This is a genomic window from Photorhabdus stackebrandtii, from assembly GCF_011189495.1.
GTDB classification, from domain to species: Bacteria; Pseudomonadota; Gammaproteobacteria; order Enterobacterales; family Enterobacteriaceae; genus Photorhabdus; species Photorhabdus khanii.
This window is the reverse complement of the sequence record NZ_PUJV01000028.1, coordinates 1-45,521: the sequence shown is the minus strand read 5'-3', so window position 1 is coordinate 45,521 and position 45,521 is coordinate 1. Positions and strand designations below refer to the sequence as shown.

Genomic DNA, 45,521 nt, shown 5'->3' with positions numbered 1-45,521 from the left:
TGGCAGCGGGTTTACCCGAACAACGGGCGTGGAGTTCGGCATGTAACCAGCGTGGAGCATGGTGGAATGCAGGTTCGAGCCACATGAACCAAGCGATAAAAGTGTCGCTACTCAGGAAAGCAGGCTTACTATCACTATTGGAACAACATCGGCAGTTCCAGCGTTAACATGAACCGCCGTATACGGAACCGTACGTACGGTGGTGTGAGAGGACGACGGGAGTGATCCCGTCTCCTACTCGATCGCGGTCGGGCAGCTGCGGCATTGAGCCACAGCTGCCCGACGACAGCCCTGCTTGCAGCCGGCATTTGCCTGCGCTGTTCTCACTGGCCCGCAAGCTGGCCGATAAAGCTGCCAGATAAATCTGGCTTCTTTCTGGTGTCTATCCTGATTTCTTGTTTCTGCACTGGATGTACTGCGCCGTGACAGACTTTGGCAGGGCCTGCCCACAAAACAAGGTAGGCTTCGCCGCCATCTTCATACGTTCGCGCGTGTTCCCTTTGGTCTCCCGCTTGCGCTGCGTCTTCGCTGGCGCCCTTGTTTCGTGAGCTGATTGACCCTGCCGGTCTGTTGTCACAGCGCCAAACATCCCACGCTAGGCAAATCCTGAAAGGGATACACCAGAAAGAAACTAGAAGGAGAAACAGAATGATGCATATGTACCGTGGTTTTCGTCAGGCCAATATGATCCGAAAAGAACGCCCATTGACTAATGATGAGCTTATGTCCGTTGTTCCAAGCATTTTTTCTGAAGAAAAACATGAGTCACGTAGTGAACGTTATACCTATATTCCTACGATCATTTTGCTCGATAAACTTCGTAGCGAAGGCTTTCAGCCTTTCTTTGCTTGCCAGACAAAAGTGAAGGACGAAGATCGCCGAGGTCATACCCGCCATATGCTGCGCCTGCGTCGTGATAGCTTCCGCGATACTGACGAAGTACCGGAAATTATTTTGCTCAATTCTCATGACGGTTCGTCAAGCTATCAGATGATTCCCGGTATGTTCCGATTTGTCTGTCATAACGGTCTTGTCTGTGGCGAGACGTTTGGTGACATTCGTGTTCCTCATAAAGGCGATGTTGTTGGTCAGGTGATCGAAGGGGCTTATGAGGTTCTCGGCTTTTTTGACAAGGTGATCGAATCGCGTGATGAGATGAAATCCATCACATTGGATGAAGACGAACAGCGCATTTATGCAAAACATGCACTTGGCTATAAATACGATGCATATGTGCCGGTGACACCTGAACAGGTGTTATTACCTAATCGACGTCAGGATGACAGAAATGATTTGTGGACGACTTATCAGCGTGTTCAGGAAAACTTGATCAAAGGCGGACTGATTGGAAGAACGGCGAAGGGACAGCGGACCCGGACACATGCAGTTAATGGTATTACTGGTGACGTAAAGTTAAATAATGCGCTTTGGTCATTGGCTGAAGAAATGAAAGCACTTAAAAAGTGATGTCGTCATAGGGGGAACCATGAGTAAGAATATTGAATTTAAAAAATGTCTTGTTTGTTCGACAGGGCACATGACATCAGCTGATAACAGCTTACTTGAAAAACTGATAATCGATGAAAACTATTGGCTCTACTCATTCGAATATGGCTGGATTTTTAATTTGTTAGGAATTCGTAACAATATGAAGCATATAAAGAATCTTGGATTATCAAATGAACTGTATCGATTTGTCTTTAATATGTATCTGATTCATCACTGTGATTTGCTAATGTTTGACAGAGATGCTGATAGCATTGATGGTTATACCGTTTTTGATTGGTGAGTATTATTCATCCTGATCGTGCATAGAGCACGATCAGGATTAGTTTACATTAAAATTCTGTTTGCTGTCTGTTAGTCCTGATATCTCTTATCTGGCTTCTAAAGTGTTTTATCTTGTGTAGAAGTACGGCGGGTGACTTTCTTCTTATTGCCTTTTTGTGAACTCATAACGTCCTTTATTGCTCGCTCACTGACATTTATCTGACAGGTTTCAAGTGCAGATTTAATATCTTTAGCTGAGTATCCTTTTTTGGTTGCTAGCTTAAGTATCTGCGTTTTTAGGTTTTCAAGAACATCTTTCCCAGTCAGTCTTGTCTCAGTCAAGTCTGGCAACGCTTCGAGTTGATTTTTTGCCATCTCAATCTGTTCTTTTGTGTAGAAAGTGTTTGTCGCCATGTGAGAATTTCCTTGAAATAATTATGATTAGTTTGATGTCAATATTATATCTCAAATAGAAAATTTATTGCTATATAGATCTTAATTTCATGGTGTAATGACAAATCATATTATACAAGGCATAATAGACAAAAATTGCCTTAAAAGAAAGGGACCAGATGTGTTTTGTAGCACCGCCTGCACGCAGTCGGCTATACAAAACTCTGGGTCAGGGCTAAGCCCCGACACCCCGCGAGACTGCTATTGATGAAACCAAAGGGAAAACACACACCATGAGTAAAAGCGAAAGTCGGAACAGAACAGCCCTGCTTCCCAGTATTCGTTGTTTCCCAGAAGAGAAAGAGGCTGTTAGGAAAAAGGCCGAAGCAGCAGGGCTAAGTATCGGTGCTTTTATGTTGCGTAGTGCTCTCGGTCGTAGGATAGATGCAAGGTGTGATACTGAGTTAATTATGGAGCTTCGTTGTTTGGGGGAGCTTCAAAAACATTTGTTTAAAGGGGGGGGCGGGGTACAAGGTAAAGAGTATTCTGAGGTTTTAGTTGCTATTCAGAAGGCCATTTTGAAAGTTGGTTTGGAGTGAGTTTTTAACATGATTATTCGTATCCCGGAAAAGAGACGTGATGGTAAAAGTAATTTTCTTCAGCTTATTGCCTATGCCGTTATCCGTGATGAAGATAAACCTGATACACCAATTGAACCAGAGCATCCAGGCTGGCGTCGTCCTCGTTCTAAGGATGCGATCTTTAACCATTTAGTTAATTACATTAGCCGAAATGGTGAATCAGATATTCAACAAATCATGCATACAGATCTGAATGGATATACCCAGATCTTGTTTGATGGTGTAATGTGTGAAACGAACTGTTTTAGCATTGCTACTGCGTCAGTAGAAATGAATGTTGTTGCGTTACAAAACACACGTTGTAAGGATCCTGTTTTTCATTATTTTCTGTCATGGCCAACAGAAGACAACCCATCCACAGCGCAAATTTTCGAAAGCGTTCGTTACAGTTTAGGGGAGCTTGGGATGGCTGAACACCAGTATGTCGCAGCCATTCATACAGATACCAACAATATTCATTGCCATATTGCGGTGAACCGTATTCATCCTGTGACGTATAAAACAGCAGATGATTCGTTTACTAAAATCCGTTTACAACATACAGCCAGAGAGCTGGAACTTAAGTATAACTGGACGCATACGAACGGATTCTTTGTTGTTAATGAGAATAAAGAAATTGTACGTGCAAAACGTGATAATCAGCCCGTGCCTTCTGGAGCAAAAGCGCTTGAGTATTATGCGGATGTTGAGAGTCTTCATACTTATGCGACTGCTGAGTGTGGCTTCAAGATTGATGAAGCAATGTCAGATCCTAATATGTCTTGGGGTGATGTTCATCGTATATTAGTTAAATCTGGATTGGAGTTGAGACAAAAAGGGAAAGGTCTGGCAGTATACTCCATTGATAACCCCGAATTGCCTCCAGTTAAAGCAAGTAGTGTACATCCTGATTTGACATTGAGTTGTCTTGAAAATGATCTTGGTCAATTTCAACCTCTGAATGAAGTGGGAATTTATACTAAAGATGATAACCATGTTGTGAAAGATGCTATTGTGCATAAGTTCCGTTATGAACCTACTCTGCATGCTCGCGATATTGATGCTCGTTTGGAAAGAAGACTGGTAAGAGCTGCAGCAAGAGAGGATTTGAAAGCCCGTTATAGGGCTTATAAATCAGAGTGGGTTAGACCAAAAATGGATAGAGATGCGATTCGCTTACGCTATCAAAACGTATCTAAACGTTTTGCTTGGCGGAAAGCCCGGACTCGTATTGCTATCTCTGATCCGCTATTGCGTAAGCTGACATATCACATCATCGAAGTTGAGAGGATGAAAGCTATGGCCGCGTTGAGAATTGATCTTCGTAATGAACGGATAGAGTTTAAAGCTGATCCTGCGAATCGTAGATTGTCTTATCAGGAGTGGGTGTCGCAGCAAGCGTTGAAACAAGATCAAGCTGCGATTGCTCAATTGCGTGGTTGGGCACATCGAATGAAAAGAGATATCAGGACTGGTAAGATTTCACACAATGCCGTTATTTGTGCTGTGGCTGATGATACACCGGCATTTAAACTTGAAGGCTATTCAACGACAGTGACTAAAGATGGAACTATACAATATTCCCGTGATGGTGTCGTTCAATTGCAGGATAAAGGTAGCTGTATTGAAATAGGTGATAACAATGCTAATGGAGGAGAACATATTGCCGGAGGGATGGCATTGGCTGAGAATAAAAGTGGTGAGTATCTGGTATTCTCTGGTGACACTACCTTTGTTAGACAGGCTTGTGATATGGTTGAGTGGTTCAATGAAGGTGGCGATAAACCATTACCGCTGACTGATCCGCAGCAACGGATTATGGCAGGATATGATCCTGACCATCAGTCACAATCTGCGGGCCTCCAACAGCAGAAACCTGAGGAAATTATATTGATGGACCCAGAGAAAGTTAAACTGAACTCAAATTATCGACCAAAGTAACAATAATAAATTGTAAGGAAGCCGACTCTAAGGTCGGCTTTTTACTAGTCAATTCATTTGCATTTTTCTTCGTTTCTCAAACTCAGGCTGGTAACACAGCCAAGCATGATGATCGTTACCATAGAGCGTGCTAAATAAGTCCATTAATCGACTAAATAAAGCGTCGTGCTCAGCTAAATTGAATGATTCTGATGGTGAAATTGAGTGGAGCAAGGTTCTACTTTCCTCAAGGATGCAGTCTACTTTTTCTTTGCTCAATAGCTGATCGGATGATTGAGCCATAATTGTCGTACCGCCGTTTTTAACATCGGCTGCTATCGTGTTAAGCATTAACGTGCATAATTTGACTAATTCAACATAACCCCGTCGATAGTTTTGGTTACTGTCACTCATACCTACGAGTCCTTAATAATTTGGGTCTGGGAGTTGGTTTTTTTGTAGTGTGCTACTATATTTCTAATTTCTTGCTGATAGATGAAACTATTTGTGGTTTTACTACTAAGGCATTTTTCAGCATTTCGTTTATCTGCACTGGATGTAAGTTGAAGCTATCCCGTTTGCAGGGTGTGACCATCTCCAGAATTGTTTTATAGTGTATTATAGCGTAACTGTTATTGAGTCGAACTGACACATTAACGTAGCAATCAGACATTTTCTCCAGTATTTGCCAGTGCTTGAGCTATTTTTTTAGATACACGAATAGGTTTTGGGGGCGTTGGTATGGTTTGCCATTTCTGTTTGTTCTGGTGTAAGGCTTCTCTTGCTGCTTCAAACAGTAATATTCCGCGTTGGAGCGGTGTATAACTGATATCAGAGCGGTTATCTAGATCAAAAGCCACAGCGGCAACACGTTTAAGTACAGGATCCATAATGCCCATCATTGCAGTAGTGGAAGAAGGCATACTCAAAAGTTGCAGAATCTCGTCAATTTCTTGTGTTGATGGCGGGAGTTTGCGCAGCAGATTTGGGGTCTGGGCAAAAAGCTCTGCTTCTGTAGGGGATTGTACATCAATGAATCGATTGATACGCATCGGCAAAGTAGACGTCATTTTTTCATCATCGGGTATGTAAATTGCGTTACTTGGTATCAGAGCACTCTTAAATGAAATCATTCCTTCACCAGGATTTAAATCTTTTAAGTCAGAAAGGTCCAGACGGTCTTTTTCTCGAATATGGTTGCTGTTTGCGTCTTTATAATTTGGCATGAAGATACCGGGAGATTGTTCTATTGTACCAAGTTCGGAGTAATACGCTTTGCCGCCCGTTATCTTAGCTAACTCAAAAGTATCTTTTTCATCCTGTAGCGCCATAAACCACTTAGTGAGAAGGTTGGCATTGACTGTCATGTATTCGCCTTTATGTTCAGCGATGAATCGCTGAACATCTTGGGCTGATACTATCAACATATAGCCGAGGCTACGCATTTGGCTCGCTAAGTTATCCATACCAGGGCCAAAGTAGGCCCCTAATTCGTCCATGGTTATTGGGTATGGGAACTTGCCAGCATATTTTTTGACAACTAGTATATCATTAATCATACCCTCAAGTTCGCAACCTAGATCTCTGGCCATGGTCATGCGAATAGCAGAAATATATAATTTACCTATGTTTGCTGCTTCACCTTTTGAGAGTTCTAACGCAGGTATCATTGTTGTTAATATACGGTCATTATGTAGTATGTCTTCAATATCGACATCACCGGCATCGCGAGAAAACACATGACCATAAATATCATTAAACATAGTCAGCATACGGTTGAATTGCTGGATCAGGTAACCGTGCTGATCAAAGACACCTTGTTCCCATTCTGACGGGCGACTAATGAGTTCGATACGGAATCCTGCTAGCGTATTGAAGTAACTTTCCAGTGGGCTATAGGCTTCTTTGTGCCAGTTAGCTTTTTTCGCTTCCTGATAGAGTTTAGCTAGTTTTACTAAAGGCAAGTATTCCTGTATTACCGCTTGAGAGATTCTGCGATGTTCTCGCTTACATTTATAGTAAACAGCATAAACAACAGCGGCCAGCATAGATTTAGCTTTGTCTTGCCAGCCTGCGTCGCCACTTCCTGCGGTAGGTAGCAGAGACTCCATCAATTGGATAATGAAAGTGGCATTTGCTGTACCAAACAGATTGATCGTGTTTGATTGTGGGCGTGTTTTATCATTTTTCAAAAGGGCTTCGAACTTATCGGTACCGCCAGTCATGAAGTTCAATACATAATAGTCATCCTCTCGCCCGAAACGACGAGCAAGCGACCACATGGCGAATGCTAATGTGTTCTGGGCTTTACCATCAGAGTAACAAATTCCCCGACCCCAACAGATTGCATTCAAAAAGATGGATAACAACGCTTCTGTTTTTCCCGAACCTGTAGTAGCCAAAAGTAACATATGTCGTAATGAGTCATCTAATGTTAACCACAACTCTCGAGCTAGAGATTTACCTCGTGCATATCCTAAACACATAATGCCAGCTGCAGGCATGTACTTACGTGTGCGTACCACATAACGGAATAGCCCTCCAACACCATTGCGCAATTTAGGTATTTCACGCTCTGTGGTTAAATCTATGCTTCCAATGTCTTTGGGCATACGTAATGGCATACGAAATGGTTGGTCACTAAATAAAACTATCAGAAGTAGTAGTCCTGGGATGCTGAGTAATAAACTAACGGGATACAGCCAGCCAAAAATAAAACCGGCAATCATCAATATCTGTACTCCCAATGGAGATAGAAGAGCGTCATTTATAAATATAAATGTATAGCCGATTGGCCGGTGAACCCGGCGTGAATCGACCTCAACAGGCTTGGTCATCGGAAACTCTCTGATTGTTATTGGATTGGTGAGTTGAGAAATGCTGAAAGTGCATCATCACTTTTCAGTGATTCAAGTGGGATATAACGGCCATCATCAGACAAAAGTGACGGAGTACCTAGAAGGTTATAAAAATTAAAGGCGGCATCGTTCTTCGCTAGCGCTTGCTTTCCTATGTCACAGGAAACTAAGGATGCCTGTTGGTTATTTGGAACCATACCAACATCAGCCTGATATAGTTGTTTCCAAAAGGGTTTGCGTTCTTGAAATGGAGTACACAGGACTGGCGTCACCAGGTTTGCTGTTTGCTGGTCTCCTATTATTGTTACAGGGAAAATCTCTACGTTGTAATTGCGAGACAATTCTTCCAAAGCTGGTTCTATGATTTTGCAATTTGGACACATTGGATCAGAAAAAACATACAATGTTCTGGCATGACCGGAGGATAATGGAATGGTGTATCTTCCGCTTTGAGCTGCTGCGCGTAAGCGTTGCGCGGTGTATTGATAGTCTTCTGCCTTTTTCGTTGGTTTGGGCTGTTCTATCGGGACGTTAGTCATAGCTGAAGAAACAGGGACAATAGTGCCAGGATGTGGAAGGGAGGAAAGCCTGTTTGGTGGATTGATAGGGTGATGTTTCTCTGTTGTATTAAGTGATGGTTGGATGTTTTGAGCTAAGTTACTACCTTCGGTTATTCCCATTCGCCAGGCTGAGGTAGCGATTAAAATAATCGCTGCAACTAAGATACTATAACCAGCCACTTTTTTTCTGTTTTTGAGCTTTTCTTTACTACGGATTATTTCCCTATTTATTGTACTAACAATCATTCTTGCTTCATCATTATTTTGTGCTGCATAAATCATTGCTGAATGCTGATCTGTGCTGTCATGGTAAACACTTCTATCATTGATATAAAAGCGGTAATTTTTGCCTAGTTCCATGACGATTACAGGTGTATTTTTGTATGGCTGATCAGAGATGACAGATAGAGTTTTACCCTGCAGTGATGCAGAATATGAATGAGACATAATGCTGTTCCTGTTATTAAGGGCGTTTAGCTCTCGGACGAGAAAAAGTTCGTTGTTTAGGAGCTTGATATTTTGTTTGTTGGCTATCGGACTGTACTGGATTGAATGATGTATCAGTTGCTGCCGGTTCGTGTGATTGAAGTATGATGATTTCACTATTATCATCATTTTCATCTCCTAGTTCTATTGCGTCTGTGTTGTCCTGTAGTTTGCGTTCGTCTAATACTAATCCAATACTTCTAAGGTCTTTTTCAAGTCCAATGATAGCTATATCCATCCAATTTTCTGGGCGGGGAATATTTACCTGTAATCTCAGAGAGATATCTGAAATTAGGCGCTCCCATTTAGCAGCTGCGATAACTCCAGCCCCTTCGACAAAGACTTTAGGGCGACCGGAGGAAGTCAATGTATACCATAGGATCCTATCAAGACCTTTAAGCCAGCGAAAACGGGCACCAGGTAAACGTAAATCTTGGTCATGAAGTGCGAATAGTGCTGTACGGGTAGTACTGTAATGGCGCAGCCAACGCTTAGCTTCGGGGTGTTGTGCAACTCGATTAAAGGAGCTATTAGCCAGACTCAGTACTGGATAACCCTTCTTTCCGTTATCACGCCGGCTTTTGATTAGGCAAGAGCGGTTAAGGTCGTCCAGCAACTTTTCGGCAGATTTACGATCATTTAAAAAGACTTGCAGGCCGAATACTGCAAATAAGGCTCGTTCATAAGCATTGAAGGAGGAAAACTCAGTTAAAGGAGTCCCTAATTGTTTCATAAATACTTCGCGGGTCTTGTCTCGATTCAGTCGTTCCCCAATTATAAGTTGGTGTTGTAATGCGAATTCATCTGGAGTCTGAGCACTTCGGTGCTCCGGTGGGTCACAATTAAGCAGTTGTGTTTTCTTATCACCGTAGCAAAGAACTGGAATAATCGCTGGTGAAAATTTGGACATAATATGTGGTAGGGAATAAGCATCAATGTTCCTACGAGTGAGGTTACTTGGATGATTGCGAATTGAAAACAAACTTCCACTGACGATGATGCTCAAAGGAAGCATCAGAATATCGGCTGTTTTATTCATTATATCAATGAACTCACTCCAGCTAAGGTCATTAACTCGATTTGCCGCCCAAGCTAACAAGTGAAGTCGCTCTGCGACATAGTTATGTACTCTGGGGAAATCACAAAGCGCCCAGAGTTGATAAAGGAGCCAACAGCATCCAAACATGATAGAGGGCTGATATATCCAAATCAGAAAACATAATAGGAAAAATACTAATAGAAACATAGAGCCACGTTCTTGGCCTTGTTGTGGCGGCTGTGTTGTTCTTGAATACATTAGTTGCTCCAGACAAAATAAAACAGCCCGCAGACAAGTCTGCAGGCTCTATGAGACGGTTGGATTACACCAGAAATAGGTTTATCAGAGGACAAAAAAAGAACGCCGTTAAGGCGATCTTTTTGAAGGCTATACTCTATACAGTAAAATTAACAGGGTTGAGTTTTTTTCTGTACAAGTTCATTGAAAGAACTATTTATTTTTATCTTTGGACTGAATGATGGTGCTAATAAAACATCCAATTTTCGACAGAATAGTTTTATTTTTGCGTTGCTATTAATGTTAAAATATGGGCGACTAATGTTATTAAAATTTAGTGTTAGATTACATCCTTGAATATCATAACCAGCCCAATCATAAAACTCGTATCCTGTTAATATTGGTTTGTCTTTGTCATAGAGTGATATGGTTAGAATTCTTCCATTTTCCTTATCAATGCCGAAGTATTTTCCATTGGCTAAATCAAAATACTCTAACTCGTTGCAGGGCGAGAAATCTTTATTGATCAGAGTTACTTTTAGCTTTTTTAATTGTGATTCTGTTCTTGAAAAGATAAAAAAGTTAGACAAGAAAAATGCAGCTATTACCATTACAGCAATGTAAGGTATGGGGCTAAAAAATTCCAGTGAGTATAAATAATTTCCAATAACTACTATACAGATTGGAACAATTATTAGTTGTAAGATAAATACCACAGGAACGTATGACTTCCTTATGTTATTTATGAATGTCATGGCATGTCTCCTATATCCTGGATGATATTATTTATTTAATACCATCCCCATGTGGCGCTTTATTATCATTTGTATATTTTACACCCGGGCTGCGTTCTAGTCCACTACCAAAACCGGCAAAAATACTTTTTGTAGATTCTACTATTCCACCAAGAATACCAGCTGCTTCCCGGCCACCCAGCCATGAAATGATATAATCAGGCATAGTCACTTGTAATCCAAAAACTCTACTTACAGTAGTCGTACATATTCTTGCGTAGACCATTAATATACCGACCAACGAAACCAACCCAGTTATAGAGTTTGCTTGTACATTAGCAATTGTAGCGCCGAACATAATATTTAATAATGTTCCAAGCGCAACGGTTACTATACTGGCAAAAACAAATCCAAATACCATTAACATAGGGCGAATCATAACGTCGATGAGAAATATATAGCCATATGATGAACGATGTCCTCCTTCATTCTCAGTACCGATATGTGTAGCAGCCCATAATGAACCGCCTGTTGCTCCTACAAATACACTAACGATCCAATTAGCTGCCGCCGCGATCCAATATATGAAAGGTATGAATGGTAGATAAATGGACAAGCTGAACCCGATACCAAACAATAATACACACATAAATTGAACTAATGGGGTTATGGAGTTCACCATTGCAGGCGCTGCTTGTACTAAACCTAGTGATGCAATATTTAACAGGAAGTTATTTCCAACGGTTTCACTTGCGATTTTGGCTGCTGCAAATATTGTATAAACACTTTCAGTGTAAATAAGGACATAATCACCTATATTTTTCATTTTCAATAAAGGATTGATCTGACCATTTTGATTGAATTCTCCATTGCCAATATTTTGTACTATATGATTTGATAACCTTTGTCCTGGTGAATTAAAAATTCCAACAAATACGGCTGCTGGATCTGAGGCATCTGTTGCTTGTTGTATGTTCTTGGGACTCTGAATGCCTAATGGTGGTGTGTAGGATGAATTCTGTAACTGTGCTTGATAAGCGGTCATGATACTTTTATATGTGTCGCCAGCACCTAAGTCTCCTAAACCAGATATGCCAGTAATGATTGGTTTCAGTTGCACTGCCTCATTAACTTTATTATTTGCGGTAGCAAATGTTTGATACCACGATCCTAGAGCCAGCCAACCATTCTTTTTTAGCTGAGAAGATAAAACAGAAGCTAGCTCATTTGATTGCCCTTGAGATTTCAATGCTTGGTTAATGCGATCTTCATATGCCTGTGCTGCTTTTTGTATGCTCGTCTCTGCATCTGGTAATGTGCCGCTACCATTCATTTTTTTGTTGAGCAAAGCTGTCACAAATTCGGAAGCTGCTTGAGATAAGTTATTTTGCATTTCATTCATTGCACTGCGTTGAGCATCAATTATTCGAACAGTATCAACGGAGGCTGGAAACAGCCAATTTGCTGTTTTATCTTTTATAGATTCAGGCAATCGGGCAGAACCACATAGAGCGCTACCGTTTCCAATCTCGAAGCCATCAATGGCACTTTTTATGCTCATAAGGGGCGTCCCCCCTTGCCCATATTGCCGATACATGGTGTTTAGTTCGTTGTTCATGCCATACATACACAAATTCATTTCATAGATAGCACGGGCCGAACTTAAAGTTTGTGATGTGGTCGGTTGCACAACTAATGAATACCCATCTTCAAGTAAATCAACTATGCGATCTGTTACTAGATTTGCGCTACCAATGCCCATCACTGAGGCTGCCCATAGAAAAAGTAGCTGTGCGATTGACCATCCCGAGATAGTTGGAACTAAACTTAAGAAACCAGCGGCAGTGGTTACTGGACCTACCAAAGAGGTTCCATTGTTGAAGATTTTGCCTTGTTGTCCTGCTTTAGTTAAGTGCTTTAACGTGACAGCTAGGAACCATACAACGGCAATGGTCAACACTATCCCATTAAAAACAAAGAACAACTCTCCAATCATACTGGAGTCAGTTGAGAATGGATTTATTACAACGTCACCAAATATCATTACTAAAATTTGGCGAGAAAGATCACTGGAACGCTTAGCAGCCTGTTCGATAGTGTCAAAACTGATCGATGAATCAGCCCAGGCGTTGAGAGTAAACAGGCAAAGACATACGCTGGCCATTAATTTTAGAATGGTATTCATAGAAGTCTCGTATAAGGTGCTGATGCTCGCTGATTAGCTGATGTTAGTAGGGTAATAGGGGGACTGAATGTGCAATTGAGTTGTTCGGAGTTATATAATGTCTAATTAAGCGCTTACTATTTGAGGCTTAGTGTTGTTTTAAGCCACGAGTTTTCAGATAAAAAGTCCGAAAATCCCCCGCGTTCTATTGGGGATGCTCGGTGATGACATAGTTGCCATAATCGCCAACTACATATTAATGCTTGAACAAACGGTAATGCGGCTAGAGAGAGTAAAGCCAGAATTAATACGAGTGTTTTAATCAACAATAACGGAGTATATATTCCACTTAATAGCACAACCAAAATGATGCTGATGACTAATAGTGACGGAATAGCAGCTAAAGCCAAGCATAACTTCTTACGGCGTAGGAAACGTCGTTTTAATGTTTCAATTGTCATACCACTGGCTGTTACTGCTTCATAAAAACTAAGTATTGGTTGCTGGAGTTTCCTCTCAAGCTGAGAGGAAGGGAATAGATGTTTTGCTCGTTTGATATTATTAAGGAAAGATGGACCTATTTTTGTCGCGGTGTAACGTATCTCAGATAAGGGTAAGAATATGTTAGAAACGTAATAAATACCTTTTACAGTGCGTTGGTACCAAGTAATAGATTTTTTTTCAGCCTTATTAGTCATGTCGTGCTGCTCCAGCGTTTACTTCTTGCATTTTTACCTGTAATTGAGGGCGGTAGGATTCGGTTGCATTGAGCGAAAGTAGCTGCCCTTGAAGAATGTTGTTTTTTTGTAATTGCTGCTTTATGCCCAGTAACAACCAATTCTGAAGGGATTGGGTTCGGATAGACTCACGTATTAAGTTATCGCCTTCCATACTCTGCAGATCTGTTTGATAATTTGTGTTAGCATAGCGTCTACCCACTTCAAATTGCTCAAACTCCCTTTCAGACATTATGCCGGCACGCTTAGCTTCATCTGATGCTGTACGATTGAAATATTCAGCTGCAGAAGAAGCCGTAAGCGTTTCTCTGAGTACGTCGCGTGTTGCTTCATTGGGTTGGCTTGCCGATAACATAGCCAACATAGGTTCGCGAGCTGCTGAATTGACAGCTTCGTATTGTGTCATTAATCCTACATATTGTTGACCTGAGGTTGTTTTGACTTCACCTTTACTTAATTGTTTGCCGGCTGATGTTGCGGAGCTATTTAATATGTATGCCATGGCTGCATCGGTCTGTTTTTGATCAAAAGTAAGATCAGGAGACTTCCCATCTTTACCAGCACCATCTAGTAATGACGTTAAGCGTTTGTCACCGCCAGGCAACTCAGAAATGCTTTTACATAGAGGCGTTCCGCCGTAGGCAGCAAAGTCTACAGCGTCACAATAATCAGCATGAATAGCTGCTACACGAAATTGTGCTTGTCCTCGTGCAGGAATGGGTGTGGTCACACCCTGGCGAATTTTGTTGTTACTAATTCCGTTACCACTGGCTAACGAGCTTTGTCGTGTTCGGGTTCCGTTCTGTATTTGTGATGCCATTCCTGAACCGGATTCAGTGCAAATACTATCAGGAACGGTATAAGTACGGCGCGCCTGCTCTAGTCTGTCTGTTTGGTGAGCAAAAATATCTTGATCGCGCTGCGCTTGCGCAGATTGCTCAATCTGTGTAGCAATTTTGCTACCATTTTGGTTAATGGCCGCACCCACCTGATGCTGAGTAGTGGCAATCTCACCTAAACTGGTATTCATTGTTCCAAGTAATGGAGAAACTTGTGTTTGGATCGGAATACTTTTAAGAACTTCAACAGGATATCCCAAGGATTGATTGGGTAATGCGATGTAAAGTATCAAACCAGAGAGTAGGGATACCTGGGGGGTAATAGGAGGATTGAATTTCATTATATCTCCGGGATAAATAAGGGTGTTTTAGCCTGAGGGTGTTAAATTGAGTTACTTTGAATATATCCAGCCTTAGATAGCAATTCGTTAGCTAATATCCTGATAGCGCCATTTTCATCATCGTGATTGGCTTTTTTCTTTAACATATCAATATGTTTCTCCGCTGAACCACTAGGAAAAGTTGTGGCAAGCAGTTCACGGGCTAATTTTCCGTCTAGCGCCTCATATAGAATGTTGCGGAGAGCGCGATTTTTGGGGGTAGAGTTGAGAGCCCATAAAAGACGTGGCCCAACTGTATTTTTCAAAAGTTGAGCAACATTACCGTTTGTGGTTTGAAAAACAGCCAGAAACGTCGTACCACTGCCATCTGGTGCAGGACCACGCGTCGTATTGAGTAATTTATTAAGTGTTGCGCGTGGGACGTGGAAAACTTCTTCCAATACTTTGAAATCGCTAGGGCGTACACGCATGAGGTATAGAGAGTTAGCTGATTCCAAAAGCTGCTGAGGATAATCATCCAGATACTGAGATGCGAAAACAGTGCGAACACCAAACTTGCGTTTCTCGCGATCTTCGGTCTGCAGAGCGGCCCACAGTGTTTCTATTCCTTTGATGTTGTGTAGCTCATCCATAAATATGAGCTTACTTTCCTGATCCAGTTGTTCGATGCGCTTTCTGTGTAGAGAAACATAACGGGAATCCAGATTGGCATATAATTCGTTTTGATATTGAGGAAGGTAAAAATCGTTTGCACCGGCTAGGTGGCGTGCAAATTGATACATAATGCCGGTGCGGATTTTTCCTTCTGGGGAGTCATCACCAGAGACGTTGTTAACATCAACAACACGAATTCGTGTGTTAGGGCTGACAGTAAATCGGGTGCGTCCAGAAATCAGTGGGTAATCAGACAGCGCTTGTGTGAGACAACGTGAAATGTAATGCAACATAGATTCATCAGAGCCAGGGCGATTAACTTGTGCAAAGGTTGTCCGCATTTGTTCTGTGTTGAGCGCTCCCTGTAGATCATTGAGTTCTGGTACTGCTTGAGCTTGTGCAAGTGAGGCTTCATACACATAACCTTTATCAAACAGCATATCCCGAATTTCATACCATGTAGCCAATTCCCACCATTGTGCATCATGTTCAGAGAGGCAGCCACTTTCTTTTACTGCCTTATCCACTTCTGGGATCAGCGAAGGACCATAGCGTAATGGTTCAGTATCGCTATTTTTTTTGTAGGCGATATCTATGGCCATAGATATGATTTGCCGGCAAGCAGCAGCATCGGGAGGCATGTTAATTTGTGGATCGATACATAAACTGGTCAGTATTTTCAGCAGGTATTCACGTTCTGTGCTGATTGGGTATTTCAGACCTAGAGAGATATCGAATGGATTACGACAATGCTCTGCATCATTACGTAAAATGATGCTAATAACTTTATCTAATTGACCTGGTGGTAAACTATCTCTCATTAGGTCATAGAATCCCTGAGCAGTGAAACCTTTATCAACCATAGCCATAAATGGAATTTCTGTACTGCCTGCGGATACTCCGTCTACATGCATTCTGTTGGCTAGTAGTGATTTACCAGAGCCTGGGGCACCGGCTAATAATTCAGTGTGTTTTTCTTGGATTCCACTGGCTAATTGCACTGGATAAGGTTTGCCATCAATAGTTTGGAATATTACATTACCTTCGTTACCCCAGGGACTTGCTGGTCGTTGTAACGGCATCAGTTTTAGACCTTCGGATAAAGGTGGAAACATAAGTGTAGGTGCGCTGAAACTGGATGCTAATGGCAGTGTATTAATCCATGCTCTAATCGGATCCCCAAATGTTCGTGTGACACTAGTGACCCCCCATGATTGAACCGACTTCTGTAATAAGGTCAGATTACGTTGCATTCTGCTTTTATCTTCATCCCATGTACTAGCCGTAATACTCATTATGCAAACGGGATCCTGTTTGTCTTGTGCAAGCAACCACGATATTGACTGATAAATATCACGTAAGGAAGGGACAAATGCGACAAAACTTAACAGGTTATTCTTGCTACGCAGAATTTCTCCTCCCCCGGGCATGAGGTCTAAACGTATACGCCATGGGATTTGACGGGGGACTTTCTTAAATAGTTGGCTGAACGGTTCCGGGCGTTGAGGGGCTAATGTCATCGCTAGTTGCCCATGATATAACCCATCTACCTCAATAATGTTTCCTAAGGATTTCACCTCAGTGTCACAATATTGGAAATTGAGGTGGGGAGCAAGGCAAGCACTAATATCTTCACCACGCATTTTTCCATGAGGGATAACGCGATCTCCTGGAAGTAACGGTTGCCAAGTTTTGTCTGTACTAACGCGTTCAATTTCATCACGGATTACGTAGCCCGCCTCATGTGCGTCCAGCAGACGTACCATAACACCTTCATTACCGTCAGCAAGATCAGTCACCAGTTTGTCAATAAAAGCATCGTGTCTTAGTTTCAATCCTTCGAATTCAGCATAAACAGGGTTTTGTCCATAGCGGGCTTCTGGAAGATCTTTAAATTGCTTATTTTGACGTTGGATTTCTTCTTTTTTCTCCGCGTTTGGGAGGGTAGCAATCGCAGTGTATACCGTTAACCATACACGTTCCCGTGCGAGATAAGGTGTCATTTTAGCAATCTGCTCATCTACAAGGTCGTCCAATGCAAGTCCTAGTTTTTGAAACGATTGACGCTGTGGAGCAACTAATCGACAAATTTCTTCTTTACCACGCGTAGGATCTCGTTCGAATACGATACTTAATTTATGTCCCATGGACTTGAAGTCACCTGTCAAGCTGTCACGCAGTTTCAAAACAAAACGTAATAAACTATCAGGGGCTGGTGCTTCCATTGATGTTTTTAGTTCTGTTTCACTGAATTCACGAAATGCACCTAATACCTCAAAGCAGGAAGCATAATCGTTATTTTCGGTGACGTGGATATAGGGTGCATTTAATGATGGATGGCGAATTTTATCGTCTGGGGTTAATCCAATAACAGTTCGTAGATCGCAGTACTGAGAAAAATCTCTCCCTAATGTATAGCGAGAAAAGTAGGCAAAGGCTTCTTCGATTTTATCGACAATCATATTTAGTTCCGAGAGAAATAATCATGGTATAGGTGTTTCCACCAAGTAGTACCCGCTTCAAGCCCGGTTGTAGCGAGTTTGCCTTTAAATTGGCCGGGGTGTAGCACAAGTGCTAGATGACGCCAACGCTCCAATAATGTAGGTCGGTGCTCATCAGCTATGTGTTTGATGGTTTCTCCAAACGCTTGAGGGTGAGATGTTCCCCAGACTTGTTGAACGGGTTTTTCATAAGATGTCAGCCAGTCGAGCAGCGCCTTAGCATCTTTTTGGTAGGATTCATCATCTGAATCTAATGCTTGAGCAATGGCACGTTGTAAATGGTTAACATCTTCTGGGTTTAATGTAGGGAGGTATACGATAGCTCCCGCCTCAGCAGTGATGGTGTCCAATTGTTGCCATGCTTGGCAGAGAGGATCTGTGACACCAAGGTTATCGGGCTGTGTGTTTAGAGGATTATTATCACGAAATATGGCGCTATTTTGTGGTGACTCATAACCACAAAACTCGCAGCAAAGCCCGCCTTGTCGAGCCGTATTATTTAATTTTTTCTGTTGGTTGGCTGATATTGTGTGTCCCGCTATACGTCGGGAAATGGAGAAAATCAACATGGAAACTTCCAATAATAAAGTAGGATATGTGGCCGACCTGGATAGATCGGCCATCAACGTTAACCAACTGAGACTGGGTTGAGGCCCATCTGTTTCTGGCTACGGTTAGCAATCTGCTCAATGGCAATAAGGCCAGCACCAACTACGAAAAGAATAATGATGTGTGTTGCTTTAATTTGCGGGTTATTCTTTTTGGCGGACATACCGACAATACCTACGACAATGAAGCCCATACCAAGGACTAGACATGCTTTCACAATCGGTTCTTTTAATGAATAAACACCATTTAAGATATTATTGACCATGCCAGCAATATCATCGTCGGCTTTTGCGACAGGTGATAATAACAGTCCTATAAATCCAGCAATAGCACTGAGAGAATATCGACGAGCTGTTTCGGCCATTAGAATAGCCTTCACAGAAACAAACAATGGAAAGTTTTTCATAGATTTCAGAACGTTCATTATTACCTCTTTATTTACCAATGAATTTTGATTGTATTTTGAATGGCATTAATCAGCTGTGGATTACTGGCGAGCATCGCGCCGATAACTAGACGTTTAATGCCACTAGATATGTCGTTCCCGGCACTAAGACCGGTATGTCCGTCTTTCTGTGAGCGACGAAGGCGAAGCAGTCCCTGATAGGCATAAATAGTGCCTACCCATTGGAGTAATGTGAGGATTGCATTGATAGCTACTGCAGCTGGGCCATATTTTCCTTCTGAGACATAAGCGATAGCTCCGAATGTGACATCACCTAGTGCCATCTGGTTAGAGGTAGCACTCATTACGTTATGCAGTGCTATAAGGCAGCCACATAATAAAATGACACCAACTATTTTCCCAGGGCTATCTTGTAATTGGCCGCGTTTAGCCCGGCTGGCAATATTGCTAAAGTGCCCTATGAGAATAGTTAGCCCAACGATAGCGCCGAGGGCTAGAATCAATTGGATACCGACTTGGCTTAAGTTGTTGATTGCATTTGCAATCATTTGAACCAAATCCATAAATCTCCTTAGCGGATGATACCTGCTGTGGTTACCACCTCACGTTTATGTGTATCTATGATTTGAATGGTGGCGTTGCCGATGCGGTCGCCCTGACGTAATGCCCAAGTGCTTCCTTTATAGTTCACCCATGCAAGTCCCGGATAAAGGCTGGCTATAGAGGCTCCTTGGAAATTGGATTTTCTACTGCTGGCTTGGGGAATTTGCTTGGTAGTTGGTTTTGCCATTGTTGGGGTTACTGAGGACAAAGACGCCGATTGATGTTGCTGCAGGGCAGCAAACTGCTGTTCAAGTGTGCGTAATCGTTGATCAAGTGCCTTGATTCCTTCTCGATTATTTTCACTATAGGTACGTAGGTTATTGATATCTCCTGTAATTGCTTCATTTTCTCCGTTAGTTAGGATATTTTCCGATATAGCTGTGGTTGAGGTTTCCTGTGCTACAGGTGCTTGTGATACTGAGTGAGATGGCAATGTTTCAGCAAAGGAAGAAATAGGTTGTTCTGCCACAGGCTCTTGAGAGGCAAATTGTGGTGTACTGCTTGTTTGTTGTGGAGTATCACGAACAAAAATAAATACTACAAGACCTAGAAACATTGTTACCATCATTCCCAACTGCATAACAGTTACTTTTATCCCCATTGGTAAAGTGATGAGCTTAGGTCCATTAATTTTTTGAGGAGTAGAAGGGATACCAACATCTGTGTCTTCCGGTAGTGGTTTTGTCGGAGGGGTGTCTAAATCGAAGCGAGAGCTCATTAATGTTCTCCTGAAGTTAGGCGAGGTTCAGTGAGTACGGTGGCATTTTTATTAACCCGATCACTCTCATACACGCCTTTCATAAATTGGATTGCGACTACTTGTTTTCTGTGGACTTTCACTTGTTTTACTGGGAGTTTGGCTGCATCACTAGCTATGACTTGACCTGCTTGTTCTCCAATCCCGCCGATAACAGTTCCGACAACAGCCGAGCCGTCAACTTTGCCTGTGCCACCGGTGATTGTTCCACTTGACGTGGATAAGATTTGTGTATTTTGGTCTTTGTATAGCTGACCGACCCCGCCAATGCCACTGGCCATCGCAGGTAAAATGATGCGACTGAAATAACGATTATTGACTTCACTTGCGATTGATGATTGTAGTGTATCGTCCTGTAACGCATACGCATCCACTTGGTATTCAACATCGTTTACGGTCATACGGGTGAAGTGAATCACAACCCCATTTCCAGCTAATTGCACTCCTCGTGCGGTGAACATTGCGCCAGTTAAAAATCCTGTGGGTATATGAGCCGAAACAATAGAGTTCAGATTGTCTGAATCAATCGCTGTATCAATAACACCAGGTCTACGAGTGTTTGGAGGTACGATGATCTTATCCTGTGAGATACTTCCAGCCATTGCTGTTCTAACCGGTGTCACCTGTTCGTTACTAGGTAAACCGCTTGTCCAAGTGCTAAATGTGTTGACTTGGCCGGTACCGTTTTGAGCTCCTTCTTCTTGACCAAATGTACTAGCCAATTGCATCCCTCCAGGTTTCCAACGCTCATTAAGAACCTTTAAGTAACCTTTAAGAGCGGTTTTTTGATCCTCAGAAATTCCGTTAGGAGCTGGTGCCGAGTTCTGCGGAGCTTCAACAGGAAGGGTATTGAGCTCTACATGTTGAGGGGCAATAGAAGGCGTTTCGTATTTAACATTACTCATTTTCAATGACGCAACAAAGCTAGTTCCATTAATGTCTGCTGTCTGAGAACCTAATTTGTTGGCTTGACTTTGTAGTTGTTGATACTGCTTGGTTTCAGTACTTCTAACTAGGGCGTTGTTAGCCACTTTGTTTAGGTTGATGTTCGAAGGAGTAGGTGCGGGTTTGTTAAGATACCCCCATAAAAGGAATGCTCCTCCGAATATGATCACTCCCCCGGATAAAATCAGTAATCCAGATTTCTTACCATCACTGGCAACATCTTTTTCAATGGCCATGTTGTTACTCCAGATTGATGTTCAGAGTTGCATTACGTCCTTGAACTGAGAATACGGCTTCTGGCGTGATAGGTAGTTTCCAAATACGAGTACCATCTGCAGAGGAGGAGGTAGCGACAAAAGAATCCCTAATAATATGACGGGAGCGAATATAAAGGTCATCTCCCATTTGCCAAACGCTGGTCATCGGCACATCACCGTTAGTTTTCAGTCGCTTAGCTTCTTTGGGAGGAACACCATCTAAGAATGCCTGTAACAATGGATCTTCAAGGCTAATTTTTTCCCGGGCGACCGGAAGTGATTTAGCAGCAGGACCTCTTAAAGGGATTCGTAAATCAAGCCGGCTATCTGTGATCTGTGCTTTGTTTGTGTTGTCGGCTTCTCCACTGGAGAGTGAAATTACGATAGGAACTGGAAGCCCTTGTAGGTATACACTGACACTGGCTGTGTCGTAAGCGCGTTTAGCTTGAACTGACATGACAGGGCTATTCGGAATGTATTTAACCTCGAACCCTGCTTCATTTCCGTTAATCGGAGGTGCTCCGATATTCCATGGTGCCCCAGTTTCATCGGTGAATGATACTGTACTTGGAAAGTTCGGTAGAGCACGTAACAACGGTAAAGATGCACCAGGAGATAAATTCACTGTCAGTGAGCTAATCCGTGGAACTGCAGTGATTGGGGTTCGACTTTCGCTACGTTGTAATTGATCAAATGTCTGATGTAGTCCTGAAACATCTTCTGGTGTTAAGGGGGCCACCTGATTGAGGGCATAAGTTAATGCAGGTGAGGGTAATGGCGCATTGAGTTCAGAACCCTCTGCCGGCTGAATCGGGGCTTGCTGAATTGTAGATGCTTGAGCTGTAGGTGTTGGCTGCATTTTAGTGTCCATGCTTTCTGCTGGTTGCCAAGTGTTTGATATTGGTGGTGCTGAGGTTGTTGATGCAGCATAACTACTAAAAGTTGCTAGTAGGATTAAGCCAGACAGTGGAGTTTTTAACATTATGGGGCCTCATAGGTAATTAACTGACTAACTTCCAAGCCTGCGTTTTTCAAGCGGGGATCGACTTGTTGGATTAATAGTGAAATGACAAAACCTTGTTCGGGTAAGGAATTGACTTGCCCAATAAGTTTGAATTTTGAGGGGTATTGAATTTTCCATGCATAGGCTCCGTTTTCTAGAGTTCCTTTGCTGACGACTACACCAGAAGATGTCATTGATGACATATTCATTTTTTTATCTTTTATCGCTGATAAAATATTGGATTGAGTTAAGGCTGTGTAGTAGCTCTGAAAACCAGCGTCAGAGAAACGAGGTATTATGTTATTCATCTGAGATCGATAGTTTACAAAGTCCAGTGTGAAGGCTTCACGAATGACTCGGTTGCCAAAATCAATCACATCAGCATCACTGTAAGCGGGTTTGTCTGTTGGATGTAGCGGGATTACTCTTCCATCTTGAGTAGCAAAATATTTCACTGGAGGGTGTAATACGGCGTATACCAAACACCCGATTATTATCATAGCCACGAATTGGCTGGCACCTTGCCAGATATTAGTAGTGAGTGACTTACGCGTAAATCCTACATTAAGCTGATTAGCTTTATGTTTAGCAATAGCTGATGCATATGGATCAGGTTCAGTTACCTGAGGGGTAACCTGTTCTTTTTCTTTCATGGGATATCCATAGTTTACATTTGCTCGGTAGTCCGAGTTGAGAAACTAACGAGTGAAGAGGTAATCATTACCAGATGGATCAGAAACGGAATGTATCGGAGCTGGTGAAGTGTTTTGTGGCAGACTTTTGCCTATGTTCATATTCACTGAATGTGAATTTTTACCCACAAGTGGAGGCAAACTCCCCACCGGTGTATTTATAGAGTTTCCTAAACTGGGCGGTAAATCTCCCCATGGGTCGATTTTACTGGGGATATAGACCTGAATCTTATTGCGGGCTGCTTGACAGATTCTATCTTTAATCCCATTTAGGATACCGCTTAAATCAGGAAACGTTGGTACTGTAATCGAAGTGCTGATACTACCCAAACATTGCTGCAATCCGCTGGATACTTGGTTTTCACGTTGTGACCAAGATTCGGCCGCTTTTCGATCTCGTTCATATCCTATTTGAGCACCAGCTTGGGCCGCTGTTCCTGCACGACAGTTTGCAGATTGAACGGGAAGAGTAAAACAGCTGGCTACAATCGTGACTAGTATCAAATGATGTAGTCGCATAATCATAGTGATTCCTTTACGCACTAGGTCTTGGTGTTGATGGGGCAGGTTTAGCGGTATGTTCCACGATGTCTTTTTCCCGGATCTGCGAGGCTTGCGACGGTGGGATGTAGTCATTCGTAAACCCAAGTTGTTTATGCAGAGCCGGTGGGTACTTTACCGGATCAACTAATGGAGCATAGAGTCGTTCTTTCTCATCTTTCAGTTTGAATACAAAGGCGTTATTGGCACCGACTTCATGATTGACAGCATTTCCATAGCCGATGATTTTTAGTCCATCAGAAGTGATTGAATTGAGTGATAAGTAACGACTGCCATTCTCCCGAGTACATAACTTGCCAAGAACGGAATGATATTTGCCCTGATAATGCACTATGCCTTGTATGTATTCGCCTAGCCCTTTTACCAAAAGCAGCTTAAGTTGATTTTCGCTATTCATGGCTCTCATTAGTACAGTACCTGCATCTTGAGTGTGAACAGGTAATTTTACATTGGTTGGACGTATTGCAGGAGGCTGTGTACCTTCGCCATTAGGTTTAAACCATAACAGACCATTCGCTGGTGATGGTAAATCAGGTATAATTACTCCAGTTTCTGTAGCGAATTGAATCACTTTTTCTTGTATGGCCTTAAAGTGTGCTATGTCATAAGCGAGCAAACTAGCAGGGGGAGCTGCTTGGCGTTCATTGCTGACAAGTAGCCGAGGATCAATTGCCGAAGTTATCTCCCATTGATTACGGTTAGTGATAATTTCATGTGTTTTTTCTAAACCGTTTTCGTCGATGACAACCTTTCCTTGAGCGTCTCGGACTTTTGTCATTATGGCGACCTCTTCGCTGCCAAGCCATTTAAGCGTGGCTACGTCGCCTTTACTTAATCCACTTTCGCTAATGGCATCCATCAATCCTTTACCCCAGATATATCGTTCACCTTGTGCAGTTCTTAGGTGTACGTAGTAGTTTTCACTCTCTGTAGGATCAAAGTTATATTTTGCAGGGCCATATCCCAAGATAGTCCCGGTTATACCAGCCTTACTTTCTTTATGGCTGGCATTTTGTGGATTTTTCCGAGGAAGAACATTTGGACGTAATTCAGGTGGCAGTTCTGACTGTAATCCTGATGGTGAAGCAACAAAAGCAGTTGTTTCATTAGGTTCCAAAACAATGCTTGCTACTGGGCTACCTACTGGTGTAGGTGTATCGCTTGGAGTAGGTTCGTCAGCAAGTTTCTTTATTGCTTCATCCAGCATTAATTGTTGCTGTGCATTCTTCATTTTCACATCGAGGTTGTATTCTGCGATGAGATTAATTGCACGTTGTTTGAATTCATCACTACCAGTTAATTCGATACGACCGCGATAATGTTCCCGAGCGACAAGAAGGGCAGCAAGTATCATAGAATCATTCTGACTGGATTGAGCGGTTGCCATCACGATACGATTGCTATGGTCAACAAATGCATCCTCACCGCTGAGCAGATATTTTACAGAGCGGCCATCATCGGATATCTCATGTGTGATTTTTTGCATTAATGCATCAAGATCAATCGGGGCCAGTTTACGCGATGTTTCAATAAGAATTGTATTTTCTAACTGTTCATTCTGTTTTGTTGGCTCTACTGCAGTAGATAAGGTTTCCTCTTCTTTTGCTGATTCAGCAGCTACCGTTTCTTGAGTTTGTTGACTAATTATTCGGGCATCTTGTTTTCTATTGTGGTGACGTTTTTCGTCTTCCTCTATCATTTCGGTGGTTGATACTCGGCGGGAAGTTAACCATGCTTTAGCGTCTTCATCTACTTCTTGAATTTTTTCTTTCTCAATGTATGGCTTAATACCACTTTCTTTAGTTAAATCATTAGATTCATTTTGTTCTATGGCTTTCCTCTGATTGTTATCATAAGACGGTCTGGGCTGTTGACTGGCTTCCTGCTTTGTTTCTTTTATATTCTCACTAAGAGATTTTTCCTGAGGTGCAATATCTACAACTTTATCGTTATTAATTAGTTCGTCATGAGTAATTTGAATCGACTCTGTTGTTGCCGGTTCTAATATCTCAGAAGATTCAGAGATATCTTGTTCTCGCAGTTCAGATGCAATGTTATGGGATTGATGTATAAGTTGATCCTGTTCCATAACATCATCGATGATGTGACCATAATCGGCATAGTCATCGTTAGAGATGGAAGACACTGGAGTAATATTGTTAATACTTGATGGCGATTCTGAATTATCTGATTCAAATGGTTTTTTTTGTATTTTTGTTGATTCTGATTGGTGTTTTTTAGGGGTATCAACCATTTTTGTCGGCTCCATTTGGAATGAGGTATGTATTGCTGTAATGACGGGTTGTAACTGTTTTTTCAGTGCATCCAATCCCCTGGATTTATGGAGATCATTAAAATCCGTAAAACCTTTTTGCCGTTCTTCTGGTGTAAACGTTGGAAGAATATAAGTTCCGCCTGTTAATTCAGCTGATTGAGAGGCTTTTTCTTTTCCAGGGTTACTAGGGCGTGTGGGTTTTGGTATATCGTCATCTGCCAAAAACCATTTTTGACTGTCGGGATAGCGTTTATGCAAGGCTTGTGCAACTTTGACTAAGTTGCCGGCATCAATGGTCATAACGACAGGATGCTGAATGGCCATTACTGCGCTTGCTGCGGTTGCATAGCCCTCAGCAAATATGATAGGGACGCCATTTTTTAATGCGCCGCCAACCACATAGAAATTACCCTCCTTTTCACCGCCTGTTGTCAATCGCTTAGTTCCGTTAGTACTGATGGTTTGTAATGTTCTGATAACACCTTCGATATTTGAGAACGGAATAACTAGATTATTTTCTTGATCAATGCGTACACCTCTTGCAGCCATAACTCCTTTACTCAGTAGATAAGGGTGATTGTTCCCTGCCTGAGGAAGTTTGTTATATAGGACTGTGGATTTTTTGGACTTGGTATCTCGTGTAATGCGGGTTTCATTGTCTCGGCGTAACTGTTCTTGGGCTGTGATGGCTTTAAGATGAGCAAGCGTTTTTGGATCAGGTTTGGTTGAACCTGGGGACCATTTCTTTAGATCACCTCCATCTCGATGATCTACTAACCACCCATTTGGGTAACCGTCTTCATGTCCTACATAGACGCCTGATTTATTCCCCCGCTTATCCCCCACCATACGAATCCGTTGTTTTTTTCCATTCATGATAGGATCACCTTTTAGCTCTCCTCCATATGCACGAATGAAGTCTCCAAAGTCTTGTCTATGATTACCCTCTGTAACCAACATTGTATCTACACGCCATTTTTCCAGTTTCTTAAGGTCTACCCCTGGTTTAGCAAACCATAGTTTGTTTTTGGAATCGAACTCTATGGCATTTTGGCCATTCTCAAGTTTTCCAGCTTGTTTTTTAGCCTCTTTGAGCTGTTCGAAAGGAATTATTAGATAGGTAGGTTCTGTCGCTTTCATTACATGTCCTATTCAAAGAATTTTCGATACCACCAAGGGCGCCCCGTGATTTTGTTTCCACGTAGCCAGTGGTGAATCCTCTGGAGTAACACTGTTAGGGTGTAGCCGAATATGGCTAGTACTTTGTATAAAATGATTAGGGAGCAGCAGATGAAAAAGGTGGTTTTTGCCGGCCATATAAATAACAGCAGGAAAACAAGGAAGACTAGAACGGGAATTCCATAAATGGTGGCCGGTTTTCCTGCATCTAACCAAGGGCTATAGTCATCATCCTTCATTATGCCGTCCTTTGTTTATCCGAGAACCCCTGCCATCCCATGATTTTCTCAGCAATTTGCGCATCTATACGATTGTTGATGAATAATTGCCAGGTTCGGTCAACAATACGGCTATTACTGTCGCGTAAACTGGCATTGATCATTTCAGGCCAGCGAGTGTAATGATGTTGAGCTAATTTCCGGCGCCATTCATCGTCGAATATCACATACTCTCGTACTGCAGTACGTTTGCCATCTGTAGTTGGTATTAAACGTTGCACGATGATATAACGAAGTGCGTTCAGCAAATCGGATGCAATTTGTTCACGGGTTTCTTCTGGGGCCATGATGCAACAACGTGAAAATGCGTGGCCGGGTGAAAATGCGTGGAGGGTGCTCAATGCTAGCTGACCGAACTGAGCGCATGTTATTGCCGCTTGTAGCGTTTCTAAATCACGAATTTCCCCAATACCAATGACTGTTGGTGCTTGGCGTAATGATAGGCGCAGTCCATCGGCAAAACTTTTAACATCCCGACCGATTTGGCATTGCTGAGGTTGTAGAACCCACTTGGGTCCACCGAGTAAATATTCAACGGGGTCTTCATACGTAGCGACTTTTCCATCAGGATGAGTTTCTCCATAATGTTGATAGGTAGATGCTAAAAGTGTGGTCTTTCCAGAACCCGTTTCACCGCAGACTAATCCCAGGCCGTTTAGTGGTAGCAGGCTTTTTCGTAGATCTTCCTCTAGTTCCAAACTGTCGAGTGTTGGAATTAAAGAGGGAATCACACGGAGTGTTACGGCGACTGCGGTGTTGAGGTTGCCGATTGTGCCTTGTATGAAGTTACAGCGAAATCGGACACGTTCACCTCGAACTAATTGATACCTGCCGTTACTGTCTCCTTCCAACTGTAGAGATCTATCTACACCATTTCCACTTTGTACTTGAGCTTTAATTTCAGGCGAAAAAATTTCATCAATGAGCCGTATAAGATTGGAATGCTCTAATCTAAACTGGCTCGCAATGACTTTGCGACCACAATGATCTACAATCAGAGGACTCCCGCTTTGTATATGGATGTCAGATACACTGTGGCGGTAACAATGAACAAAAAATCCGCGTAGGTTGTCGGCATTCAATCCACGACTGAAATCGTAGTGTGCTAAAGGTGTCATGGTTTGTCCTATGAGTTACTGCTGAGAGGTAGTAATGACAGGTTTCCAGCGTTTTTTATCTAATTCGAAACCGGCTCGTTGTTTTAGATCCCGAACTTTGTCGCCTATCATTAATTTATCGCGGGAACCTGTTACAGACTGTAATTCTTCACTGATAACAGGCGAAGTGATCATGCCTTGTTGAACCAGAGTCGAATAACGCAACATTCCAGTATAATCCCTAGTTAATCGGTTGAAGTTACTTTCCAATATGCGATCTGCACTTTCACGGCCCGCTTGCCAACCTTTTTGAATTGCTTCCCGCCATATTTTTTCCTCAGCACTGTTTTGAGGTTTGATTTCTGAAGAAACATCAGAACTAACAGTTAACCCAGAGAGCAAATATTGACGCCAGGTTGGGGGATTACTGACAAAATGTTCTGGTACCAAAATATTGTAGACTTTATTAGCTGTTCGAATTTGCTTATCGGTAATGTGCGCCAAAGATTCTGATACCACTATGACGGGAGGTAACCAACCCTGCCGGTTTATTAGTGGTGCAAATTCATAAAGACTATTGAGAGTATCGTTTTGGTTATTTAGCTCTTGTTGTAATTCCCAAGCTCGCTGAGCTTTTCCCCCTCTAAAACCAACTGTTTGACCTGCATCATTCATTAATTGCCATAACGTGTCATTTACCCCGTGTTTGTCAATTGATTGAGGATATAGATATGCATTTATATCTGGGGGGGATGTATCCATTGTCGCCCCAATAGTTGGCATAGTGACGAGTGCCAAGCACAGAGAGAGTACTTTTAGTGTCATGCTAATGTTCCTTTTTCAGCGGTAGCATAAAGTAAAGACGCAACTCAATAGAATGCTGTTCAAGTTTGGCTCTCCAATCAATCTGAGTACGAATGACACGTAATAAATCTTCAAAAGAGATGTCTTTTTCATGGATAGCAATAGGAAGTGGCAATCGAACACCGGTATACGCGAATGTTAAACCGCGCTGGTGTGCTAGTTGGCTGAGAAGTTCAATAGCATCGCCATCCCAGTTTACGGTAATACGTTGAGAATTAGAGATAATCTTTGTAGGAAATTGAGTGATAGACTTTTCTAATATTCCCTTCTGGTGTAGTTCCTGACGCAGTTCCTGCAATTGCTGGATTGAGGTTAGAGAAGGGGGCGGTTGATGTTGAGAAACCATTGGTTCTTGCTGACATCCGGTTAATATTACGGATAAAGTAATAAAAATAATCAGTCGTTTCATCATTGATGTATTCCTGTTTTACTACATATGTAAGTAGAGGTTGGGACTGTTTTAGATAGAGATAGGATGGAAGAAGTAGCTTTTAGCAGATTATTTCCAGTAGCCAATAATTGTCAGTGTTGGTTGTTCTCGCCACCAACCCCATGTGTACCAAGTAAAATTATGTGCACCAGGCGATGTGATGAAAGTGAAGGCGCTGTACTGATTTTCCCCGCTACTTCTTGTATCAAATCCTTGTCCGAATACATTGACACTATCTACATTTAACCCCATTCTTGGGCAGCAATTTCCATTCGCATGAACTTCCCCTGTTCCTCGAATTTGCACTGCCTTGGCGTTGGGAACGAATTTGTTTAAGTCAATATAGCCACTCGCAGGAATAGCAATGCTTACTTGGGTGTAATCACTTCCCCCGCCATTGCTTTTCCATTCACCAGATTGACAGGAAAGTAGAGCTCCTTTATCGTCTCGGCCAACTAAACCATTGGGTGAGCAGGATGTGCCGGCAACGGAAATTTTATCAAGCTGTAAAAATTCACCTGTTGAAAGTCGTCCATCAGCTTTAACTTGACCACCAGTATAAATACCTTTGTTGTTCAGACTTCGAATCCAACTGTTGTCGGACATATAAAAACCGCCACCATAAGTACTGTTCATCCAACCTTTACTGTTTTGTGTAATTATCCATCCATTATTACTTCTAATATCGTTATTTACAGTCAGAGCGTCATTAAAATTACCATTTTGAGCATTAATATTTCTGCCGTTGTTAATGTCATTATTATTTAAATCAATCGACGTATGCATCCGATTCAAATCTGGTCTTCCATTAACTTTGAAACGATAGAGACGATCACTTTCCTCTGCATCCGTACCTAGCACTTCGGAAGACAAGTAAGAGGTAATGTGACCACTCTGACCTTTAAGACCGAAATCAGCTAAATTTATTTTCCAGCTTCCGCCTGCTCCATTGGCAATATTAGCGGGATAAATATAACCTCCGAGTCCGGTTATTCCTTGTGAGATAAACCGCAATCCTTTAAACGAAATTTCATAACCATCGGTGGTGATAACAAAAGCAACCATACTATCTTTTTTTGCCGGATTTCTGGCCACTAATATGGTATAGGTCTGATTGTTATTATTTGTTAAGGAAAACCCAGGGGGCAGATATCCTTTGTCACGCAGAGTTTGACCTGGTATGGACACGGATTTTCCGTTTTTGACTTGGTTAAGCAGCGTGGTGTAATTGTCTTTTATATACCGGCGACTACCTTGACTAACTGTACTGAGATGTTCTGCTGTTACATTCCAAGCTCGTTGATCGGTATAATCAGCATATTTTTGCATCCCTATCGGGGCCGCAATTAATACTATGGCTAAAACAAAAGCCAGAGAAACTAATGATAAGCCCCGATTGATGGGCGGTTTGACTGTATTAACTGTCATAAAACACCTTGTATGGTTTGCAGGGGAAAAAACGTGGCTAAGATAGCGAGAAGTGCGAACAACCAAGGAGCATAAGCTTGTTCATGTTTTTGAGTAATAAGGGCGCCAGCAATAAACATGATAAAACCAATACCACATAACAAATAGGCAAGTTGCCATTGAACCCAAGCACAGAGCGCTGCAATCAAATGTACGTCACCTAAACCAAATCTTTCTTCGGGATGTTTCCGGTTAACGCAGTAATGAAACAAGCGCATGAGTGTAAACATGGCGCAACTGCTAATAACGGATTCCGTAAATTTAATTGTGTTATCTGGTAGTAGAGAAAATAGTATCCCAGTCAACCAAAACCCAGAGGTAAAACGGAAAGGTAACCAGAAGTTACGTATATCAAGCAGGACTAATGGAACCCCCCAAGCCAGTAAGACCAAACATTTCACAGTTCCTATTGGATTCGCATCAAAAAATGACTCTGTCATGAATAGTGAGGTGCTGGCTAATGTGAAAGCAGTTATAACACCATTGATTTGTAAGCGTGTCAGAGGTAAACCGTGATGTGTATGTATAAACTGTTTGGCAGGAACGGTCAGTATTAGTGCAAGTAACGCCATAAATAGCGGTACAGCAACCCAGAGAGAGAACAAAACTATCAAGTTAAGTGGTTCCTCCGTAAAGTTTTAGATAAATGGAATACACTTTGCGGGCGTAGATCATTCGCCTACTACCGTTATTATCAGCAAACCCCGCGTTGTAGGAACCTAAACATTCCCAATTAACTCCGCATTTTTTAAGATGTTTGGCCAATATCCAAGCCCCAATCTGGACATTGAGGCAGGTATTATTGAGCAAATCCTGTTCATCACGAATGATGCCAAGTGTTTGTAGCTGAGGTATATGTAATTCATTGATTTGCATCAGTCCGTAATCACGACTGGTGATACGACCTGTTTTGTCACGATTTTTTCCAATAGCCTGGGGGTTAAGATTACTTTCCACGGTGGCCATTGAACGCAGTAATAGAGGGTCTACTTTGTAGCGTGCTCCGGCTTCGTTAAAACAAAATGCTTTAGCATGTGTTGATATAAATAACAGTAGCATTCCTATGAACACGATGAGTGTCAGGAACCGTTGTAAAGCACATAGCATGGTAACGTGCTCCGACGAAATGAGGCCGATAGCAGAATAACTATCGGCGATGTGGTTTAGGTATTACTGGTGAATATCAGTGTATTTTGACCAACAGAACCATTATCTGGGGTGCATTGAGCACCAATAGCATTTGCGGCAACTGGGCCGTTAGTGGTCTTTCCGTTCACTTGAGTGGTTACAATGGAAGGTGCAGCACTTAATTTAGTTGCAAGAGTGATACAGGCCTCCTGAGGAACAGACGCGTAGGTCAAAGAAAAGCTGGATTTCTGGCCGCCGGTTGATGTCACTGGTTGGACAGTGACAGCTCCTCCCCACAAATTTTGTAATTTGGCTGTGCCAGATGATTTGGTTCCCACAATAGTCATATTAGCGGGAGCGCCGCCGAACTGAATGATGGCTCCCGTCATTGCATCAGCAGAGTTAAAATTGTATATCCCTGATGTTTTTGTCATTGCGCGGGTATTATTTAATAATTCAGCTGCATTGTTGTACTCGGTGCTGGCGTCATTACGATTAAATAATCCCCCCCCTTGTGTGACAGCGACAGCTAATACAACCAGAGCCAAAACGATATAGATGGACGCTTCAAGAAGCGTGATTGCACCTTTATTTATGGCACGACGAGATGAACTAATAGATAGTTTCATATTATTTTATTTCCTTTATATGCAGAGATGAGATTGTTGGGCTAGTGATTTCCAACGAGGTTATTGAGATCTTGAGTTGCTAAAAGAATTAGAATCATGTAGCCAGCATTAGTACCTAATGCGATATTAGAGAGTAATTTGGCTGTTTTTTTGATTTTGGAAACAGTCTGTTTAAGCCAAACTCGTGCAAAATTCTCAATAATGTTTTCGGCGTTATCACCGTCGGTAAGTAATGCTAATTTATCGATAGCGCGTGGTGAAGGGAATCCAAAACCTGCATTTCGTAATGCTATTCCGAGATGATCACCCTGACTAACTTGATTTTGAGTGGCAGCTAGACGCTCGAATAACCACGGTGGGGCATGATTACTTAATATATCTATGGCGTCTTGAGTCGTTACTTGTGCCCGCATCAGAGCACTAAAATTCAGTAAAAATCCTACACCCAATACATCCCGATAGACACTCCATGGCATAATCCGATCAAGGACGTGCTTACGCACCTTGCCTGTTAAGTTAGGCATTGACCAAGCAACAAAGCCGGCAATTAATAGTATTAATACACCAAGTAAGAGGGCATTATTAACGAAAAACTCAGAGATTGTGTTTAACCACCATAATGCTCCTCCCCAATTCTCTTTACTTGATAACGTCTCTAGGCGCGGTAAGAAATAGACCGTCACCATTTTCATCATGGCGAATGTTGTTCCCAATAATAACATTGGGTAAGCAAGCGTGGACATAAGAGCAGATTTCATATCATCCATGCCTTGAACGACTGTGATCGCGCGATAGAGGGCAGCCGCAAGGTTACCATCTTGTGCGCCGGCACTCAGAATAGCGGCCTCTTGTCTGGGGATCCATTCGGATAGTCCTTGGTCAACAGATTTGCCTCGGCTAATTGCAGAAAGAGCATCTTCTAAACAAAAAACAACGGGAGGTCGTTTTTCTCCATAACTGAGGATCATTGCATTTAGTGCTTTTTCTACGGGCAAGTTATTCTCTAGAAGAAATGCAAGATCTTCATAAAGAGTTAAACGGTCAGTGGTGGAGAATGTTTTTTGAGCCAACCATCGACTTAATCGATCATTAACATTGTTAATTGAGAACTTATCAAACTGTTTCCTTATACCAGACAGAAGATCCCTTAACGCTGAAAAATCAAATTTCATACTTCCTCCTTTGGTAGCAAGGTCAGGTTGTCTTCATCCAATGGGCTTATGTAATCAGCGTTGATAGGATCAACTAAACCAGAGTGGAGATATTTCCGCAAATGTTGACCTCGAGTGATACCACCAAGCTCATGTACCCAGTAACTGCGTGCAGCGAGTTTACCTTTGGTTCGGTAAATGCTCATAAACTTAGCATCAGGGCGAATGATTTCAGCTATAACCTTACGCCCTGTAACGCCTTTGTGGCAGTGTTCGCATCCTGACGGATTGTGAAAGAACAGCTTTTCTGTATGACAAAATCTCTCTAAGAGAGCCTTTTTTTCAGGTCCCAAAGCTTCTTTGACGTTTTGCCAGGATTTTTTGCAACTAGGACAAAGTAGTTGTACTAAGCGTTGTGAAATTAGGCCAATCATCACCTGTGGATCAGCAATTTGTCCTATTGGAATATCCAATGTATCTGTCAATCTATCTAAAATACCTACGGAGTCGTTAGCATGTAGAGTCGTCAGTACAAGATGGCCTGATTTAGCTGCTGCCAATCCTGATTGCACCGAATGAGAATCCCGAATTTCACCAACAATCATTGCATCAGGGTCTAGTCGTAATGATGCTGATATAGATCTAACCCAAGCTCGACTGACAGTCTCAGGATTATTTTTGTCGGCAATAATAGGTGTCTGGACAGCACCACGAATAAGACCTTCTGGGGGATCTTCTAACGTTAATAAACGCTTGCGATGGTTAGTGAAACTAAGATAGATTTCACTGAATGTTCGTAGAGATGTGCTTTTACCTGATCCTGTCGGCCCAGAAAGAATGATCACGCCTTCTGGTGTCGAAAGCATTCGGCGAATTAGGGGTTGTTGTTCTGGTAAAAAACCGAGTTCATCAAGTGTTGGAGGTGCTTTCCCTTCATCAGGTAGCAAACGCATGACCACATAAAGCCCGAATTCTGCAGGAGTATGTGCATAGCGGGCACCAAATAATTTTGCGGCTTGAAGAAATTCTTTACGTATACGAGCATCTTGTGGTCGGTTCGCATTGAAACTTTTTTCCGCAACATCACACATGGACATCACAATTGTTGATGCTAATGTTCTACCGTCCTCTACATCCAACTTATCAATTGTTTCTAGGTCACCATGGATGCGGAATTGCACTAAGGTGATATTATTTATACCAATCAGAAAATGGATATCACTGGCCCTTAGCTCCTTAGCCTTTCGAAAGTATTCAATAACTTTCGCCTGTGGGTTAGAGGCTTTTTCGTGCTTTATTGGTTGGCTTTGTTGAATTTCTTTTAATTTATCAAGTTGAACTAGCTCGATTCGTAAGTTTGGATAATTATTGCATTGTTCCGCGAGTATTGATTGTAACCGGGGGTTACCTCGATGGCTCTCTGATACGTAGATTATAGGTTGCTCCACATTAGACTTATCTATGTAAAAGTGCTCCCCACTGTATCCAATGGACATTAATTGTTACCCCGCAAAAGAGAGAGAGGTCAATGACCTATTAGGTGCTGTTATTATGACTTCGTTGATGCTAATACGCTGAACAACATAGTCAGTACCCGGTATTCGGCTTCCCGTTCGGATGGTGACTTGATTGCCGCTGCTCAAAGTAAGTAATGCTGTGAAATCTTTCCCCCTGCCAGTAATTTCGATCACTTGTGGTAGTGCTGTGTCTTGAGCTGCACCCTTAATATCAGCTTGATTACTGTCTTGAACCGGCGGAACAGGATTGAAGGGAAGATCAAATGAGCGGTCATAACCATTTTTTTGTAGCTCGTTTAAAGCCTTGGCTCGAGCTAATTGAGCTTCATAAAGAACTGTCTCAGCCTGAATGGATTCAAGCTGTCCCAAGTTTAAGGCGCGTCCTGTTTCTGCTCGGTTGAATGTTGTTAAAGTTTGGGTTGATGTAGTTACGGGGGATTCTGTGGGCTCATCGATAATTGTTGATGAAGATGGTAGCTCAGTGACAGGGACTGCAGTCACTGTGGGTGTTATCAACACTATACTTAAGAGCCAGGTTTTAAGGTTCTGCATACAGAACTCCTTCGATGTTGTATTCCAATCGGTTGTTTTTAAGCAACGTCCTTATTCTCATTGCTCGAATCCCATTGCTATTAAAACGAGAAGGAGCAAACAATCGATCAGGCGGGATATCAGTGATAAATTCAAAATTGTAGGTGCGAAACTGAAACTGCAAATTACTGGTCTCATCTTGGGTTAGATGAGTTGTAATGTTATTTTCGCTTAGCCTTAGTTGTGCGTTAATACGTTGCGCATAGCTGGTTAGATTTTGTATCTGTTGATCTCCGAGTAATAAGGGTTCTGGGTGTACCAGAGGAACAAGGGTAAATGGGAGGGTGAATGAAGCTGAATTTGCCCCACCAAGTATGTTGAAAGTTGGTTTTATTTCGTCATAGAACAAAGGCAAACGGGCAGCAAAATCACCTATTGTACCTCCATTTGGCAATGAATAATTCAGTGTGGTATTTCCTGAATTATCACAGCTGCTTGAGTTGAAAATCCATCCAGCTATAGATATAGGGGCTTTTTTCCAAACTTTGCTACAGGCTTCCATCATGTCGGGAAATGAAGGAAGCGAGTTCCATGGTTTCAGATTGTCAGCTATTTCCTGTTGGTTTTCTTTACTTGCCTGCTGTGCTAATAGAGCAGCTTGAGCTGCTTCAATTCGCATCTGTGATTGATGAGTTTGCCAGGTGTTATTAGCTAAGTATCCCCCACATAAAATGATGGCTGTACTCCCCAAAATCCACAATGGTTGCTGGTTATGTGTTTTATAAAGACGAGCCCGACGAAGATTGACCTTATTGGTGAGCAGAGGGAGTAATTCTAGTTCTTCTGTTGGAATATCGTTGAAGAAGTTAGCAGGCGCATATATTTCCCATCCATTCTTGGGCGTTGGGGTTACTTGTAGAAATGTTTTTACTGTTGTTAGAATCGAGCTTTTGTCACCGACTACATCACCAAATGGAGAGAGTATTTTATCAATGACTGCGATAAACCAATATTGTTCATCAGAAAGCCGAAAAACAGCATAGCAATCTTGTGGCAAAGCTGGGAGAACCGTGAGAGCCATTGATGCAAGAATATGGCTACTTCGTTTTATTGCTTGTGTATCAGAGACATTCACTGTACCCAATAGTGTTCCTTGTGCTTGGCCATCTCCTGCGGTTAGTGCTGACCAATAATTAGCTTTCTTTTCTTTAGCGCGTAGGCGCATGTTCCTCCGTCCGCGTATAGATAAATACTGCCATTGTAGACCAGAAATCAACCAAGCGTTGTCTGTTTGTAACAGGTAATATTTGGGAATGGTTTTTTGAGTCATGTTTTATCCCAAAATAACTGGTGTAATAAGGATGACCAGCATTGTTTTGTTGTTTTCACCTTTGGTACCACCGCCAAGCCCGAAGAAGCGGAAACTCCCTACCCCTTGGCGATTAGCTGTATTGCTCAGTGACTGGTAACCGCTCAACACTAATGTTTGACCTGATTGCATGATGACGCGTTGAGTAAAAGTTTTGAGACGAGTTCTCATCAGTTCTACCGAAGTTTTTTCACTGGTAAACGTTCGCATCGTGGGATCATCAGACATGTTGATGGCAAATTGCAGTTGCATTTTTGATGAATCAGGCATCAAGAATGGCAATACTGTCATGTTAAATCCAGTTGTAATGGTTGATTTGGTAATGCTGCTGGATGAGCCAACGTTGGCTGTGTTCTCAGTTGTAACGTTTGAGGCATAGTCTTGTTGTAACGCAACTTGAATAGGTACTGCTGACAAGTTTGTGGTCATGCTTGAGGCTTCAGTCATTACGCTGACGTTGGCTTGTTCTGAAAGTGCTTTAATAAATGCTTTTGAGCCTGCACCTTTACCGTCCAGAATTGAGATTCCTCCATTTAAAGCACCAGAGGCGGCCCCAGTAAAAGCATTGCTCAAGGACATCCCGACACTGCTAGTATTAAATATAGCTTTCCAATCTATACCTAACTGATCTTGTTGGCGTTTTTCCACGCTATATACTTGGACGTTTAAAACAACTTGTCGGTTTAATTGTTTATTGCGGTCATCCAAATAACGGCCAATTTGTTCAAGTACCCTAGGTGTGTCTGTGACTACAAGTACTCCAGCGGACATATTCATTCGGCCAACACGTGGTGTTAACATCGATTTGATCGTGTTGGTGACATCTTCATATAGACTGGATTTAATTTCCATCTCTGTAGATTGAGAAGTATTTGAATCACCACTTAGCCCACTGTTGCTACCATCACCGGTGGCTCCTAGTGATGATGTTGTACCGCTGACAGTCTTAGAACCAAAGGCTGCTTTACTGTCCATGAAATTTACCGGGAATGTGCGTGTATCTAGGTAAAAAATAGCAATTCGGCCTTGTTCATAACGCCAAGATAAACCAAGTCGAGTTGTTACATTGTCTAACATTCCCCCCAACTCACCTTGCCAGAATAGACTACGAAGAGTGGAGGAATTGGGTGTAGCCTGTACAGGTTGAGGAGTTTCTCCACCCATTATCGAGAGGGGCAACATGCCATTTTGGTCAGGAGCTGGTATTGGACCACTAATTCGTTCAGTTTTACCACCGTTTTGCGGTGCAAGCATGGCTATTGCATCAGGTGTCACTATCACTGATAGACGACATTGTTTGCTAATAAAGGCACTGACATCAGCCAAGGTAATGTTGCCTGGACGATTGATTGCCACAGTGCAAGGCGGGAGTGGTGTATTGCTGTCAGATTGTGCATTTATAGGATAAGGATTAATCCACTGTGTGGTCAGGTTACGAACGACTGAGCTGTTTTTTATGGTCTGTAAATTTTTGTCAGCTTGTTTTTCGTCTGACATTATTTTGTTATCAATTTTGTCGATACGCTCTAATGGCGCACAACCGGACAACAGCAGACACAGAGCTGCCGCTATCCCTGTCAAGGGAAGTCGATTTTTCATATGAGTCTCTTGGATAAGAATGAAGTAGGGGGGTAAGACACGGAGTCAGTTGAGGTATACTAAACTACCGTCGGCAATGCTAGCAGGGACAGTGACTTGCATATCATTACCCGAGCTGTTGATTAAGCGGCGACCAATGACCTTGCCAACTAATGCTGAATTATGTGTTTGGACCTGTAAAGCTGACATTAAACCTGGCTGGTTGTCTTGATACACGAATACACGATTGGCTTGTAAAATATTATGTAATCCTGGGACAGTTATCCAACCGAGAGTACTATCAGGAATAGCCCCTTCAGTTTGTGCGGGGTTTTTGTAACGCCAATCGTTGATTTCATTGATGTAACGTACAGTTTGGATTGCACGTTGGTTAAGATTGCTCTCTTGTCGTTGGGTCTCTATCGGAATACTGCTAGAGATGTCCCCTATAACAAGAAAACCAATAAAGAATGACAACAACCAGTAGAACATTAATGGATCTCCTTATCATCCACGCTAAGCACACATTGCTCACTGCGAGCACCTGCATATAGTGGAACTTTAGCCGTACCATATAATGTGAACAGGCTGTTGAGTGCGTCACGGTAGTTACCTTCAAATTGGAGAGGAGCATCAATACGATAGTTGACTGGTGTCATCCATACTACTGTCCAATTGTTTATGCCCGATGTGGCACATTTTTCACTGGCAGACCAATTGAATATCGTATCTTTTAAAGTATTACCTGCTTCGATACGCCATACTTTTTTATGGATGATAGGCTTAGGCATGATGATGGTTGCTGTTGTCTTTTTTATGCCAGAAACTGCCTGAGTAGATTTCTGATCAAATGAATCACGATTTGTTACTTGTACTTCTACTTTTGATGTAGCTGTCGCTAATATAGATGGTGTTGGAATATCCTTCCCTGATGGTGATTCTGTTATGCCCCCAAAACTAGAGGGTTTGGATATCGACACGCGCTGATTAGTCCAGTCTATCGTGGCAATCAATCCTTCTTTCAGCATTAGCTGATTGAGTACATAAGGCCATTGAACGTTACTTTTCCATTGTAATGGCAATGACCTGAGTACTTCTGGTTTGAGATCTTGCCCATAAGTTTGTTGCCATTGTACAGGGAGTATCTGCGTAACAGCTTGGCGAAGCGTTTGAGATTTACCTGTGCTAGCTGGCATTAGTAGGCTCGGATGTTTACCAATATAACGAATAGCCTGTAATTCAAAGGCTGGTTGTTGTACCAATGAAGAAGAACCTGATGTATGCGAAGGGTTTTTTGTCTTTTGATTGACTGGTAAAACAATTGATGAAGGTTTGTTAAGTTTCACGCGGCTGACTTGAGCGAGTTCTGCATGTGCCTGTTTTATTATTGGCAACTGATCCTGAATTAGAGTCGTGACAAACTTTTGCGCAGGAACAGTGGAAGGAGTTTGAACTGTTATAGCACATCCACTCAACATTACCGGCGCTAAGGCGACGGAGATGAATTTTTTCATTTGTTTTTTTTTCTACTTATAGGGTGCCGACCGCGTCGGGATGTATTGGCACTATCAAGTATTTTCTGGGCCAGCACAGTGCTGTCTATAGTTGGTAATAATCCGATTACAGCTTCGAGTACATTACGGCAAGAAACAGGGCGGTTCAGAATAAGTGTTAAATTAACGGCTTGTTCGTTAAGAAGTTGGTTATGTTTAGCACTCAAGGAATAGTTCTTTGACTGTGATTGTCGTTGAATCATTAAAATCACCTCGGTTACGCAGTTGCGTAAGTATTAAAATACTTCCCAGAGAATTGGGAGGCTATTATGGAGTCAGTGTTTAGAGGGTTACTGGAAAGTGGGATATTTGCATGAGTGACGTACTGCCACTTTGATTCGATTTAACTTGCTCACTAGAAATAGAGTAATACTGAATTTTGTATTTTATAAATAGGTAATCTTTCTTGACCGTCAACGTAATGCCTCTGCAAATGCGAAAAACATCGCACTGCGAGTTACTCCATTATTTTCTTCAACTAGAGATTGGATTTGCATTCTCTGTTGATTGTTCAATGGTCTTATATTTTTTCCCCAACTACGCTTACCAGGATGCTTAGCGCTAAATGCTTGAACACAAACAGGTAACTGCATAATTTCATCCACGACGGAATCACGGATAGGGGTTATTTCACCAGCGAAACGAACCAAATGGCTTATTCCAGGGCAGAGTTCAATTTTTGAAGTGTGATGTACCTCAGTATCAAAGAAAATAAAGAGATAGCCTGGGAAAAGTTGTTCCATTACTTGTCTGAATTGTCCTGGCCTATCCGGTCGTGGGCGACAACTGCGGATTATAGGGCTGAATGCCATTATATTCATCCTTTCCAAAGTTATCTGGGCCTTGAATACGTTGTCTTTACCAGCTTTATGGCAAGCGAGATACCAGCGTTCCATGATGTTCCCCGATGATGAATTGATGAACTACAGAAGAATAATAAAGCGCAGTATGGTAGGTAAGCTCCGCCAAAATCGTACCCAAGGGATACAACTGGAAAATACTTAATGTAGGGGAGATAAATATAAGTTTCCCCTTAATGATGACTGCGCTTTAGCCTGGATTGCACCCGACAATTGAATAAAAAATCCCCAATATATAGTCCACCTAGCGGAAAAATATCAGGTGCAGTCCAGGCTAGAGCAATTAGACACTGTCTTCATGGGTAGAAATTGAAGTATTTACTATCCGAGTCAACATGTGTTTATATGTCTAGAATATTATTTTTAATTTAATGTGTTGTAAAATAGTTTATTTCGATTATATATTCTGTAAAAATTATGTAAAACAGTGATAAAAATCTGTTTAAGGCAATTTGAAAATTTAAAGATCTTTAAAAAAGAACTTTTACAGATCAATTTATCGTTAAAAGTAAAAATACAGAATAATTAACTTATGTTAATTCTGGTTTGTTTGGTTGTTTTGTATGCTATTTTAACCTGAGATTTGCTTAAGAAGGGAACTAACTGTCTGAAGTACGAGTAAAGTCTTTGCTAAAGAAAACAAAACCGTGCAGATCCTCAAGCATGTCTAATTTAGAAGAATTTTACTGCTACGTCGATGACTTTTACCAAAAGTTTATTCCTCTCTGGTATCAGTAAGTAACAAAAGGGTAACTCAGACCACTGAAGCAGGCGGAAGAAGCAGATGAATGGCCTTTATAGCGTAGTTGCGGATGGGTGTACCAATGGAGAAATTAATTTCTGGAAAAATGATCTTGTTTTTTGTTGACAAAATATCCAGATACATTTTATCATCAATCCGATTAAAGCGAGCCGCATAAATTTTAGACGTGAGCGGATCGGTTGCTCCTGCTTATGGGCGTATACGTAGGATCAGCTTAAAAGGATAATTCGGCATGGTGCCGAGTCAATGGCGTAACAAATCGTCCCGCTAAACTAAACAACCCGAAGAACCTCGGTTTATGCCGGGTTTTTTTGTTTGGCTCGCCAAAACTCTCATTTACTTGGTTCCAAAATTAAGGAATTGATTTAAGGATATTATATATAGACGCAAAAAAGCCCGACTGGTGAGATTGGGCTTTTTTTATGTTCTAGCACAGAATTTGTGCTTTGGCATCAAATAGAACGGACTTCATCCAACGTAGACATAATATGCTTATGTCAATAACAATGCAAATTTCTCTACGTTATGGTTATTCCGGCTGCTCACCGATACCTGTAGATAAATCCCATTCTGTTAACTTTTCTAGTTATGATTAACCCCTATATAGATTTTTAAAATATGTGCAGAATTAAGGATCTATCATATCATACAGGCAATTTTGTTTTTGTAGATAAGAGGCAATGGAGGTTATGTCATGTCGGAATCGAACAAAACTAAAAAAATGCGTGAATATAGGAAGGGTAATCCCCTTACACAAAATGAACATAACATTAAGTATAAACAGAAAAAGTTAGCCAGTCATGAGAAAGAGCTGAGGGTTTTTATCCCCCAAGAACTTAAAGAAGAATTGGTCATTTTTTGCAAAAAAGAAGGTTTCTCACAGTCTGCTTATCTGACAATGTTACTTGAGCAAGCTAGAAAAAGTTGGAAGTAGATTGTTGATCATCTTTGTTTGAAGTGTTAGATTCTTACCAGCTTGATAGGCATAGCCGGAAGTGTGTCAGCATGAGCTATAGCCGACTAAAAGGAAAACCCCGCAATCTGTTTCAACTTGCCGGATGTCACAGAGTACGGGGCTACTAGAACTACTAGAAATTGCTTTGTACAGAGAGTATAAATTCATGTCTAATAGAATGCAATACCCTATGACCGGCTTAAGTGAAGGTCGGGGTGGATAATCTAGAGCAACAGCATAAAAGAACGAAAATTCATCGTCACTATGTCCCTAAATACAGCGGGGGCTTGCCAAAAATAGTTACTGTCCGGCGTTTTGCAGGTGCATTAAATGTGCATGATTGGAATCGTAATCCCTTTATGTATCAATTGCGTTGCAAGCGTAGTCAGCGTGTTTCAATTCGTTCTGAACGAAGAGAAACGTTCTCTGAATTAGCATTAGCAATGATCGCTTATGCTGATTACAACCCCAACAATGAATATCTCTTTGAAGTCATGTGTTCAGTGGAAAAACTTGCTGAACTGTGTGGTCAGCTATACCGTTATGAGAATGGCCGGAAAAGTTATGATCCTATTCTTCATGCATTACACGATTGGCAGGGGGCTAATTTAATAATAATTAAGGAAGAGTTTGATCCTGAAGCGAAGCAATATAAAGCAATGCGTATCTGGATTCGTCCTGAGTTTTTCATCGGACTTGGTTTTTCTATCGCTGAAATTAGAGATATGTTGAATAAATTTAAGCGTTGGATGGAAAAAAATGGATTACGTGACTCTTATCAACGTCGTTATGCCCAACATATTTTACGGTTAGCCAAATCAAATGTTGCATCTATCGATAATAGTCATTCATTAAAAAACCTATTGAAGAAGATTAAACGCCTGGTTGTTGGTGAAGATGAGGCCATGAAGAATGAAAAAAAACACGCAATAAAAGCTATTAAACACCGACAAGAGCTTATTGATGCGACTAGCCCGATGCCAGATCAGAATCAAGTATACTGGCAGCAATATGAAAACTGGAAACAAAAGCAACCTATTGCCTGGATAATGGCATTTGAAAAAGATATCCAGAGCCGTTTCCCAGGGCTTTCTAACGATGAATTATTACACTGCTATGTAGAACATCTACCTGACAAATAACCTGTCTAATTAACATAAACCGCCTTTACTGGCGGTTCTCTTGCTGTCTGAAATCAATATTTGATTGTTTTTTATACTTCCCCCACATAGGGAAAACACTAAAATAACGGTTATTTAAGTGACAAGCATTGGCTAAGATTAAATTATAGTCAATTAAATTAGAATAGTTTAAAAATAAAACTGTTAACTTCGAACTATATAAAGAAGATCATATTAAATTCGATCTTTATTTCTGAACTAAACGACCCTTAAAAAAGGGAGTTAGCAGGTGATTAAACCTCCCACCTGCTACCAATAAAAAATAAAAAATGACTTCGCTTACAAGCAGCTTCGCTGCTGTCGCTCAGAAAGGAGATGTAATAAATATCTACAATAAACAAGGAAATAACTAATCGATTTTCAGTCATATTGGGGGTCCACGCACATTTCCTCCAAAAGTCCCACCATCTGTATGTATCACATTGAATTTAATTAAGAAAGTTGTTCATTTTTAGCATCGCTTTTCATTTTCCGTTTTAAACGAAAGTATGTCACCCATGAGATGCCTGTTTTGTCTATATTGCTTCAACGTCCTTTCGTCTCCGACCATCCAACATCTCCATTGCTGTCATATCGTGCCATTTAGTTCGCTTCGCTCACAGCTTAACAGGGCGAGGGGGTATTGAGGCTCTCTATTTCGCTCTCAGTCGCATTACTTAATAAAGACAAGTAATGCTCCGCTTCGGGGCGTATCAACTCCTAATACTCTCTGAAACTTTCTTTCGCCCCTTACAGGCGAATTTACTTTAATGCTCACTTTAACTATCTTTCGCCTATGAAAAATTTGGGGAACAATTTTCATACAGAGCATAAAAAATCTATGGTTCCCCTCGTTTTTGCAACACTCATTTTTGATGAATTTTTGGCTTGCTTAAATCTATCCGGCGTCACTGTAGGCAAGGAGCCTGCGCCTCGATGAGTTCCGCGCCTGATGAACCTTAAAACCTTGTCGGCTTGAAAGAGCCATTTTTTATGTTAGGTTTCTCATCAGGCCGGTAGGCCGTTCATGTCATCAATAATCAGTCTTCGC

General features: G+C 41.8%; 41 protein-coding genes. 6 read left to right on the top strand and 35 right to left on the bottom strand.

Annotated elements, in window-relative coordinates; genetic code table 11:
* Positions 1 to 651: 651 nt before the first annotated feature.
* Both C5470_RS18070 and C5470_RS18065 read left to right on the top strand, forming a co-directional pair.
* On the top strand, positions 652 to 1,467 hold the full coding sequence (locus tag C5470_RS18070; protein WP_152963892.1) for a DUF932 domain-containing protein: 816 nt from the start codon (positions 652 to 654) through the stop codon (positions 1,465 to 1,467).
* 19 nt (positions 1,468 to 1,486) lie between these two features.
* Entirely contained in the window at positions 1,487 to 1,789 is a 303-nt protein-coding gene (locus C5470_RS18065; RefSeq protein ID WP_054479665.1) for a DUF5983 family protein, read from the top strand.
* Between the two features lie 98 nt (positions 1,790 to 1,887).
* Here the strand turns inward: C5470_RS18065 and C5470_RS18060 are convergent, their stop codons facing one another.
* Positions 1,888 to 2,184, bottom strand: a complete 297-nt coding sequence (locus C5470_RS18060) for a hypothetical protein (protein WP_152963839.1) — start codon at positions 2,182 to 2,184, stop codon at positions 1,888 to 1,890.
* 272 nt (positions 2,185 to 2,456) lie between these two features.
* Here C5470_RS18060 and mobA point away from each other — a divergent pair, with 272 nt between their 5' ends.
* Together mobA and traI are read left to right on the top strand one after the other, a co-directional pair.
* Entirely contained in the window at positions 2,457 to 2,762 is a 306-nt protein-coding gene (mobA, locus tag C5470_RS18055) for a plasmid mobilization protein MobA (protein ID WP_152963838.1), read from the top strand.
* Positions 2,763 to 2,771: 9 nt separating this feature from the next.
* A complete protein-coding gene (traI, locus tag C5470_RS18050; protein WP_166291057.1) occupies positions 2,772 to 4,724 on the top strand; it encodes a TraI/MobA(P) family conjugative relaxase in 1,953 nt (650 codons plus the stop codon).
* A gap of 48 nt (positions 4,725 to 4,772) precedes the next feature.
* On the opposite strand, the gene C5470_RS18045 is transcribed toward traI, so the two are convergent.
* The 34 genes from C5470_RS18045 to C5470_RS17885 form a co-directional block, all read right to left on the bottom strand.
* Entirely contained in the window at positions 4,773 to 5,117 is a 345-nt protein-coding gene (locus C5470_RS18045) for a hypothetical protein (protein ID WP_152963836.1), read from the bottom strand.
* A 251-nt stretch (positions 5,118 to 5,368) separates the two neighbouring features.
* On the bottom strand, positions 5,369 to 7,540 hold the full coding sequence (gene trbC / locus C5470_RS18040) for an F-type conjugative transfer protein TrbC (RefSeq protein ID WP_239002563.1): 2,172 nt from the start codon (positions 7,538 to 7,540) through the stop codon (positions 5,369 to 5,371).
* Positions 7,541 to 7,557: 17 nt separating this feature from the next.
* Complete coding sequence (locus tag C5470_RS18035; protein ID WP_166291056.1) at positions 7,558 to 8,568, bottom strand: DsbC family protein; 1,011 nt, start codon at positions 8,566 to 8,568, stop codon at positions 7,558 to 7,560.
* Between the two features lie 16 nt (positions 8,569 to 8,584).
* Complete coding sequence (trbA, locus tag C5470_RS18030) at positions 8,585 to 9,904, bottom strand: conjugal transfer protein TrbA (protein ID WP_203448981.1); 1,320 nt, start codon at positions 9,902 to 9,904, stop codon at positions 8,585 to 8,587.
* A gap of 149 nt (positions 9,905 to 10,053) precedes the next feature.
* A complete protein-coding gene (locus C5470_RS18025; RefSeq protein ID WP_166291054.1) occupies positions 10,054 to 10,638 on the bottom strand; it encodes a hypothetical protein in 585 nt (194 codons plus the stop codon).
* A 31-nt stretch (positions 10,639 to 10,669) separates the two neighbouring features.
* The gene (locus C5470_RS18020; protein ID WP_152963833.1) at positions 10,670 to 12,802 is read right to left on the bottom strand and encodes a DotA/TraY family protein; all 2,133 of its coding nucleotides are present in this window, start codon (positions 12,800 to 12,802) and stop codon (positions 10,670 to 10,672) included.
* Positions 12,803 to 12,918: 116 nt separating this feature from the next.
* The gene (gene traX, locus C5470_RS18015) at positions 12,919 to 13,479 is read right to left on the bottom strand and encodes a conjugal transfer protein TraX (protein WP_152963832.1); all 561 of its coding nucleotides are present in this window, start codon (positions 13,477 to 13,479) and stop codon (positions 12,919 to 12,921) included.
* Positions 13,472 to 14,698 carry a conjugal transfer protein TraW gene (traW, locus tag C5470_RS18010; RefSeq protein WP_152963831.1) on the bottom strand — a complete coding sequence of 409 codons (1,227 nt, stop codon included), beginning with the start codon at positions 14,696 to 14,698 and terminating at the stop codon, positions 13,472 to 13,474. The genes traX and traW overlap by 8 nt, the downstream gene beginning before the upstream one ends.
* Positions 14,699 to 14,739: 41 nt before the next feature.
* A complete protein-coding gene (locus C5470_RS18005) occupies positions 14,740 to 17,814 on the bottom strand; it encodes an ATP-binding protein (RefSeq protein ID WP_152963830.1) in 3,075 nt (1,024 codons plus the stop codon).
* 2 nt (positions 17,815 to 17,816) lie between these two features.
* A complete protein-coding gene (locus C5470_RS18000; protein ID WP_166291052.1) occupies positions 17,817 to 18,422 on the bottom strand; it encodes a hypothetical protein in 606 nt (201 codons plus the stop codon).
* A gap of 59 nt (positions 18,423 to 18,481) precedes the next feature.
* Positions 18,482 to 18,886, bottom strand: a complete 405-nt coding sequence (locus C5470_RS17995; protein WP_152963828.1) for a DUF6750 family protein — start codon at positions 18,884 to 18,886, stop codon at positions 18,482 to 18,484.
* A 14-nt stretch (positions 18,887 to 18,900) separates the two neighbouring features.
* Entirely contained in the window at positions 18,901 to 19,431 is a 531-nt protein-coding gene (gene traQ / locus C5470_RS17990; RefSeq protein WP_152963827.1) for a conjugal transfer protein TraQ, read from the bottom strand.
* An 8-nt stretch (positions 19,432 to 19,439) separates the two neighbouring features.
* Positions 19,440 to 20,189: a hypothetical protein gene (locus tag C5470_RS17985; RefSeq protein WP_152963826.1), complete on the bottom strand. Its 750-nt coding sequence runs from the start codon at positions 20,187 to 20,189 to the stop codon at positions 19,440 to 19,442.
* Entirely contained in the window at positions 20,189 to 21,409 is a 1,221-nt protein-coding gene (traO, locus tag C5470_RS17980) for a conjugal transfer protein TraO (RefSeq protein ID WP_152963825.1), read from the bottom strand. Before traO ends, C5470_RS17985 begins: the two co-directional genes overlap by 1 nt.
* 4 nt (positions 21,410 to 21,413) lie before the next feature.
* Positions 21,414 to 22,412, bottom strand: a complete 999-nt coding sequence (locus C5470_RS17975; protein ID WP_152963824.1) for a DotH/IcmK family type IV secretion protein — start codon at positions 22,410 to 22,412, stop codon at positions 21,414 to 21,416.
* Entirely contained in the window at positions 22,412 to 23,086 is a 675-nt protein-coding gene (locus C5470_RS17970; RefSeq protein WP_152963823.1) for a DotI/IcmL/TraM family protein, read from the bottom strand. Before C5470_RS17970 ends, C5470_RS17975 begins: the two co-directional genes overlap by 1 nt.
* Before the next feature lie 45 nt (positions 23,087 to 23,131).
* On the bottom strand, positions 23,132 to 23,650 hold the full coding sequence (locus C5470_RS22515) for a hypothetical protein (RefSeq protein WP_203448979.1): 519 nt from the start codon (positions 23,648 to 23,650) through the stop codon (positions 23,132 to 23,134).
* A 10-nt stretch (positions 23,651 to 23,660) separates the two neighbouring features.
* On the bottom strand, positions 23,661 to 27,101 hold the full coding sequence (locus C5470_RS17960; RefSeq protein ID WP_166291050.1) for an LPD7 domain-containing protein: 3,441 nt from the start codon (positions 27,099 to 27,101) through the stop codon (positions 23,661 to 23,663).
* 8 nt (positions 27,102 to 27,109) lie between these two features.
* Positions 27,110 to 27,379, bottom strand: a complete 270-nt coding sequence (gene icmT / locus C5470_RS22510; protein WP_203448977.1) for an IcmT/TraK family protein — start codon at positions 27,377 to 27,379, stop codon at positions 27,110 to 27,112.
* Positions 27,379 to 28,536, bottom strand: coding sequence for a plasmid transfer ATPase TraJ (gene traJ, locus C5470_RS17955; RefSeq protein WP_152963821.1), 1,158 nt, complete (start codon positions 28,534 to 28,536; stop codon positions 27,379 to 27,381). Before traJ ends, icmT begins: the two co-directional genes overlap by 1 nt.
* Before the next feature lie 15 nt (positions 28,537 to 28,551).
* On the bottom strand, positions 28,552 to 29,340 hold the full coding sequence (locus C5470_RS17950) for a type IV secretory system conjugative DNA transfer family protein (protein WP_152963820.1): 789 nt from the start codon (positions 29,338 to 29,340) through the stop codon (positions 28,552 to 28,554).
* A 1-nt stretch (position 29,341) separates the two neighbouring features.
* Positions 29,342 to 29,791 carry a DotD/TraH family lipoprotein gene (locus C5470_RS17945; RefSeq protein ID WP_239002561.1) on the bottom strand — a complete coding sequence of 150 codons (450 nt, stop codon included), beginning with the start codon at positions 29,789 to 29,791 and terminating at the stop codon, positions 29,342 to 29,344.
* Positions 29,792 to 29,878: 87 nt separating this feature from the next.
* Positions 29,879 to 31,237: a shufflon system plasmid conjugative transfer pilus tip adhesin PilV gene (pilV, locus tag C5470_RS17940; protein ID WP_203448976.1), complete on the bottom strand. Its 1,359-nt coding sequence runs from the start codon at positions 31,235 to 31,237 to the stop codon at positions 29,879 to 29,881.
* On the bottom strand, positions 31,234 to 31,890 hold the full coding sequence (locus C5470_RS17935; RefSeq protein WP_152963819.1) for a prepilin peptidase: 657 nt from the start codon (positions 31,888 to 31,890) through the stop codon (positions 31,234 to 31,236). The genes pilV and C5470_RS17935 overlap by 4 nt, the downstream gene beginning before the upstream one ends.
* Position 31,891: 1 nt before the next feature.
* Positions 31,892 to 32,335 (bottom strand): lytic transglycosylase domain-containing protein, encoded by a 444-nt coding sequence (locus tag C5470_RS17930; protein WP_239002560.1) that lies wholly within the window; start codon positions 32,333 to 32,335, stop codon positions 31,892 to 31,894.
* A 104-nt stretch (positions 32,336 to 32,439) separates the two neighbouring features.
* A complete protein-coding gene (locus tag C5470_RS17925) occupies positions 32,440 to 33,033 on the bottom strand; it encodes a type 4 pilus major pilin (protein WP_152963817.1) in 594 nt (197 codons plus the stop codon).
* Positions 33,034 to 33,074: 41 nt separating this feature from the next.
* Complete coding sequence (locus C5470_RS17920; protein WP_166291048.1) at positions 33,075 to 34,205, bottom strand: type II secretion system F family protein; 1,131 nt, start codon at positions 34,203 to 34,205, stop codon at positions 33,075 to 33,077.
* Positions 34,202 to 35,680 carry a GspE/PulE family protein gene (locus C5470_RS17915; protein WP_152963815.1) on the bottom strand — a complete coding sequence of 493 codons (1,479 nt, stop codon included), beginning with the start codon at positions 35,678 to 35,680 and terminating at the stop codon, positions 34,202 to 34,204. Before C5470_RS17915 ends, C5470_RS17920 begins: the two co-directional genes overlap by 4 nt.
* 6 nt (positions 35,681 to 35,686) lie before the next feature.
* Entirely contained in the window at positions 35,687 to 36,253 is a 567-nt protein-coding gene (pilP, locus tag C5470_RS17910; protein ID WP_152963814.1) for a type IV pilus biogenesis protein PilP, read from the bottom strand.
* Positions 36,240 to 37,562, bottom strand: coding sequence for a type 4b pilus protein PilO2 (gene pilO2 / locus C5470_RS17905; RefSeq protein ID WP_152963813.1), 1,323 nt, complete (start codon positions 37,560 to 37,562; stop codon positions 36,240 to 36,242). The genes pilP and pilO2 overlap by 14 nt, the downstream gene beginning before the upstream one ends.
* Positions 37,563 to 37,565: 3 nt before the next feature.
* Entirely contained in the window at positions 37,566 to 39,200 is a 1,635-nt protein-coding gene (pilN, locus tag C5470_RS17900) for a PilN family type IVB pilus formation outer membrane protein (RefSeq protein WP_152963812.1), read from the bottom strand.
* 45 nt (positions 39,201 to 39,245) lie between these two features.
* Entirely contained in the window at positions 39,246 to 39,671 is a 426-nt protein-coding gene (gene pilM / locus C5470_RS17895; RefSeq protein WP_152963811.1) for a type IV pilus biogenesis protein PilM, read from the bottom strand.
* Positions 39,671 to 40,693, bottom strand: a complete 1,023-nt coding sequence (locus tag C5470_RS17890; RefSeq protein ID WP_152963810.1) for a toxin co-regulated pilus biosynthesis Q family protein — start codon at positions 40,691 to 40,693, stop codon at positions 39,671 to 39,673. The genes pilM and C5470_RS17890 overlap by 1 nt, the downstream gene beginning before the upstream one ends.
* Before the next feature lie 452 nt (positions 40,694 to 41,145).
* Positions 41,146 to 41,628, bottom strand: coding sequence for a transcription termination/antitermination NusG family protein (locus tag C5470_RS17885; RefSeq protein WP_152963809.1), 483 nt, complete (start codon positions 41,626 to 41,628; stop codon positions 41,146 to 41,148).
* A gap of 1,421 nt (positions 41,629 to 43,049) precedes the next feature.
* Here C5470_RS17885 and C5470_RS17880 point away from each other — a divergent pair.
* Together C5470_RS17880 and C5470_RS17875 are read left to right on the top strand one after the other, a co-directional pair.
* Positions 43,050 to 43,289, top strand: coding sequence for a RepB family protein (locus C5470_RS17880; protein WP_152963808.1), 240 nt, complete (start codon positions 43,050 to 43,052; stop codon positions 43,287 to 43,289).
* Between the two features lie 236 nt (positions 43,290 to 43,525).
* Positions 43,526 to 44,452 carry a hypothetical protein gene (locus tag C5470_RS17875; protein ID WP_239002559.1) on the top strand — a complete coding sequence of 309 codons (927 nt, stop codon included), beginning with the start codon at positions 43,526 to 43,528 and terminating at the stop codon, positions 44,450 to 44,452.
* The last annotated feature ends 1,069 nt before the right edge of the window (positions 44,453 to 45,521 follow it).

Bases quoted from the DNA above. Each gene is read 5' to 3' on its own strand.
- C5470_RS18070 (WP_152963892.1), top strand. From the start codon at position 652: ATGCATATGTACCGTGGTTTTCGTCAGGCCAATATGATCCGAAAAGAA.
- C5470_RS18065 (WP_054479665.1), top strand. From the start codon at position 1,487: ATGAGTAAGAATATTGAATTTAAAAAATGTCTTGTTTGTTCGACAGGG.
- C5470_RS18060 (WP_152963839.1), bottom strand. From the start codon at position 2,184: ATGGCGACAAACACTTTCTACACAAAAGAACAGATTGAGATGGCAAAA.
- mobA (WP_152963838.1), top strand. From the start codon at position 2,457: ATGAGTAAAAGCGAAAGTCGGAACAGAACAGCCCTGCTTCCCAGTATT.
- traI (WP_166291057.1), top strand. From the start codon at position 2,772: ATGATTATTCGTATCCCGGAAAAGAGACGTGATGGTAAAAGTAATTTT.
- C5470_RS18045 (WP_152963836.1), bottom strand. From the start codon at position 5,117: ATGAGTGACAGTAACCAAAACTATCGACGGGGTTATGTTGAATTAGTC.
- trbC (WP_239002563.1), bottom strand. From the start codon at position 7,540: ATGACCAAGCCTGTTGAGGTCGATTCACGCCGGGTTCACCGGCCAATC.
- C5470_RS18035 (WP_166291056.1), bottom strand. From the start codon at position 8,568: ATGTCTCATTCATATTCTGCATCACTGCAGGGTAAAACTCTATCTGTC.
- trbA (WP_203448981.1), bottom strand. From the start codon at position 9,904: ATGTATTCAAGAACAACACAGCCGCCACAACAAGGCCAAGAACGTGGC.
- C5470_RS18025 (WP_166291054.1), bottom strand. From the start codon at position 10,638: ATGACATTCATAAATAACATAAGGAAGTCATACGTTCCTGTGGTATTT.
- C5470_RS18020 (WP_152963833.1), bottom strand. From the start codon at position 12,802: ATGAATACCATTCTAAAATTAATGGCCAGCGTATGTCTTTGCCTGTTT.
- traX (WP_152963832.1), bottom strand. From the start codon at position 13,479: ATGACTAATAAGGCTGAAAAAAAATCTATTACTTGGTACCAACGCACT.
- traW (WP_152963831.1), bottom strand. From the start codon at position 14,698: ATGAAATTCAATCCTCCTATTACCCCCCAGGTATCCCTACTCTCTGGT.
- C5470_RS18005 (WP_152963830.1), bottom strand. From the start codon at position 17,814: ATGATTGTCGATAAAATCGAAGAAGCCTTTGCCTACTTTTCTCGCTAT.
- C5470_RS18000 (WP_166291052.1), bottom strand. From the start codon at position 18,422: ATGTTGATTTTCTCCATTTCCCGACGTATAGCGGGACACACAATATCA.
- C5470_RS17995 (WP_152963828.1), bottom strand. From the start codon at position 18,886: ATGAACGTTCTGAAATCTATGAAAAACTTTCCATTGTTTGTTTCTGTG.
- traQ (WP_152963827.1), bottom strand. From the start codon at position 19,431: ATGGATTTGGTTCAAATGATTGCAAATGCAATCAACAACTTAAGCCAA.
- C5470_RS17985 (WP_152963826.1), bottom strand. From the start codon at position 20,189: ATGAGCTCTCGCTTCGATTTAGACACCCCTCCGACAAAACCACTACCG.
- traO (WP_152963825.1), bottom strand. From the start codon at position 21,409: ATGGCCATTGAAAAAGATGTTGCCAGTGATGGTAAGAAATCTGGATTA.
- C5470_RS17975 (WP_152963824.1), bottom strand. From the start codon at position 22,412: ATGTTAAAAACTCCACTGTCTGGCTTAATCCTACTAGCAACTTTTAGT.
- C5470_RS17970 (WP_152963823.1), bottom strand. From the start codon at position 23,086: ATGAAAGAAAAAGAACAGGTTACCCCTCAGGTAACTGAACCTGATCCA.
- C5470_RS22515 (WP_203448979.1), bottom strand. From the start codon at position 23,650: ATGATTATGCGACTACATCATTTGATACTAGTCACGATTGTAGCCAGC.
- C5470_RS17960 (WP_166291050.1), bottom strand. From the start codon at position 27,101: ATGAAAGCGACAGAACCTACCTATCTAATAATTCCTTTCGAACAGCTC.
- icmT (WP_203448977.1), bottom strand. From the start codon at position 27,379: ATGAAGGATGATGACTATAGCCCTTGGTTAGATGCAGGAAAACCGGCC.
- traJ (WP_152963821.1), bottom strand. From the start codon at position 28,536: ATGACACCTTTAGCACACTACGATTTCAGTCGTGGATTGAATGCCGAC.
- C5470_RS17950 (WP_152963820.1), bottom strand. From the start codon at position 29,340: ATGACACTAAAAGTACTCTCTCTGTGCTTGGCACTCGTCACTATGCCA.
- C5470_RS17945 (WP_239002561.1), bottom strand. From the start codon at position 29,791: ATGATGAAACGACTGATTATTTTTATTACTTTATCCGTAATATTAACC.
- pilV (WP_203448976.1), bottom strand. From the start codon at position 31,237: ATGACAGTTAATACAGTCAAACCGCCCATCAATCGGGGCTTATCATTA.
- C5470_RS17930 (WP_239002560.1), bottom strand. From the start codon at position 32,335: ATGCTACTGTTATTTATATCAACACATGCTAAAGCATTTTGTTTTAAC.
- C5470_RS17925 (WP_152963817.1), bottom strand. From the start codon at position 33,033: ATGAAACTATCTATTAGTTCATCTCGTCGTGCCATAAATAAAGGTGCA.
- C5470_RS17920 (WP_166291048.1), bottom strand. From the start codon at position 34,205: ATGAAATTTGATTTTTCAGCGTTAAGGGATCTTCTGTCTGGTATAAGG.
- C5470_RS17915 (WP_152963815.1), bottom strand. From the start codon at position 35,680: ATGTCCATTGGATACAGTGGGGAGCACTTTTACATAGATAAGTCTAAT.
- pilP (WP_152963814.1), bottom strand. From the start codon at position 36,253: ATGCAGAACCTTAAAACCTGGCTCTTAAGTATAGTGTTGATAACACCC.
- pilO2 (WP_152963813.1), bottom strand. From the start codon at position 37,562: ATGACTCAAAAAACCATTCCCAAATATTACCTGTTACAAACAGACAAC.
- pilN (WP_152963812.1), bottom strand. From the start codon at position 39,200: ATGAAAAATCGACTTCCCTTGACAGGGATAGCGGCAGCTCTGTGTCTG.
- pilM (WP_152963811.1), bottom strand. From the start codon at position 39,671: ATGTTCTACTGGTTGTTGTCATTCTTTATTGGTTTTCTTGTTATAGGG.
- C5470_RS17890 (WP_152963810.1), bottom strand. From the start codon at position 40,693: ATGAAAAAATTCATCTCCGTCGCCTTAGCGCCGGTAATGTTGAGTGGA.
- C5470_RS17885 (WP_152963809.1), bottom strand. From the start codon at position 41,628: ATGGAACGCTGGTATCTCGCTTGCCATAAAGCTGGTAAAGACAACGTA.
- C5470_RS17880 (WP_152963808.1), top strand. From the start codon at position 43,050: ATGTCGGAATCGAACAAAACTAAAAAAATGCGTGAATATAGGAAGGGT.